Here is a 57671-nt window from a genome sequence, read left to right on the forward strand (position 1 = left end):
ATGCGTATACGGTTTTATCACTGCCCGGAAGATCGCGTGCTTCGATCCATCCCATCGTGTCCAGGGACATGAAATTGTTGAACCAGGCATGATCACGAGGATCATAGGAGGTCGGAACAAAGGTCCTTTCTTCGAACTGAATATCCCCGGGAATAAAAATGTATCGATCGGTCCGCAAGTTCCGGTCGCGGATATCCTTGTCGATCTCTATCATCTCAAGCCCGCTGTCGCCCAACCGATGCGACGCGAAAAAGTTGCCATCCGGCCAGCCGAAGAAAATCCAGGAAATATTCGGCTGCGCCTGCAACTGAGACAGAAAGACGAACTCTCGTTTATCGGCCTGCCGTGTTGCGATGACATTCTGTACAAAGATCGTGCGTACCGCCGACCATGCGGCTTCGGCGGATCTGAGGGTTGCCCCGACTTCGATGCGGACCGCGTTTGCAATCTGGCTGTTGATCTCAGCGGCAAGCATGCGGCTGTTGTCACGCGCGGTCGTCCACCACAGCGAATGAACAACGAAGGTCGACACGCCGATGGATACGGCGACCAGCATAGATACAGCAATGCCGACACTGAACCGCATGAAAACCCCGAAAAGAATGTCCTGTACCACAGTATTCGGTTGAGATCGCAAGAAGAGCAAAGCTTAGTTTGCTCCTACCCCGAAAAATCACGCAACTGTTAAGCACATGTGTATGCCGCGACCGAAATCCACGGCACCTGGTCACTTGCCGATGCCCAGAGGACAGACCTTGCGCGTGGCGGAAATCAACTGCCCTTGGGTCCGGATTTGCGACGTTTTGGAACTGCGTTGCCACCCTTGGCGGATTTGACGGCCGCCGCGCGTGCTCGATTCTTCTTGCTGTTTGGCTTGCCCTTTGGCGGCGGCGGACCTTTCGGCGCGTCTCCGGCTGGTTTGGAGCGACCTCTCCTTTGCTCGACACTGCCGGGCTTGCGCTTTTTCGGTTTTGCGCCCGAAGCGCTGAACTGGCTTTTTGCGTCGTCATCCGACGCTCGGCGGGTTTCGGTCGCGGGCACGGTCTGGGCAGGCTGAACCTCGGGCTTGGATTGGCGGCGGTGGGCTTTCCGCTCAGCCGGAGAGTTTTCCTTTTTGTGTCCCGTAGGTCTGCCTTTGAACTTTCTTTTGAGACCGGACCGACCGGTTGACGACAGGTCCGGTGCTTTGTCCAACCGCACAAGGTCTTTGGTTTCTTCGATTTTCATCTCTGGACCAATGGCGGTCAGAAAGCGGTCGACACTGGCTTCACTGATTTCGAAATAAGTTACGTCCTCGGCAATCCGGATGGCACCGATGTCGTCTTTTGTCAGACCACCCGCCTTACAGATCATCGGCAGCATATGACGGGGGGACGCATTCTGATTGTGCCCTTCGGACAATGAAAACCAGACGCCTGGCCCAAAAGATGCGCGTGGCTTTGGGGCGTTCTGATCGACCGCCGACAGCTCTTCCGGGGCGGAATGGCGCAGTTTGTATTGCCTCAGGTAAGCGGCTGCAATTTGTTCGGGCGTGAAGCGAGCAATCAGTTTTTCAACAGACGGGCGTTCGCTTTCCGTGACCTCGACCTGCCAGTCCTCTGATGCCAGCATCCGAGCCTGATCACGCTCGTTCACCTCATCGGCAGACGGGGCCGATCCCCATTCCGCTGTCAGCTTGGCAAATTTCAGAATGCGCTCTGCCTTTTTGCGCGATGATGGCGCGACGATCAGGGCACTGACGCCCTTGCGCCCAGCGCGACCCGTGCGGCCAGACCGGTGCAGCAGTGTTTCATGGCTGTTGGGCAGTTCGGCATGGACCACCAGATCAAGGTTGGGCAGATCGATGCCGCGGGCCGCAACATCGGTTGCGACACAGACCCGGGCCCGTCCATCGCGCATGGCCTGCAACGCGTTGGATCGTTCGCTCTGGGTCAGCTCACCTGACAGGGCCACGACAGAAAACCCCCGGTTCGACAGGCGCGCGGTCAGGCGCGAAACCATTGCTCGGGTGTTGCAGAAAACGATGGCATTGGGGGCCTCGTAATATCGCAGCACATTGATTATCGCGTTTTCACCATCACGCGGCGCCACCGTCATGGCCCGATACTCGATATCCGCATGCTGGGTCTGTTCGCCGACCGTGCTCACACGTTCCGCGTCGCGCTGGTACCGCTTGGCCAGATTGGCAATTGCGCGTGGCACAGTGGCAGAAAACAACAAGGTCTGACGATCCGCGGGTGTTTCATCAAGGATGAACTCAAGATCCTCGCGGAACCCCAGATCCAGCATTTCATCCGCTTCGTCCAGGACAACTGCTCGGATAGCTGTCAGATCGATTGACCCTCGATTGATATGGTCGCGAAGTCGTCCCGGAGTGGCCACAACGATATGGGCGCCTCGGGCCAACGCGCGACGTTCATCCCGAATGTCCATGCCCCCGACGCACGAGGCCAGAAACGCTCCCGCTCCGGAATACAACCAGCCGAGTTCCCGTTTCACCTGAAGTGCCAGCTCGCGGGTCGGTGCGACAACCAGCGCCAACGGTGCTTCGGGTTTGCCGAGCGTTTCTTCATCGCCCAGCACCCTGTGCGCTATCGCCAGACCAAACCCAATGGTCTTCCCTGATCCGGTCTGGGCCGACACCAGCATGTCGCGCCCTTCCAGCTCGGGTAGGGTGACGGCTCGCTGAACTTGGGTCAATGTATCATAGCCCTTGCGCGCTAGCGAATCTGCAATGGTTTGTTTCACGGTGGTGGTTCTTTGTATCGGCCAGGTGATAGGCGCTGTGCGGAATTGCGATCAGCGGATCATCCAAGTGTAAAGACAGCCCCATACCGGCTGCCACCCCGGTTGTATAGACGGGAAAACGGGCATTTTCGCCGAAAAGCTTCCCATAAGGGAACACCCTGACAGGTCGGACCCTGACGCAACCGTCAGGGCCGGGCCGCGTCAAACCTGGGTCAACGCGGGTACAGAATTCAACATCTTGCCGGCAGATGCCTGCCGTTGGGCGTCGGAGACACGCACCGGGCACGCATAATCGCGCCGATCATTTCGATGACATGACCGTCGTCGATGCGACATGGGTCAAACAAGAGCCCGAGCGGGATCGTTCCTGATCTTGTTGACCCAATCTCAAGCCCCTGTTGCCCGATGAAGTACTCTGCCACGGGTCAAACCATTCACTTTTTCGATGATGGCATCGGCATCAATGCAGTGGTGGCGATAGAGATCACCGATCGTTCCTGTCTGGCCAAAATGTTCGACCCCCATCGGAATGGTCTGATGACCGCGCACAGCGCCCAGCCACGACAATGTTGCAGGATGCCCGTCAATCACGGTGACCAGATTGCAGTGCGCTGGCAGACCAGACATCAGGGTTTCGATGTGGGATAGTGCGGCGGGGTTGCCGCGCGACCGCGCGCGTTGTGCAGCCGTCCAACCGGCATTCAGCCGATCCGCGGACGTCACGGCCAGAACGCCGACATCGCGCCGGCCCTCGCCGATGATACCGGCGGCCTTGATTGCCTCAGGCGCGACAGCACCTTGATAGGCGATTACAACTTCGCAATTGGGCCCCGGTTTTCGCAACCAATAGGCCCCGTCAATGGCACCCTGCCGAAACTCGTCATCCACGCGTTTGCCGGGCTGCTCAATCGGGTTGGTCGTCAGACGCAAATAGACGGAACCGCCGGTTTCATCGCGCAGCCATGTGCGCTCGTCCGGTTGTCCTTCACCGTCGCGTTGCAGATAGTCGAAGGCCCATTCCATGATCACCGCCAGTTCATCAGCAAAGGCGGGTTCAAATGCAGCCAGCCCGTCCTGGCTCATCCCGATCAGCGGTGTGCCGACGGATTGATGCGCTCCGCCTTCAGGTGCCAGTGTCACGCCCGACGGCGTACCAACGAGAATAAAGCGTGCATCCTGATAGCAGGCATAGTTCAGCGCATCGAGGCCGCGACTGACAAAGGGGTCATAGACGGTGCCGATCGGGATCAAACGTTTGCCAAACAGGGAATGCGACAGACCCGCCGCTCCCAGAAGCAGCATCAGGTTCATTTCGGCGATCCCAAGCTCGATATGCTGCCCTTCCGGCGTGAATTCCCATTTCGCCGTCGAAGGGATCCGATGTTCTATGAAGGCATCGGCTTGCGTGGATCGGGCAAACAGCTTGCGCCTGTTCACCCAAGGCCCCAGGTTAGTCGTGCCGGTGACATCCGGAGAGGTTGTCACGATGCGTTCGGTCAACGGGCCATCACCTTTTGACAGATCGTCAAGGATCTTGCCAAACGCCATCTGGGTCGAGATTTCACGGCTGGTGTCGACCTCGATCCTTGGCATGTCCAGCTTGTCATCGAAATAGCGGCGCGGACCCTTGGCAAAGAACGGTGCCCTGGCCAGAAAATCCTTGAATGCGGCGGGGTCCTGTACTGTCGCAAGCGGCTCCCATTCCTCGCCGTCTGGCACGCCCATATGCGACTGCCACGCGGCGAACTGGCTGTTGTTCATCAGCCCGCCCTGATTGTCCTTGTGACCTGCGATGGGGGTGCCCCACCCTTTGACGGTGTAGGCCAGGAAACAGGTCGGGCGATCATGATCAATGGCGGCAAATGTCCGGGCCATGGTCTCGACGCAATTGCCGCCAAGGTTTTCCATCAGCGCCGCCAGCTCTGCATCCGTCCGCCGTTCAATCAGAGCGGTCACATCCCCCTGATCCCCCAGATCGTCCATCAGGCGCTGCCGCCAGACTGCGCCCCCCATGAAGGTCAAAGCCGAATAATCCTGGTTGGGGCACGCATCGATCCAGTCGCGCAGGCGATCGCCACCCGGTTCTTCAAAGGCCGCGCGTTGCAGAACCCCATATTTCACGCGCACGACATCCCAACCGAACGCATCGAAGATCTTTTCAATCCGTTCGAACAGACCTTCGCGGACGATACCATCCAGGGATTGCCGGTTGTAATCAACGATCCACCACGTATTGCGCAGGTCATTCTTCCAGCCTTCCTGCAAAGCCTCGTAAACATTGCCTTCGTCCAGTTCTGCGTCGCCTACAAGGGCCACCATCCGCCCCATCGGAGCATCCGAGCCCCAGCTTTTGGCCTTGATGTAATCCTGAATGATCGAAGCAAACGAGGTGATCGCGACACCCAAACCCACAGACCCGGTGGAAAAATCAACGTCGTCGATATCCTTGGTCCGGCTGGGATAGCTTTGCACACCGCCAAAACCACGGAAGTTTTCCATCTTCTCGCGCGTTTGATTGCCCATAAGATACTGCATCGCATGGAAAACCGGCGAGGCATGGGGTTTGACAGCCACCCGGTCTTCAGGGCGCAGGGCCGAAAAATAGAGCGCGGTCATGATCGACACCATCGAAGCAGACGACGCCTGATGGCCACCAACCTTGATCCCATCCACCTTTGGCCGGATGTGGTTGGCATAGTGGATCATCCAATGTGACAACCATAGCAGACGTTGTTCAACGATCTTCAACTGGGTGGGATCAATGTGCATGGCGGTCTCCGGGTTCAGGCGGCGTTGCGGGCAGGATAAGGCAAAGCTTGCTCCAGGTCTGCGAGGATATCTTCGACATCCTCAAGCCCGACGGACAAACGGATCAAACCATCGCTGATCCCATGCTCGGCCCGTTCTTCCGGGGTATAGGTCGAATGCGTCATGGATGCAGGGTGCTGGATCAGCGTTTCGGCATCGCCCAAAGACACCGCGCGCTGGATCATGTTCAGACGATTCATGAATTCGATCCCACCGGACAGGCCGGACTTGATCTCGAACGCGATCATGGCGCCGGGTTGGGACATTTGCCGCTGCGCGACATCATGCTGGGCAAAGCTTCTCAGCCCAGGAAAGTAAACCTCGCCGACGGCGGGATGGGCCTCGAGGAAATCAGCGACGACCCCGGCGGACGCGCAATGACGATCCAGACGCAGGTTCAGTGTTTTCAGGCCACGCAGGATCAGCATCGCGTTGAAAGGGGCCATGACCGCACCGGTCATATCCTTCATTCCGACCAGGCGGATTTCGGCGATCTGTTCGGCGGTGCCGACAACCAGACCAGCGACCACATCGCCATGCCCGCCGAGATACTTGGTGGCAGAATGCAGAACGATATCCGCCCCGTGCTCGATCGGGCGGGTCAGATAGGGGCTGGCATAGGTGTTGTCGACGACAACCGTTGCACCGACCGAATGCGCGATCTCGGCGCTGGCGGAGATGTCCACCAAGCGCATGTTCGGATTGGCCGGCGTTTCGAAATAGACAACGCGGGTTTTGTCGGAAACGGCGGCTTTCAGGTTCTCTGGGTCTGTCATGTCGACATGGGTGATTGTGACCCCCCATTTTGCCAGTCCGTGGCGCATGAAGGCGAAGGTGCAGCCATAGAGCGTTTTGTCCACGATGACTTCGTCCCCCGGCGACAGCAGGGTCCAAAGCACTGCCGTGATCGCCCCCATGCCGCTGGAAAGGGCCAGTCCGGCCTCGGCCCCTTCAAGCACGGCAATGCGTTGTTCCAGAAGGTCACATGTGGGGTTCGAAATACGGCTGTAGATATGACCTGCGCGTTCACCGGCAAACATCTCTCCACCGGCCTCAGCGGTTTCAAAGGCAAACGTGGACGTCAAATGCAGCGGTGGGGTAAGGGCGCCGTCATTTTCCAAAGGGTTGTAAGCGTGGTGAATGGCGCGGGTGGCAAATCCGGTTGAACGAGTCATTGCAAGCTCCTGTTTCAAGCTGGCGACAGTTTGCACCTTTACTTTGGGCTTTTGCTTGCAAATAATACCAAGACCGCGATCCATATTGGCAGATTCTGCCAAGTTTAAGGTTGAAATGGACGAAAAAGACAGACAAATCATTCGGGCGTTGCAAAAGGACGGGCGCATGACGAACCAGGACCTTGCCGACGAGGTGAACCTGTCTCCGTCGCCCTGTCTGCGCCGGGTCAAGAACCTCGAAGCGCGCGGGATCATAAAGGGTTACAGCGCAGATGTGGACGCCACCGCATACGGCATAGGCATTACCGTTTTTGTGCGGATCCGATTGGAGCGGCACAATGAAACGGACGTTCAGAATTTCGAAAAACGCGTTCGGATGATCGACGAAGTTCTTGAATGCCACGTGCTAACCGGGGCGATGGACTACCAATTGCGGGTGTTGGTATCGGATCTCGAGGCATATGAAGAATTCATTCGAAACAGAATTCATCCGATCGGTGGGATTGCTTCGATCGACACCAGCTTTGTTTATGGAACGGTAAAGAAGACCGCCGTTTTTCCACCCTGATGGAACGCCCGGCCAATCTGCAAACTCAGGTTGAGGTGCATGTTCAACGGGCGCGGGGATCAGGAGTCACAGCCGACAAATGACGATGGCAACGCGGGCGAGAGGACCTTTGAGCCTCGGTCGCACAGGGTTGCGACGCGCCGCCAGCCCTTGATCCTGTCGAACAAGATCTTGACGCGATTGCGCCGCTTGGCGTGCTTTGCAGGCAACCAGCACTGTTTGCGACCCTGGTTTCTGGCACGTATCCCGAAGATCAGACATGTTCACCGCTCGTTTTTTTCGAACCGTGAACACGCTGACCTGCCAAGTTCAATGGGGTCCGGGCCTAGTAGGCGACCATCGTCAAAAGCTCATATTCCGCAACCATTTCATCATCCTGCTGGGTCAGGGTGACATGCCAGCGGACTTCGCCGTATTCCTCGTTCCGTTTAGTCTTGGCCTTGACCGTCAACCGCACCTTGATGGTATCACCCGCCTCGACGGGCTTCATGAATCGCAACCCGTCAAGACCCGTGTTTGCCAGAACCGGGCCTTCGTTCGGTTCAACAAACAATCCGGCTGCAAATGACAAAAGCAGATACCCATGGGCCACACGGCCCGGGAAGAACGGGTTCCGTTCCGCCGCTGCCTGATCCATATGCGCATAGAACGTATCGCCGGTGAAATTGGCAAAGTGTTCGATGTCTTCCATCGTGATTGTACGGGGCGCCGTGTGGAGGGTCTCGCCAATCGCCAGCTCGTGGAACCGGCGCGTGAACGGATGGGCTGGCCCTTCGACCTCGTTCGCGCCGGGAACCCATTTGTTCCCGATCGCGGTCAGCAGATCGGGCGATCCCTGAATGGCTGTCCTCTGCATGTAATGCTTCACGCCACGCACACCGCCCATCTCCTCGCCGCCACCAGCGCGTCCGGGGCCGCCGTGAACCATATGCGGCAGAGGAGAGCCGTGGCCGGTGGATTCCTTCATCGAGTCGCGATTGTTGAAATACAGCCGCCCGTGATAGGCCCCGGCCCCCAGGGCAACGTGCCGCGCCACATCCGCGTCACGGGTTATGACCGACGCCACCAGCGACCCCTGCCCGCGATTTGCCAGTTCGATCGCATGGTCAAGATCGCGATACCCCATCACCGTGCTGACCGGGCCAAAAGCCTCGGTGTCATGGACGCGTCGGGCCGCATCCGGATTGGCACAGTGGTACAACATCGGCGGCAAGAACGCGCCTTTCTCGGCATCTGCTCCATCAACCTCAAAATCGTCAGGGTTGCCGAAAACGCGCTCGGCTTCCTGCCCGATGATTGCCGCCTTTTCCAGAACATCACGTTTCTGACCGTTCGAGACCAGCGCGCCCATGCGTGTGGTTTCCAGCCGTGGGTCGCCGATAACCGTTTTTGCCAACCGCGCGGACAGGGCTTCGATCACCGCCTGCACCTGAGGCTCTGGGGCAATGATCCGGCGGATCGCCGTACATTTCTGCCCGGCCTTCGTGGTCATCTCGCGCTGGACTTCTTTGACGAAAAGATCGAATTCCGGCGTTCCAGGCTCGGCATCAGGGCCTAGGATGGAGCAGTTCAGACTGTCCTGCTCGGCTACGAAACGAACAGAATTCTCCAGAATCACCGGGTTGGAACGCAGTTTCGACGCCGTTTCCGCGGATCCGGTGAAACTGACCACGTCCTGCATGGTCAGACGGTCCAGCATATCGCCCAGACCACCCGAAACCAGCTGCAACGCGCCCGCAGGCAAAATGCCGGAGTCCAGCATCAGCCGGACGCATAGTTCGGTGACGTAGCACGAGTTCGTCGCCGGCTTTACGATGGCCGGAACGCCTGCCAGAAGCGTTGGAGCCAGCTTTTCCAACATCCCCCACACAGGAAAGTTGAACGCGTTGATGTGAACCGCCACCCCATGCAACGGGGTGCAGATATGCTGCCCCAGAAAAGTGCCATTGCGCGACAACTGCTCGACCTCACCGTCCAGATAGACATGTCCGTCCGGCATCTCGCGGCGACCTTTCGAAGCGAAGACGAACATCGTGCCGATACCACCGTCTATGTCGATCAAGTGGTCGGACTGGGTCGCACCTGTGCTGAAAGACAGGTCATACATTGCCTGTTTGTGCTGACCCAAATGAACGGACAACGCCTTGAGCATCTTGGCCCGCTCGTGGAACGTCATCTGCCGCAGCGCCGGCCCGCCCACATTGCGCGCATAGTCCAGCATCCCCTGCACATCCAACGCGCTATTGCCGGCCGTGGCGATCACCTCGCCGGTGACCGCGCTTGTAATATTGCGGGCACCCGCACCGGGCGAAACCCATTCACCGGCCGCGAAGCTGGAAATCTGTTGGATTGTCATGAGCGTCTCCTCATTTGTTGTGTGAACTTCGCGCGGCCATATGCCCGTCTCACGAAATCATAATATAAACCGATCGGTCGGTCAATAAATTGGCGAATTGGCAACCCAAACCTCACATCTCAGACTTGCGCTGGCAGTCGCGCGAAACCCCGAAACCGGATGCGGCCGCCGCGTTCGGCGCCGTCAGTGATGCGATAGGTCGGGAATCGCGCCAGAAACCGTCCGACGGCCACGCGACCCTCCATACGCGCCAAGGTTAGGCCGACGCAGGTATGGGGCCCTCCGGCAAACGCGTGATGCTTGTTGGGACGTCGATCCAATACAACCTCATCAGGTTGTGCAAACTGCCGCGGATCGCGATTGGCCGCGCCGATACACAGGTGAATGTCCGTACCTGCCGGAATGGTCTGACCATGGAACATTACATCTTCGGTGGTCAGACGATTGCCAAACTGATTTGGGCTTTCCAGCCGCAGAAACTCGTCCACTGCCGTGTTGATCAGATCCGGATTGGCCAGAAGCTCGGCCCGTTTGTCGCGGTGCCGTTCCAACAGTTCCAATGCGTTGCCGATCAGGTTGGTGGTGGTCTCGTGCCCTGCATTCAGAATGAAGATGCAGTTCTGGTACAGCTCGACCTCGGTCAAGCCACCATCGGTGTCATCCTGCATCAAACGTGTCAGGACATCCGTCGCAGGATCTCCGGGATTGGCCCGGCGATCTTCTATGACATGCCGAAGATAGTCCTTGAAATCATATACCGACCGGTTGCCCCACTCTTCCTGCTCGGGCGTCAATTGAGGTTCCAAAGCGCCCAGAATAGCCAAAGACCAATCCCGCAAAGGGCCACGTTCCGATCTGGGAATGCCAAGCAGGTTGCCGATGATCTCGATCGGGATGGCACCGGCGAAATCCTCGATCAACTCTACCGAGCGCTTGGCCTGCATCTCGTCCAGCAGCCCATCGACAAGTTCAATCAGGCCCGGTTCCATCTGCGCCAGCGCCCGTGGGTTCATCGCACCGACCATGACCTTGCGGACGCGGGTATGCAGGGGCGGATCGTTGAACACAAGGCTGGTGGTATGGTGTTCGTACAGCGGGCTGTCGATACCGTATTTGGGGCCGAAAACCGCCTTTTTATCCGATATGAAACGCTCGGTATCCCGGTATACCAGATCCAGGTCGTCATATCGCGACAGGACCACCGAACCATCGGGCTGCCAGCAGACGGGCGTGTCTTCGCGCAACGCGGCGTAGGTTGGATAGGGATCCGCATGAAACCCGTCCGGAAGCGCAGTCAGAGAAAACATCAGTGACCCATCGCTCCCATTTGTTCGGGAAGGACCAGAACCAGCCACGGCACCAGAACGATCAGAGCCAGACGGAAGATGTCTGCCACCCAGAACGGTGTGACCCCCTTGAAGATTGTTCCGGTCGATACGTCCCCGACCACGCCTTTCAGAATGAACACGTTCAGACCTACGGGCGGGGTGATCAAACTGATCTCGGTCACGACGACGACAACAATGCCGAACCAGATCGGATCATATCCCAATGACGTGACCAGTGGGAAAAAAATCGGAACCGTCAGCAACAGCATCGACAGCGATTCAAAGACGCATCCCAGAATGATGTAGATCCCGAGGATCATCAGGATCACGACGAAGGGCTCCACCTCATATGCGGTGACCAGGGCGATCAACGCTTCGGGCAGACCGGCCAGGTTGATGAAATTCGAGAAGATCTGCGCCCCGATCAGAACCGAGAACAGCGCCGCTGCGGTGAAGCTGGTTTCCTTCAGCACTTCAAAGGTCGACCCAAGGGTCAGCCCGCCGCGCGACAATGCGATCAGGAATGCCCCCATCGCGCCCATACCGGCGGCTTCGGTCGGGCTGAAGGTCAGGTTCAGGGGGTAGAAATCGAACACTCCGTACAAGCCGCCGATCACCAGGAAGAACAGCAGCAACACCGCCCAGACCGAGCGCAGGGCCGACAGGCGTTCGCCCCAGCCGTGGCGTTCACCGGCGGGGCCGGCCTCGGGCCTGCGCCAAACGGTCCAGCGCACCGCGAACAGATAGAAGAGGATGCCAAGTACACCGGGGATGATGCCCGCAACGAAGAGTTTGCCGATCGATGTTTCGGTCAGCAGGCCGTAGATCACCAAAATGACCGACGGTGGGATCAGGATACCCAGCGTGCCCCCCGCTGCAATCGACGCGGTCGACAACTCATCCGAGTAGCGGTACCGGCGCATCTCGGGCATCGCGACTTTGGACATGGTCGCTGCCGTTGCCAGCGAGGAACCGCAAATGGCCGAAAAGCCGCCGCAGGCGGCAACCGTCGCCATGGCGATACCACCTCGGAAGTGGCCCAGGAAGGCGTTTGAGACCGCGTATAATTCGCGCGCGAGCCCGCCCTTGTTTACGAACAGACCCATGAGGATGAACAGTGGCACGACCGAAAGGCCATAGTCCTGTGCCGTGTCCGTAATCTGGCGACCCACCATCGACATGGCGGCCTTCAGCCCGCGCTCGGACAGGATGCTGCCACCGCGTTCATATGCGAACCCAAGCGTCCCCACGAGGCCCATCGCAAACACGATGGGCAAACGTACCAACACAAGAACCAAGACAAGGGCGAAACCGATCAGTGCGGCAGTCATCAGGCGTGCTCCGACAAGGTTTGGGGGGCAAAAATGTGCAAAAGACCGGTGATGACCATCGCAACGGCCGTTATTGCGGTGAAGGCGGCGATGAACCAGCCGACATAGAAGACGGGGATCGACAGGTATTCGGTGACATCCCCGTAATCCCGCGCACGTTCAGCCAGAACCCAAACGCGCTGAATCGGCCAGATCAGCATGATGCCGGACACCAGATAGACTATCGCATCGCGCGCCCTGCTCAGCCGCAGGCGGGAAAAAATTCCATCGGTCAGGTCAACGGCGATTTGCCCCTTCCCGGCCGAAATCATCGGCAAAACCGAGAACACAAGGATCGCCATCAGAATCCGCGTCAGTTCGGTTGCCGCCTCGATCGGAGCATTGAAGACTGAGCGCAGGATGACGTCAAAAAAGGTCATCACCATCAGGATGAACAGCGCCACACAGGCCAGCACCGTCGGAATGATACTGACGCGACGCGCGAAGGTCACGATAGATTGCATGATTGGCCCCCAACGGGTGAAGATGGCTGGCGGGTCAACCCCGCCAGCCCGGCTGCGTTACTGGGCAGCCATTTCGTTAACGATCATGTCATAAGCGGCTTGCGCATCAACACCGGTGCCATTGACTTCTTCGATGACCTTGGCACGCACATCGGTAGCGATCGCATTGAACTTTTCCAGATCTTCAGCAGAGGCTGCATTGATCGCGTTGCCCTCAGTCTGTTCGGTCGCTTCACGGCCGATCGCGTCGATCTCATCCCAGATTTTACCGATTTCGCGGCTCAGCGGTTCGCCGAAGACCTGTTCTTCCAAAGCGGCCTGCACATCGGCGGGAAGATCCGCAAAAGTGTCTTCGTTCATGATGAACGCAAATGACCCGCGATACAGGCCACCCGGAACTTCATATACGTTTTGCGCCACTTCGGTCAGCTTGAAACCCTTGCGGGATTCAAATGGCATGACCACACCATCAGCAGCTTTCGACGCGAGTGTCTCGTATACTTTCGGCGCAGGAACCTGAATTCCGGTTGCGCCCAGCGCGGTGCCGACATCTCCGCCGACACCACCCGGGATACGCACCTTGAGGCCCGATACCTCGTCGAGCTTGGTCACCGGGCTGCTGGAATGAAGCTGTGCCGGGCCGTGGGTGTGCAGGGCGATCACTTTCACACCGCGATGTTCGTCCGCCGCCTTGAGATACTTGTCGTATGTACGCCAATACGCGACCGAGGCCGCTTCGGCCGAGCCCTCATATCCGGGCAGCTCAATCATCTTGGTGGTGACGAAACGACCGGGCTGGTATCCGTGGAAGATGATCGACGCATCCGCCGCGCCATCCATGATAAGGTCCATCTGCGCCGGCGGCGGGGCAATTCCCAGCTTCAGTTCAGCTGTGACTTTGCCATCGGTGGCTTCTTCGACCATTTCCACGAATTTCGGCCACATCTTCGCGTTGATGCCGTGGGTCGGCGGTGCCCAGCTGGAAATCGTCAGCGTATAATCCGCCGCCAGCGCCACTGTGCCCGAAACGGCCAGTGCGGCCGAGGCCAAAAGGGTGCTCAACTTGGTGAACTTCATGGTTTTGTCTCCTCCCTGTGAAACATGACTCGAGAATGCGTTAATGGTCACTTTTGTAACCATCAACATGTTAATTGTTTTCCAATTGGCCCGCGAGGCGCCATGAACCTGGACTTTCTTTCGCTACGGTTAGCATATTTGGGGCGCACCGGCTGATGCCGATTTCGTTGCAATAGTTCATCGGTCCTCCTCTCCAGCGGGGAAAGCCGTATCCATGGATTTGAACCATATCGACAGCTTCGGCGTTTTCCGCGATCCCCTCTTCAATGATCAAAGCGCCCTCGTTGGCCAAGACCGCCAGCAACCGCGAACAGATTTCCTCGTCCGAAAAATCCCTGCGGGTGATGCCTTGCTGGTCGGAATAGGCTTCGATCAATGCCTCAACTTCGGGGTCCCGAACTGGATCGCGACTGCCCTCTTCGTAGCGGTACCACCCTTTGCCGACACGCTGGCCGAAACGCTCGCGCTGACAAAGCTGGTCCGCGATGGTGACATAACGTTCGTTCGGGTCGCGGTTGGCGGCATTGCGTTTGCGGTTCGCCCAGGCGATTTGAAGACCGGTCAGATCCTGAAGCTCGTAAGGCCCCATGGGCATCCCGAACGCCCGCATTGCACGGTCCACCTGATAGGGAAGCGCCCCATCTGCCAGCAGATAATCGGCCGCGCGCCGATAGGCGGCCAACATGCGGTTGCCAATGAACCCATCGCAGATACCCGACAGCACCGAAATCTTGCGAAGCTTTTTGCCAAGCGCGACCGCGGTTGCGACCACTTCAGCAGAGGTTTGCGGAGCTACCACGACCTCGAGCAGTTTCATGACATGGGCCGGGCTGAAGAAATGCAACCCGATGCATCGGGCCTGATTGCCGACGCCGGCGAAAATCTCGCGCGGGTCCAGATAGGAGGTATTGGTGGCCAAAATCGCATCGCTGCTCATATGCCTTGCCAGCTCGTCAAACACCTGCTGCTTGACGGACAGGTCTTCAAAGACGGCCTCGATCGCCAATTCGGCATCCGCAGCGTCTGCATAACTGTTCACCGCACGAAACGCAGCAAGGCGATCCCGAAGCTGCGCCTCGGACATCTTGCCTCTCTTGACCGCGCCTTGCAGCAGACCCTCGACCCGACTGTGCGCTGCGGCCGCGGCGTCAGCGTCTCGCTCGATCAAGGTCACGGACAACCCGCCGTTCAGGGCCGCAGTTGCGATCCCTGCCCCCATCAACCCACCTCCGACAACGGCGATCCGTGTTATGTCACGGGCGGCCACGTCTTTGATCAACGAAGGTTTGGACACGGCACGTTCAGCAAAAAAAGCGTAGCGCAAAGCGCGGCTTTCCGGGCTTTGGCGCAACTCCAGATGGCGCGCGCGCTCTTTCGGTTGTGCGGTAGCAAATGGCTCGACCGACCAACCAAGCGCCGTCAGGTTTTCCAACGGCGATTTCTGACCCTTGGCGCGCTTCTTCAAAGCCTCGCGGCTCGTCTCCAACAGATCCGGTGCATATTCCGCCACAGCACGCTGGCTGACAGGTATTGGGCGTTCGGGCAGGTCGGCAATCAATTCCAGAACAGCAGCCCTGGGGTCTTCGGCGACGCGGTCGACGCCGCCAAGCTCGGCCAGTGTCTCTGCCTTGAGAATTTTGCCCGAACAGGCCATGTCAATTGCAGCCTGCATCCCGACCAGACGCGGCAATCGTTGAGTGCCCCCTGCCCCGGGGATCAAGCCCACATTGACTTCCGGCAGGCCAAAACCCGTTCCCGGCGCCGCGATACGCCATGCACAGGCCATGGCGATTTCGAACCCGCCACCCAGCACGTTGCCATGCATGCAGGCAATGAACGGAACCTCGCTGTCTTCGATTTTCTGAACCACGTCGGGCAAGTGCGGCTCGACCGGCGGCGCATCGAATTCGGACATGTCGCCGCCTGCGACAAAGGTTTTTCCAGCGCAACACAGCACCGCCACGCGCGCGCCCTTGACCGCATCAACCGCGTCAGACAGCCCTTGCCGAACACCTGTCGACGTCGCGTTTACCGGCGGGTTGTCAATGGTGACCCACGCCACGTCGCCCTTAAATTCAACGCTCACCAGCGACGACTGCGACATTTGCAATCCCTTTGATCGGTTCAGATTCGGTTCGGGTTTATATATTGACCAACCGTTCGGTTAATGCAATGATTAAGTTGAAACGAGACCAGATGAGACAGTCATGAGCGATACGATTCTTGTACAAGACAACGGGAACTGGGCCGAAATCACCCTGAACCGCCCGGACAAGCTGAACTCGTTCAATGAAGAAATGCACCTGGCGCTTCAGGATGCGCTGAAAGCCGCGCGCGACGGCGGGGCCCGCGCGATATTGCTGACCGGTGCCGGACGAGGCTTTTGTGCCGGTCAGGACCTCGGCGATCGCGACCCGTCGAAAATGGATGGCCCGCCGGATTTAAGCAAAACGGTACGCAGATTCTATGCCCCTCTTGTCCGGTTGATCCGGTCGATGAATATCCCGGTGATCTGCGCGGTGAACGGAGTAGCCGCCGGGGCGGGTGCCAATCTGGCGCTGGCCTGTGATATGGTTCTGGCCGCGGAAAGTGCGAAATTCATTCAGAGCTTTTCCAAGGTGGGCCTGATTCCCGACACGGGCGGCAGTTGGCACTTGCCGCGCCTGTTGGGCGAGGCGCGCGCCAAGGGGCTGGCCCTGACAGCCCAACCCCTTCCGGCCAAGCAAGCCGAAGATTGGGGGCTGATCTGGAAGGCGGTGGCCGATGATCAATTGATGACCGAAGCGCGCGCACTTGCCGCGCAATTGGCAAACGGCCCCACCCTCGGGCTCGGGCTGACAAAACAGTGCATTCAAACGGCTGCCACCACGTCGCTCTCGGATCAGCTCGAGATCGAAGCAGACGCAATGAAGACCTGCGGGGAAAGCGCGGATTACGCCGAGGGCGTATCCAGTTTTCTTGAAAAGCGGGCACCGAATTTCCAGGGACGCTGATGATGACACCCAAAGAACGTGCCACGAAATCCGCTGAAGCGATGTGGGCGAATGACCAAGCCAGCAAATGGTTCGGGATGGATCTGGTCGAAGTCGACGAAGGCCGTGCAGTTCTGACCCTGACAGTCGGGGACCATCACTGCAACGGGCACGGCATTTGCCACGGGGGCGTCACTCATGCCCTGGCCGACAGCGCCTTTGCCTTCGCCTGTAACAGCCGCAACGTGGCAACCGTCGGCCAGCATACGATGATGAGCTACCTCACGCCCGGAAAAAAAGGGGACCATCTGACCGCAATCGCGTCAGAGGTTGCCGTCACCGGCCGCAGTGGCATCTATGACGTCCGCGTCACCAACCAAGACAACACCCTGATCGCCGAGTTTCGCGGAATGTCCCGCGCGGTCGGCGGGCAGAATTTTCAGGAATAGCTTCGCGACTGGAGGAGTGACGCGATGGAAGACCTTTCCCCAAACAAAGCGGATCTGGACCCGATCGAGATCGCCTCAATCGACGAAATCCGCGCGACGCAGCTTGAACGCCTCAAATGGTCCGTTCGCCACGCCTATGAGAACGTTCCGATGTACAAGCAACGGTTTGACGAATCCGGTGTGCATCCCGACGATCTTCAGCAGCTTTCGGATCTGGCGAAGTTTCCGTTCACGTACAAGAATGATCTGCGTGACAACTATCCCTTCGGCCTGTTCGCCGTTCCACGCAGCCAGATCATTCGCCTGCACGCCTCGTCCGGTACGACGGGCAAGCCGACGGTGGTGGGCTACACGAAAAACGACATCGACAATTGGGCGGATCTGGGCGCAAGGTCCCTGCGCGCATCGGGGTTGCGCAAAGGTGACATGGTGCACAATGCCTATGGTTACGGGTTGTTCACCGGCGGTCTTGGTGCACATTACGGGATCGAGCGGCTTGGCGCGACCGTCGTCCCCATGTCCGGCGGGCAAACCGAAAAGCAAGTCAACCTGATCAACGATTTCCGGCCCGACGGGATCATGGTTACGCCTTCCTATATGCTCAATATCCTTGAACAGTTCCACAAGGCGGGGCTCGACCCGCGTGAAAGCTCGCTGAAGGTTGGCGTGTTCGGTGCCGAGCCCTGGACAGACGCCATGCGCGCCGAAGTCGAGGATGCGTTTGATATGCATGCGGTCGACATCTATGGCCTGTCCGAAATCATGGGGCCCGGGGTGGCCAATGAATGCGTGGAAACCAAGGATGGCCCGGTGATCTGGGAAGATCACTTCCTGCCTGAAATCATTGATCCCGCGACCGGAGAGGTCCTGCCCGATGGCGAAACTGGCGAGTTGGTGTTCACGACCCTGACCAAGGAAGGTTTGCCGATGATCCGCTATCGCACGCGCGATCTGACCTGCCTGCTGCCGGGGACAGCACGATCCATGCGCCGGATGGCCAAGATCACCGGTCGCAGCGACGACATGATGATCCTGCGCGGCGTCAACGTCTTTCCCAGCCAGATCGAAGAACAGGTCATGGCGACGGGGGGCCTTGCCCCTTATTATCAGATCGAGCTGTACAAATCCGGCCGCATGGACGCCATGCGGGTTTATGTTGAATCGTCCCCGGATTCCACCGACGAACTGTCCAAGACGGCCGCGGCACGGATGCTGACCAAGCGGATCAAGGACGTCGTTGGCGTCTCAACGGAAATTGTTGTAGGTGACCCCGGCGACGTCGAACGCTCTCAGGGCAAGGCGAAGCGCGTCGTCGACAATCGCGATAAGGAATAAGCCGTGGCCCGTACAATCGCCAAAGATCACGACCAGAAGCGGAAGCAAATCCTGAAAACGGCCGCCAAAGTGTTCGCCGACCAAGGGTTTGATCGCGCCTCGATGACCCTGTTGGCAAAAGAGTGCGGGATTTCCAAGGCAAACATATACCACTATTACGACAGCAAGGATGCCATCTTGTATGACATCCTTGAAACCTACCTGCGCGAGCTTCGCGACCGTATCTGCAATGTGGATCTGAACGGTCTTACGTCTGAACATAAGCTGCGGAAAGCGGTGCGCGAAATCCTGTTTGCCTACCAAGGCGCAGATGATGAACACCGGGTGCAGATCAGCGGCATGAGCGCCTTGACCGAGGAACAGCAGAAGCTTCTGCGCGGGTATCAGCTGGAATTGGTGAATTTTGTGCGCGACATCCTGAAAGAGCTGGCGCCGACAGCCTTCAACAATGACAAGGACAAGCTGCGCGGCACCACGATGTCAGTTTTTGGGATGCTGAACTGGTATTACATGTGGAACAGCGGAGCAGGGCCCAAGGCCCGCGAAGACTATGCCGATCTGGTCAGCACTCTGACCGTCCATGGTATCCAAAAGCTCTAACTGAGGCCTTTCGGGCAAAACCGTTCCAAGTCCAACACAGGGGTGCCTGCCCTTGACCCGTTGCCACAGTGGCAGGTTCAGGGCCGCAACGTGTTTTCCTCATCCTGACCAATTAATGCGGAACTCTTCCCGAAACGCAAAACGCGCCAGATGAGCCTCGATGACCTGTTGCCATCGGGCCAGATCACCGCGCGCCCGGGTGGCGGCGGTTACGGTCAGGCTAGTGTCGCCTGCCGAAAGGGTGACGCGGTTCCCGTCCGGAAAGCTCACGCTGCCTTGCGTTTCATCGAACGTTACCTGAGCCTTGCGCGACCAGTGTTTGCAAAGCTGTTGCAGGTATTTCGACGCCGCGCCTGTCTGCGCGATTCCCGAAGCCACCTGATCGGGCAGCAGGTTGAGCCCATCAGCGGCAGCGGCCCGGATTGCCTTGGCGAACAAAGTCACATCGATGTCCGTGGCCACGAATGTTGCCCCCAGATCCAGGCATTTTCGCTGCATGACCGGGTCCAGCGACAATATCCCTGCCGGCTTGCCTGCCGCAACGATGCGCCGGATCGCGTCAAGAACGGCCTCGATCACGTCCGGGTGCCCGGCATCGCCGATATGGCCCATATCTGCGGCCAGATCCGACGGGCCGACGAACACCCCATCGACGTCGGTCGCCAGGATGTCGTCCAACGCCTCCAGCCCAAGCCTGTTTTCGACCTGCACCAAAAGACAGATCTGCTCGTCCGCCGTTTTCAGATAATCCGGGATAGCCGCAAAACGCGAGGCCCGCGCCAAAGCGGAACCTACGCCCCGAACGCCACGGGGTGGATACTGCACGGCCCGCACCAGTTCGCGCGCCTGATCGCCGCTTTCGACCATCGGCACCAGAATGTTCTGCACACCGGCATCAAGATATTGCTTGATCATCCAGGTCTCGCCAATCGGCAGGCGTGCGACGGGGGTACTGCCAGATCCTTCAATCACCCTCACCTGCTCGAGGATCGAGCGCAGATCGTTTGGCGCATGCTCACCGTCGACCAGCAGCCAGTCAAACTGCGCGGTTGCGGCGATCTCGGCGGTGTAGGCATTGGCCAAGCCGACCCAGCACCCGATCAAAGGGGTTCCCGACGTCAGCGCGGCCTTGAACGAATTGATTGGCGCAGGCATTGGCGCTCCTTTCAGGCGAAATTGATATCAACTGAGCCAAACGGTCCGAAATCCGCGTGGATTTCTGTTCCCGGGGGGCATTCGACCGGGCGGATGAAGCTGCCGGACAGAACAATCTGGCCCGGCGCGATGCTCTGACCGTATTGCGCCATGCGACGCGCCAGCCACACGACGCTTTCGACCGGATCGTTCAGCACCCCCGCGCCCAGACCGGTTTCCTCGATCTCGCCATTGCGGAAGGTCAGCGCGCCAACCCATCGCAGATCAAAGGCATCCACCCTGTGGCGATCGTTGCCCAAAACGATACCGGCATTGGCGGCATTGTCACTGATCGTGTCAAAAACAGTGCGGGCCTTGCCGGTTTCGGGATCCACCCGTTGAATCCGCGTATCCAGAATTTCGATGGACGGCGCGACGTAATCCGTCGCCGCGATGATATCTGCGCGGGACACGTTTTCCCCGCCTATGGCCGATTTCATGACAAAGGCAATTTCGGCCTCGATCCGGGGCTGGATGAAACGCCCGGCCGGAACGGTGGCACCCTGTGCAAACACCATGTCGTCAAACAGAATTCCACTGTCAGGAATGTCGATGTTCAACGCGTATTGCATGGCTTTCGAAGTCAGGCCGATCTTCCACCCGATCACCTTGCGCCCTTCGGACAGTTTCTGGCGACAGATGGCGTTCTGCACCTCGTAAGCGTCATCCATGCGCATCTCGGGGTGGCGCAGGCTGAGCAGGCCAATCTGCTGATGCGTTCGTTCCGCCTGCAACAGATCAGCGGCCGCGCGAGCATGGTCTTCGGGCGTCATACTTTTTCGTCCTCAACCGTGTTTCGCAGAGTACCGATACCGTCGACCGAGACCTCGATCACATCACCGGGTGCCAGGTATTTCGGCGGATCGAACCGCGCGCCCGCCCCGGTCGGTGTACCGGTCACAATGATATCGCCGGGCTGAAGCGTCATGAAAGTCGAGATATATTCGATCTCGCGCCGGATCGGGAACATCATGCGGTTCAGCGTATCATCCTGCCGCAGCTCGCCATTCACGCGGGTTTGAAGACGCGCCTCATCCAGCTGAGCCGCATCCGTGAAGGGAACCAACCACGGGCCGATGGCCCCGGAGCTGTCCCAGTTCTTGCCTTGTGTGACGTTGAACTTGGCGTGCCGAACCCAGTCGCGAATGGTTCCCTCATTGCACAACGTCAGCGCGGCGATGTGATCATACGCGTCCTGCTGCGGAATGCGGCGGCCATCCTTGCCAATCACGATGGCAACTTCGCCTTCGTAGTCCAGCGTGTGGTTTTCCGGCGGGCGGATCAGAGGCCGGTCATGGCCGGTAAAGCCACTGGCGAAACGCGGGAACAGGGACATGTATTTGGGCTGCGCGCTGCCATCTTTGTATTCTGCGTTCCGGTCGGGAAAGTTCACCCCGACGCAAATGATACGTCGCGCATCCGGCATCACCATGTCATAGATGAAATCGGGATGGGTGACAGGTTTCCCCCCGGCCGCCTCTGCCAGTTGATCGAACGCCCCGGCCGCGATCACCTCATAAAGGCTGTCGTGTTCCGGGAATTCCTGGTTCAAGGCAATGGCACCACCGTCGGTGATTGCCCCGAAGAAACGTTCTTCGCCCGAAACGAAAGTGGAAAACTTCATTTCATGGCCTCCCACACGTCCCGGATCACGTCCGCCGCCATCAACACGTCGTCGCGGGTGGTATCGAACTGCCCGACCTGAAAGCGGATGATCTTGCGGCCGTCGAACATGCCCTGCGTCAGGTAAATCCGGCCGTCGTCATTCAGCGCGTCCACCAGACGCTGCTGCTGAGCATCGTCCCCCGGGCAGCGGAAGGAAAACAGGCTGAGGATCGGGCCGGTTGTAATCTCGAACCCCTCGATCGCACCAATCTTTTCCGCCAGTTCGCCGGCCCATGCCACATGGTTGCGGATGCGTTCGCGCAACCCCTCCAACCCATATGACCGCAACAGGAACCAGATTTTCAACGCCCGGAACCTGCGGCCCAGTGGGATGGTCCACTCCGAGTAATTCGTCACCTCGGCTCCGGTCGTCTTGAGGTATTCCGGTTCGATTTTCAGCGTATCGAGCTGCGGCGTGGCGTCCCTCAGGAACTGGATCGCACAATCGAATTGCGCACCCATCCACTTATGCGGGTTGAAGACGATGCTGTCATAGCGGTCGGCGCCCTGCCACAGAGCCCTGCGGAATTCGGGGCAGATCATGGCCGAACCCGCCCAGGCGGCGTCGAGATGGGTGTAGAGGTCGTATTTTTGGGCAATATCAGCCACGGCCATCAGATCATCGCAGGCCCCCACACCTGTGCCACCGGTAATTGCAACGATCCCGGCCGGGATATGTCCGGCGGCGACGTCATTCTGAATGGCGGCCTCAAGCGCCGAGGGGACAATTCCGAAATTCGGCCCCTGCGTGGGCAACTTGACCAGATTGTCCTGACCGATCCCGGCAACCCAGCATGCCCGGTCAATCGATGAATGAACCTGATCGGAACAATAGATCCGCAACGCCCCCTTGGCGTTCAGGCCCTCCCGATTGCCGGTAAAGCCGGTGGCCCGTTCCCGCATGGTCAGTACCGCCGACAAGGTGGCCGAAGAGGCGCTGTCCTGTATGACGCCGGTCATACCCTCGGGCAATCCAAGGGCCTGCCGCAACCAGTCGACCATGACGCCCTCGACCTCGGTCGCGGCAGGCGAGGTCTGCCACAACATGCATTGGGCCGCGATAGTCGTCACCAGCATCTCGGCCAACATGGACGGGGGTGCAGCGTTGGCCGGGAAATACGCAAAAAAGCGCGGATGCTGCCAATGGGTGATGCCCGGCATCACGATCCGTTCGAAATCGGCCATGATGGCGTCCATCGGCTCGCCTGTCTCGGGTGGCGTTGCAACAAGCTGTGCCGCGATTTCCCCCGGCGCGGTCTGCGCCCGCACGGGACGTTCAGCAAGTGTCCTGTGATAATCCGCCGCCCATTTCGAGATGTGCTGACCCCAATACGAAAACGTGTCCCAGTTCATCTACTGACTTTCCTTTGTGACGGGATCACCGCCAAATCCTTTTGTTCCGTTGCGTGCGTCACACCGAAAAGCTGACATTGGCCTGACCGGTGCCAGAGCTGCCGAAATACGGGGTGTAAATGTCGATTTCACCCTTGTAGCTTCCCCAGCCCAACGCACCAAACAGCAAAGCGGTGTCATTCATGGCGCATTCACCGGTGCACTTCTTTGCATAGTCCGGCAGCATTTCCAGAAACTCTTCAAATCGGCCCTGCTGCCACAGCTCCAGAACGCGCATGTCCATCTGGCGGTTGAACTCGCCATTCACGGCATTCAGCCCGTCGACCGAGCGTTCATTCGGCGTAAAGTCGTGGCTGAGCGAGCCGGACGCCAGAATGGATACATTGCGGTCCGAACGTCGGATACCTTCGGCAATGGCCTCGCCCCAGGCCCGGTTTTCCGCGATCGATGAGAATTGATTGACCGCCACCGGCAAAACCCGGGCATTCACGCCATCATTGATGAAATGCATCGGCAGCAGGGTGCCGTATTCCATGCCCATGTCGGGGTGCGAATGGCCCAGCGCCCGCTCTCCCCGTTCGCGCAGAACGCCAAGGATGGTTTCCCCAAGTTCATGATCGCCGCGATAGTCGAACTCCATATCCGCCAACATATGCGGCAATTCGTGACTTATGAACCGGCCCTTGTGATGTTCCTTCGTGTTCAGGTGAAACCCTTGATTGGTGATCCAATGGGTGTCGAAAACGATGAACGTCTCGACCCCGCGGTCGATCGCGTCCTGACGCAGGCGTGCATATCCATCAATGGCGGATTGCCGGATGCCCTTGTACTTTGGCATCGTGTGGGACATCCAGATGCTGGGTACATGCGTGATTTTTGCGGCCTGTACTATCTTTCCCATGGCAATTCCTCCTCGTGTAATGGGCTTGCCCCAGCCGGGGTCGGCCTACGTGATCTATTTACCCAACTGCATGATCTTGTGCTGACCGGTGGCAAAGCCGATATGTTTCTGTTCCATATAGAATTCAAAGCTCCAGTCGCCGCCATCCCGGCCGATGCCGGACGCTTTGACCCCACCGAACGGCGTGGGCAGGTGACGCACGTTCTCGGAATTCACCCAGATCATTCCAGCCTCCAGCTTGTCTGTAAACCGAAGCGCGCGGGTCAGATCATTGGTCCAGACATAGCCGGTCAGGCCATACGGCGTGTCGTTGGCGGTCTCCAGCGCCTCATCCTCGGTCGAGAACGGGATCGAGGTCAGGACAGGGCCAAATATCTCCTCACGCGCGATGCGCATCTGGTTGGTGGCATTGGTGAACAGGGTCGGCCGGACGAAATAGCCCGCATCCCCCACCGTGACGCCGCCAGCGGCGACAGTTGCGCCATCTTCCTTGGCGATGTCGAAATAGCTCGTAACCTTGGTGTAGTGTTCTTCGGTCACCAACGGCCCGATCTCGGTATCGGGGTCCAAGGGGTGGCCCACCTTGATGTTGTTGACGCGCTCAATCAATCTGGCTTCGAAGTCTTCCTTGATCGTGTCCTGCACCAAAAGCCGCGAAGACGAGGTGCAGCGCTCGCCATTGATCGAATAGATCATGAAGATCACGGCATCCAAAGCGCGGTCCAGATCCGCATCATCAAACACGACAACCGGGTTTTTTCCACCCAGTTCCAGATGGTTGCGCTTATGGGTATCTGCGCCTTGCTTGACGATCAGACTGCCGGTACGGCTTTCGCCCACAAAGGCAATGGCCTTGATCAGCGCATGCTCGCACAAGGCCTTGCCAGCGTCGGGGCCAAACCCGTTGACCGTGTTCAGCACACCTTTGGGCAGCCCTGCCTGTTCGGCGATTTCCACCAGAAGACGGGCCGTCAGAGGGGAATCCTCGGCGGGTTTGTGAACCACCGTGCAACCCGCAGCCAACGCAGGCGCGATCTTCCAGGTCGACAGCATGAACGGCGTGTTCCACGGGGTAATCACGCCAACCGGGCCAATCGGCACACGGGTCGTCACATTCATCAGCGTCGGAGACTTCAGGTGCTGCCCATCCCGCGCCTGAATCACCTGATCCGCGAAATACCGGAAGTTCTCTGCCCCGCGCAAAGCTGCCTTTGACATGAAACGCAGGGTCTGCCCCGTGTCCCAGCACTCGCACAGTGCTATTTCCTCGGCGCGCGCTTCAATGGCATCAGCCACATTCAACAAGATGCGACGGCGTTGGGTGGCGGGCATGTCTCGCCACTCTGCAAAGGCTGCGTGGGCGGCCTTGGCTGCCGCGTCGATGTCATCTGCCGTGCCATGGGCAACATCACAGATCACGGATTTATCGACGGGCGAGACCGACTGAAACACTCCGGCAGATCCGTCTCGGTCTTCACCCGCGATACGGTTGCGGATGCCCGTTTCCCGGAACCGATCCAGAAAGCCGTTCAGCTTTTCGATGTTTGTGTCCAGTGCGCTCATGCGTCAGGTCTCCTGCGTGGTCGCCGACAGGTGGTCGCGGATCGTACCGGCCTTGGGCGACAGCTTGGGGTCGATGTCACGCATCTCAAGCGAGAGCGCGATGGAATGCCGTGAAAAAACCGGCGCCAGATATGTTTTGACCGCCTCGAATATGCGCTGTGTCGCATCCTCTTTGACATCCGCGGATCGGCCCGCCCGCAGGCGGATCGAGATATCAATGAATCCATGCGCCGGGTTGCCGTCCGCTATGGCGTAATGATCGACACGCGTCGCGCGCACACGAATGCCGGGCATGGGAAAGGTCTCGATCACGGCCGCCGTTGACCGAATGCACTCGCACAGGCCATCCATGTCGATCCTGTCTTCAAGATTGCCGGAATATTCGACGTGGAAGTGAGGCATGGTCTCTCCTTTATTAGTTAACATGTTTAGTTTTTAATGCACCCCCTGTCAAGAGATTGCTTTGTTAATCTTTGCAATTCACGGAACGGCGTTCTAGAAGGCCGCATGAACACTCAAAGCCATTCCAAAAGCACCGCCCGGTCCCTTCCGATCGCGTTGCTGCGTGCCCGCGAAACCGTCATGGCTCCGATCCGGGATATGCTGCAAGGCATCCAACTGACCGAGCAGAAATGGCGCATCCTGCGCGTTCTGGACGAGTTGGGCGAAGTGGAGCAAAGCACCATCGCGCACGAGGCGTGCCTGCTGCTGCCCAGCGTGACCCGCATTTTGCGCACGATGGAGGCCGACGGCCAGATCACCCGCCGTCAGGACAGCGACGACAAACGCCGCACCATGGTCAAGATCACCGAAGCAGGCCGCACCATCCTAAGGGAAAACCTGGCCACTTCACTTGCGATCTCCAGCAATATCGAAACGCAGATGGGCAAGGAGAAGCTGGATCAGCTGCTGGACCTGCTCGAGGAGCTGCAAGCCATCAAAGTCTGACCCCGCCAGGTTCCGACGGGGTCGGTTGACCGCCTACTGACCGCCTACAAAGTGGCAAGACCGGTATCCAGCGCCGACAGAATTTTGGCCACATCTTCCGAAGTGACGATCAGCGGCGGCGACAGAATGATGTTGTTGCCAGATACACGCACCATCACGCCATCTTCATATGCGGCTTTCTGAACCTGAAGCGGCAGGTGTTTTGCGACAGGTGCCTTGGTCGCCCGGTCCGAAACCAGTTCCAATGCACACATCAGCCCCTCGCCGCCCCGCACGTCCCCGATCGCGTCATGCTTGTCGGCCAGCTTTTGCAAGCCGGCAAACAACTCGTCCCCGCGCGCAGCAGCATTTTCCCAGATCCTCAGCCGGTTGATCTCGGACAGGGCGGCCAAGGCCGCGGCCGCCCCGACCGGATGGCCAGAATAGGTGTACCCCTGATCCACGGACGCCAGGCCCGTGGTGTCACTTTCAAACACCTCTGCGACCGCACCGGAAATCATGGCCGCGCCAAAAGGGAAATACCCGTTGGTGATCGCCTTGGCCGTCGTCATGATGTCGGGCTGAACACCCCAGTGCCGCGCACCGCTCTCGCTGCCGGTACGACCAAAGGCGGTGATGATCTCGTCCGAGATCAGCAGGATGCCGTGTTTCGAACAGACCTCGCGCACCATGGGCATGAAGCTCTTGTGCGGCGGGATCACCCCCCCGGCCCCCAGCACCGGCTCCATGATGAAGGCCGCCACAGTGTTTGCACCCTGAAAAGCGATCTCGGCCTCAAGCGCCTTGACGCAAAGCTGCGCCAGACGCTCGGGGTCGGTTTCGTCAAACGGGTTGCGATAGGTCCACGGCGCAGGCACGTGAAAACAGCCGGGCATCATCGGCTCATACACCGCGCGGAATTTCTGGTTGCCGTTGACCGAGGCGGCAGCAAAATGGGTGCCGTGATAACCCTGCTTCAGGCTGATGAACTTGGTGCGCCCTGCTTCACCCCGGACCTTGTGATATTGACGCGCAAGCTTCAGCGCAATTTCGACCGAATCCGACCCGCCCGACGTAAAGAATGAACGGGTCAGCCCGTCGGCCTCGAAGAACTGGGCCAGCTCATAGGACAGCTCGATCGCCTTGTCGTTGCTGGTGCCGCGAAAGGTCGAGTAATAGGGCAACGCGTTCAGCTGATCCGCTATGGCCTGTTTCACCGGTTCACAGGAATAGCCCAGATTGACGTTCCACAACCCCCCCACGGCGTCCAGCGCCGTGTGGCCATCGACATCAGTGATGTTGACCCCTTCACCACCGCTGAGAATGGTCGGTGGGTTCTTCCGGCTGTCGGCTGGGTGCGCCATCGGGTGCCAGAAGTACCGGGCGTTGTTTTCCTTCAGAAAGTTGGAGTCTTTCATGTCGCGGGTCTCCGAGTGTTGAATCCGCCCTGGGTCACGGGTGGAATCCGGTTGGAAAGGAGTCGGGCAACTGGCCGCCAAAACCAGCAGTCAGATCAGCCGAAAGTGAATGCAGCGTGGACAGTATTGCCGGAAGGCGGTCGCTGGTTGCCCGGGTTTCCGGGACAGCTATCGCGATGGTACCCAATGCGACCTGATCGATGCCGAAGATCGGCGCGGCATATCCAAAAACACCTTCTTCGTAACTGCCTCGGCTGTCGGCCCAGCCTGAAACTCTGATCTTTGCGACCCGTTCCTTGATAAGCTTCGGATCAGTAAGCGTGGCTTGCGTAAACCGTGCCTGCACGTGCTGATCCAACTGCTCCAAGAGGTGAGCCGGCCCGAAACTGAGCATGCAAAGACCTGATGCCGTCGCATTGAGCGGAAGCATCTCGCTGGGATCCAGACTGACGCGGACACTGTGCTGCGTTGTTTCCACCACAAGCGCCGTCTGCAACCCCGTTTTCTCAAGCAAAGACAGATGCAGGGATTCACCGACCACCTGCATAGCGGCCTGCATCTTTTGGCGCGCGCCCTCGATGCCGGGCCTGGCTATCTCTCGCAGCGCGGCCAAACGCAAAGCCGCCGGCCCGATCGCATAGGATTTCGTCATCGGATTCTGCTCGATCAACCCGAACTCCTCGAGCGCGCGCAGGTGCCGCAACGCCGTTGCTTTGTTTAGCCCGGACAACCGCGCCAGGTGACTCAGCCCGATCTCAGGGCGGGCATTGGAAAAGTAGTCCAGCATTTTTAGGGCGTTAAGGGCTGTACCCATGTGCGTGTGGTCCTCTTGCTCAGGTAATACTTGACAGAACTAACTTAACAAAGCAACATTATTATTGTTAACGCGGTTCAAATATTGAACCACTAACGGGAGGTGTCAATGAAGAAATTTCTAACAGCCGCCGCTTTTGCGGCTTCGGCCACTGCCGCACTGGCAGAGTACCCTGAAAAGCCGGTAAGTTTTGTCGTCCCCTGGCCTCCGGGTGATCTGGAAGATGTCCTTACCCGGATGATCGCCGACGAATTCCAGGCTATGTACGGTGTGCCTGCCGCTGTCGTGAACAAACCCGGCGGCGGAGGCGGCCCATTCCCCGGCGCGGTCGAGGTGGCAACCGCTCCGGCGGATGGCTACACCATCGGCTCATTCGTCATCGGCGTACCTGTCATCGGTCCCGAAATCGGAATTCCCGAACTCAACCCGAATCCTTTTGATCCAATTGGCATCTTCCTGACCTATCCCTTCGTCATCGCGGCCAGCAAAGACGCGCCGTTTTCAAATTGGGAAGAACTGGCCGACTACGGCAAGGAAAATGACGTGGCGCTTGGCCATTTCGGCTCGGTTCTGCCCCCCACTCAGGTCACATTTGCAGCTGCGGTCAGCAGCGGGTTCGACTTTGCCAGCGAAGCGGCTTTCGACGCCCTGGATTGCAACACGCTGGCTTCAGGCGACGTGGATGTCATCAATACGACGCTACAGCTTATCCTTCCCTGCCTTGATCAAGTGAACGTCCTTGCCAGCATCGGCGGCGAGCGGATTTCATTGGTTCCGGATACGCCGACGATCGTGGAGCTCAATCCGGATCTGCCATTGGCCCTTTGGAACGGGCTGTTTGTGCACAAGGACACGCCTGCCGACGCGCGTGAAAAGATCTCGGCTGCCGCGCAGAAAGCGTTGTCCTCGGACAAGGCCAAGAAGCTGGCTGAGGAAACGGGTGCCCTGATCTACTGGCAGGACCCGGATGCTTCGAATGCTCAGATCGAGCAGGACAAAGCCTCTTTCGCCAAGATCGAAGAGATTCTGGGCGAATAATCCGAAACAGGCCCGGCCAGATCGAACAACGCCGGGTCTGTTTGATTCAAACAGGAGGCCAAAATGATAGCAAAGACGCTGCAAGACATGTTCCGACGGTATCGACGTCCTGGCGATATTGTCTTTGCTTTCCTTTTCTTCGGCTTCTCCCTGTTCCTTCTCAGCCAGATCGGCGCTGAGACTCAGGCCGTCAAACGAACCAAGTGGTTTGCGCAACCCGCCCTGTGGCCCAAGATCGCGATCTGGGGCATGGTTTTGTTCAGCGGCCTCCACTTGCTGGGCTCCTTCCTGTCCCCACGCATTCCCGGACGGTTGCGAGAGGTGACGTTCTGGTTGATGTCCCTCGAATACGTTGCCTACTTCCTGATCTATGTCGTGGCGGTTCCGTGGCTTGGATACCTGCCATCGACCATGCTTTTTGCAGCCCTGCTGACGATACGATTGGGGTTTCGATTGCCCGGGGCTTTTTGCGTTGCACTTGGCTTCGGCGCGGTCGTTGCAGTCGTTTTCCGCGCGTTGCTTCAGGTGAACATTCCTGCCGGTCGGATATACGAATACCTGCCCGACGGGCTGCGCGCCTTTGCGCTGACCTACCTGTGAGGCCAAGATGGACAATCTGATTTCCGGCTTTGCAATTCTGGCGCAGTGGCAGGTCGTCGTGGCACTGGTCATCGGATCGGTGGGCGGGGTCATCATCGGCGCGTTGCCCGGCGTCGGCGCTGCTGTCGCAATTGCCATCCTGCTGCCCGCCACCTTCGCGTTCGAGCCCATCGTCGGCCTGACCCTTCTGTTGGGCATCTACGGGTCGTCCATGTATGGCGGCGCAATCCCCGCCATCCTGATCAACACGCCCGGTACCGCCGTCAATGCACTGACCACCTATGACGGCTATCCCATGACCAAGCGCGGCGAGGGCCACCGGGCCCTATCGCTGGCCTATTCGGCGTCGTTTTTCGGCGGCATCTTCTCGATCCTCTGTCTGATCATCCTGTCACCCGTATTGGCCTGGGTTGCCCCGCATTTCGGCAGCCGCGAGATTTTTCTGGCCGCACTCATGGGCATCCTTCTGGTGATCCTGGCCCATCGCGGGCAAACCTTCTCGGCCGCGATGCTGGCATTCTTCGGCATCTTCCTCAGCACCGTCGGTCTAGAACCCGTCAAATACACCAAACGTTTCACCTTTGACCAAACCTGGCTTTCGTCAGGTGTCGATCTGATCGTGGTGGTTCTTGGGCTGTTCGCCATCAGTCAGGCGCTGCTGTTGCTGGTCGACAAAGAACACGCGCCGGGCGAAGCCCATGTGCGCGGCAGCATCTTCGCGGGCCTCAAAGAGCTGCTGGGCCTGAAACGCATCGCGACGGTTTCGTCCTCGCTGGGCGTGCTCATGGGCATGATACCGGGCACTGGCGAATTCACATCACAGTTCCTGTCATACACATACGCACAGAAAACCTCTGAGGACCCAGACAAATTCGGCGATGGGTCACCCGAAGGCCTGGTGGCGTCCGAGGCGGCCAACAATGCCGTTCCCGGGGCTGCGATGATTCCACTGCTGGCGCTGGGTATTCCGGGCGAGGCGCTGACCGCGATGATGCTGTCCGTCTTCTATGTTCACAATGTGATCCCCGGACCGCAGCTTTTCGCCGACCAGATGGATTTTGTCATGGCGCTGTACATGTCGCTGATCCTGCTCAACGTGATTGTTCTGGTCTTTCTTTTGTTCTCGACCAACCTGCTGCTGAAGATCATTCAGATCCCGACGCGCTTTCTGGGAATCATGATCCTGACGCTTTCCTTTGTAGGGGTATTCAGCCTGCGCAACTCAGTCACGGACTGTGCCATTGCCGCCGGGTTCGGCGTGTTCGGGCTGATCCTGAAGCGCCTGAACCTGCCCATTGTTCCGATCATTCTGGGCATGGTTCTGGGCGGGATCATGGAGGTCAAACTGCGCAGCGCCATGGCGCGGGTGAAGTCGCCACTTGATTTCATCGACCGGCCGATTGCCGCAATACTTTTCATCATGATCCTCGGGATCCTTCTGCTGCACGTTCGCTCGCTGATCAAGGAACACAAGGAACGTATCAGACCGCAGCCGGTTCTCGACGAAGACTCAACTCAGCAAGGATAACCCTCATGGATCAATCCTCGATTGATGCGCTGCGTGCGCAGGACATTGCTCCGCGCGGGCATTTCATAAACGGTCGCAGTCAGGATGGCGAAACCGGGGCCCGGCATCAGGTTCTGTCTCCGATCAACGGCCAACCTCTGGCGCTGATCGCCGAAGGCACACCGGCCGATGTCGATATGGCCGTGCGCGCGGCACGCAGTGCTTTCGAGGACGGGCGATGGTCGCGCATGGCCCCTGCCGGCCGCAGGAAAGTGCTGCTGAAGCTGGCCGACCTGATCGAAGCCCGCGCGCTTGAACTGGCCGTGCTGGGCGTGCGCGACAACGGAACCGAGATCACCATGGCCTACAAGGCCGAGGCGCTCTCGGCGGCGGCCACTTTCCGGTATTATGCCGAGGCGATCGACAAGATCTACGGACAGATCGCCCCGACAAGCGGTGACGTCCTGGGTCTTGTGCATCACGCTCCGGTCGGGGTTGTCGGAGCCATCGTGCCCTGGAACTTTCCACTGATGATCGGCAGCTGGAAAATTGCGCCGGCACTGGCCGCAGGCAATTCCGTCGTACTGAAACCTGCCGAAAGCGCCTCACTCAGCCTGCTCAAGATTGCCGAGCTTGCCGCAGAAGCCGGAGTGCCCGATGGGGTGTTCAACGTCGTGACCGGGCGTGGTGCGGTCGTGGGTGAAGCGCTGGCCCTGTCGATGGATGTCGACATCATGGTGTTTACCGGGTCGGGCACAACCGGGCGGCGGCTGCTGGAGTATTCCGCGCGGTCGAACCTGAAACGCTGCTATCTGGAACTGGGGGGCAAGTCCCCGAACATCGTTTTTGCCGACGCCCCTGATCTGGCCGAAGCGGCCAAGGTTTCCGCGGCGGGCATCTTCCGCAACTCTGGTCAGGTCTGCGTCGCCGGATCGCGCCTGTTGGTCCAGCAAGAGATCTACGAGGACTTCGTCGCCGAGATCAGCCGCCACGCCGAAGGCTTTCGCGTCGGCGACCCGCTGGATCTCAACAGCCAGATCGGTGCGGTCCACAGCCTGCCAGAGCTTCAGGCCAATCTGGATTTCGTCACCAAGGCCGAGGCCGAAGGCGCCGAACGCCGGACCGGCGGAAACCGCATCCTGACGGAGACCGGAGGCTATTACATGGCGCCGACCGTGATGGCCAACGTGAAAGAGACCGACACCCTGTTCCAGAATGAGGTCTTTGGCCCTGTTCTGGCCGTCACGCCCTTTGCCGACGAAGACGAAGCGCTGCGCCTTGCCAATGCCACCGTTTATGGGTTGGCCGGTGGTGTCTGGACCTCGAACCTCAGCCGCGCGCATCGCATGGTGGCAGGCATTCGCGCCGGCGTTGTGCATGTCAATACATATGGCGGTGCCGACCTGACCGTTCCGCTGGGCGGCGTTCGCCAATCCGGCAACGGGCACGACAAATCGCTGCACGCGATCGAGAAATACTTCGATCTGAAAACCGCCTGGATAAAACTCTGAGAAAAGGCCGCCCGCATGACCCTTCCAGCAAAATCCGCGGAACTCATTGAACGCAGGGCCCGGTTGCTGGGGCCCAATGTATCGACCTTCTATGACGAACCCGTTCATTTCGTGAAAGGTGAAGGCGTCTGGCTGTGGGATGCGGACGGGCGCAAGTATCTGGATTGCTACAACAACGTGCCTCATGTGGGGCATTGCAACCCGCGCGTGGTCGAGGCGATCTGTCGTCAGGCGCGCACGCTCAACACGCACACCCGGTATCTGCATGACGGGATTCTGGACTATGTGGAAAAACTGACCGGAACGATGGACGACTCCCTGGATACGGCCATCCTCACCTGTACCGGCTCCGAGGCAAATGACATTGCTCTGCGAATGGCCGAGGCGATGACCGGAAAACGAGGGATTATTGCCACCGACGCCACCTATCACGGCAATACCGCGCTGGTCAGCCAGTTGAGCAAATCGAACATCCCGACGGTCGGCTTCGGTCTGGGCCGGTATTTCCGCTTTGTCAGCGCACCCGACAGCTATCGCCATCCCGACCCGGATGGGTCAAAATTCGCCGATGCCGTGGCGGAACAGATTGCGGAACACGAAAAGGCCGGCACCGGTTTTGCCGCATTGATCCTCTGCCCTTATTTTCTGAACGAGGGGTTTCCCGACAATCCGGACGGTTGGCTGGCACCCACGGCCAAGGTCGTCCGCCAGGCCGGGGGCCTGCTGATCTGCGACGAGGTGCAATCAGGCTTTGGCCGAACCGGCACCCACATGTGGGCGCATCAGAAGTTGGGCGTTGTGCCGGATGTCATGACCTTGGGCAAACCCATGGCCAACGGCCATCCGGTGGGCGGCGTGGTCACGGGTTCCGAGATCATTTCGGCATTCCGCAAGGGATATCGGTACTTCAACACGTTTGGCGGAAACCCTGTTTCCTGTGCTGCCGCGATGGCGGTTTTGGACGAGATCGAAGACCAGAGCCTGGTCGCACATGCCAGATCCGTTGGCGACCATGCGCGAAAACGGCTGAACCTTTTGAAAGAAAAGTATAACGTCATCGGAGACATACGCGGCTCGGGGCTGATATTCGGGGCTGAAATGGTCCTTGATCGCGACAGCAAGGAACCCGCCGGAGAATTCACTGACCGTATCATCAACGCCATGCGCCAGCGTGGGATCATTCACTCCAAGCTTGGGCGTCACAAGAATACTCTGAAAATTCGCCCGCCCATGCCATTCTCTGTCGAAAACGCGGATCTCCTTTTCGACACGCTGGACGACGTGTTGGCGGAAACGCCGCTGGTCGCATGAAGCAGATCGTGGAACAGGCGCTGACCCTTTGGGAACTGGTCGATAGCGAATGGTCTCTTGTGGCTGCTCGGGAAAACCGCGTCTATCGCGTTCAGGCAGGCCAGACCGCCTATGCTCTGCGACTGCATCGCAAAGGGCTGCGAACCGATGCCGAACTCCGTTCAGAGCTACAGTGGATGGCTGTTCTCGGCAAAAACGGGGTCCGGGTTCCAACGCCCGTTCCGGCCGCAGATGGGCGCTATCTGCATCTGGTGGACGGTATTCAGGTCGACATACTCGACTGGTTGCCGGGCCGCCCTTTGGGTGCGACAGGACAGGCTTTGACGCATCAGGACAGGACAGGCGTCTTTTGCTTAATCGGCCGGGAAATGGCACGGCTGCACCACATCAGCGACCAATGGACACCTCCTCAGGACTTCGTGCGTTGGTCATGGGATCGCAGCGGGCTGCTTGGAGACGCCCCTGTCTGGGGTCGTTTCTGGGAAAACCCAACGCTTGGAAAAACGGACCGGGCCCTTTTCCTGGCGTTCTGGGATATCGCAGATCGTGACCTTCGGCGCGTGGAAAATCAGTTGGATTACGGGCTGATCCACGCCGATCTTGTCCGCGAAAACGTCATGGTTTACGGTGACAAACTGTGGCTGATTGATTTCGACGATGCCGGGTTCGGTTTTCGCCTGTTTGATATCGCAACGACGCTTCTCAAGAACCTGCACGAACCTGATTTCAACCAGCTGCGCGGTGCTTTGCTGGCGGGGTATCGATCTGAACGACCGATCTGCACCCGCCAACTCGACCTGTTCATGGCACTGCGCGCCGTAACCTATGTGGGATGGGTTGCATCCCGACTGAACGAAGATGGATCGGGCATACGCAATGAGCGGTTCATTGAAACCGCCCGGGCGTTGATGTCCCAATACCTTCAACAGCACACCTAGACAGGAGGCACCAATGGCCCAAAAGACAATCCTGCTGATTGGTACGTATGATACCAAAGAGCCCGAAATGCGGTTTATCGAAAAGGCGGTCAGAGCGCAGGGCGCTGACGTGCTGACCATGGATGTATCGGTTCTGGGTGATGCGTCCGAATCGACGGATATCTCGAAACACGACGTTGCCGCTGCCGGCGGCATGACAATAGAACAGGTCATCGCGCAAGGAGACGAGAACAAAGCCTTTCGCGTGATGTCCGCAGGGGCCGCAAAAGTTGTTGCACAGGCCTATTCAGAAGGTCGATTTGACGGGATGCTGGCCACGGGCGGGACCATGGGCACAGACCTTGCGCTGGATTGTGCACAGGCTTTGCCGATGGGCGTTCCCAAATATATCGTGTCAACGGTCAGCTTCTCGCCTCTGATCCCTCCGCACCGGTTGGCGCCGGATGTTCAGATGATCCTGTGGGCCGGCGGCCTGTATGGCATGAATTCGATCTGCAAATCGTCGCTCAGCCAGGCTGCCGGGGCCGTCGTGGGCGCAGCCAGGGCAGCGACCGCACCCGATCGCAGCAAACCTCTGATCGGGATGACCAGCCTTGGTTCGTCCTGCCTGCGCTACATGAAAATTCTGAAACCGGCACTGGAAGACCGCGGCTTTGAAGTGGCCGTGTTCCACTCTACCGGCATGGGCGGCATGGCCTATGAAAAACTGGCGGGCGAAGGCGCGTTTGCCTGCGTGATGGACTTCTGCATGCAGGAATTTGGCAACCTGATGGCGGGCTCTGTCGTGTCCAGCGGCGATGACCGGGTCACCAATGCCGGGCGCGTTAGAACGCCCCAGATGGTGGCACCCGGTGCGCTGGATCTGCTGGATTTTGCGGGCTGGCAGGACATCCCCGAACAATATGCCGATCGCCCGTTCCACGAACACAACCGCCTGATCAAAAGCTCGGTCTTCAACGGCACCGAACGGCGCGCCTGGATTCGGGAACTCGCCAACCGGCTGGAAGCCGCAACCGGGCCGGTGCATTTCTTTTTGCCCGTTCAGGGCGTCGAGGCCTGGGACAGGGAAGGCGAAGAGGCGCATGATCCAGAGGCTCTGGCAGAAATGGTGGACGAGGCGCGCAAGGTCATGCCCGGCCGGGTGCCGATGACCGAGCTGGATGTTCACATCAACGACGCGGCCTTCTGCGAAGCTGTTCTGTCGCGATTTGACACGTGGGTGGAAACAGGCGTCATCAGAACAGACTGAACGCCGTTGGCAGTATCGGGAACCGGAAGAAACACCCAGCGCTTTGTCTGACAGCGAATTTTGGCACCTGTCCGGGTTGTGCAGGTCGGTTCCGTGACCCTCGAGCACCCAGTCTTCAGGCGGAGGGTTCCAGAACGTGTTGGGGTTTTCTACGTCCATCCCGGCCCGTTGCAAGCTGCGCAACGCGGACCGGATCAGAATGACCGGTCCTTCATTGGATGTTGCGCCAAAAGCGTCTCCACAACGTTTTGAACGATTGGATGATCGGCTTGCCCCCCCCCAAGACGATCAATCAGCGAAGGGCGTTTCTTGAACAATTGATCCATCCTGTAGCCGGGTACGGGCCCATGTCGGTTGCTGGTGGTAAATTTTTTATGGATGTTGGATCCAATATCCTTTATTCGTGATCGTATCTTTGATTCAGGGAGGATCACATGCTCAAGAAACTCGTCGCTTTGGCGGCCTTCACCACTTTCACAACAGGTCCTGCGATGGCGGACACGCTCGACGATGTCGTGGATCGCGGCACTCTTCGCTGCGGCGTTGTTCTGGACTTTCCGCCGATCGGGTATCGCGACGCCAACAACGAACCGGCGGGTTTTGACGTGGATTACTGCAATGATCTGGCCGCGGCGCTTGAAGTTGAGGCGGAAATCCTGCCTTTGACCTGGGCCGAACGCCTGCCGGTCATCGTGACCGGGCGCGCCGACGTCGTGTTCGGCGCAACCTCGGACAGCCTTGAACGGGCGCGGACCGTGGGCTTCAGCATTCCCTATGCAATCTACTATGCGCAGGGCGTCGTGAACGCGGACAGCGGGATCGAAACCTTCGAAGACATCCGCGGCAAACGCGTCGCCGCCGCGATTGGCACCGTGCCGGAACAGGAATGGCTGAAGATTGCCGCCGAATGGGGTGAGGAAGGCAATTATCAGGGCTATCAGTCGGAAAACGAGGTGTTTCTGGCGGTCGCGCAGGGCAAGGCCGATATCGGCATCACCACCAACACCGCCGTTCTGCCGATCACCCAGCAGTATGAAACCGTGGTGGCCGGCCCCCGTATGCCCTGGACAACCGACTACACTTCGGTGGTGGGCAAACGACAGGACGTCACCTGGCTGAATTTCCTGAACCTGTTTGTCACGCATCAGGTGCGCTCGGGCCGGTATCAGGAACTGTGGGGCAAATATGTCGGAGGCGAAGCACCCGAGCTGCGCATCCCCGGCGTGATGTACTGATTTCACCCCCCAGTGCTCTTTCGTCGGGTTTCGGCCGGGCGAAAGAGCCGGTCAATTCGGAAAAAACCTGTGTTCGATTACAACTTCCACTGGCGGCCGGTCATGAAAAACCTGCCGGACTTGCTTGAGGCATCGCTGCTGACCTTGCAAGTCGCGGTTCTGGCGATGATCCTGGGCATCCTCATCGGCCTGTGTCTTGCGCTGACGCGGCTGCACCTGAAGGGGCCGCTGTACTGGTTCGCCTCGGCCTGGGTTGAACTGGCCCGAAACACACCCGCCCTGTTTCAGCTGTTCTTTTTCGGCTTCGGGCTTGGCGCATTCGGCCTGCACCTGTCGCCATACTTCATCGTGCTGGCGGGTTTGACCTTCAATTGCGCCGGCTATCTGGCCGAAAACTTTCGCGGAGGTTTCCAGGCCGTCCCCGAGACGCAGTTGCGGGCCTCTCGATCCCTGGGCATGACCGCGTGGCAGGCTTACACACGCGTGGTGATCCCGCAGGTGTTTCGCATCGTCTATCACCCGATCACCAATCAGATGGTCTGGGCCGTGCTCATGTCCTCGCTGGGCATGCTGGTCGGTTTCCGCGAGCTGTCAGGCGAGACGCAGTTCTTTGCCTCGCGCACCTTCCGCATCTTTGAATATTTCGCCGTCACCGCGATCATCTACTACGTGATCGTCAAAATCATTCTCGGAGCCTCACGCCTGCTGGCGACCCGGCTCTTTCGCTACTGAAGGACGCTCGGATGGAACCCACTGTCAGCTTTTTCAGCGGCTTCACCATCAATGATCTGTGGTTTCTGGGCGAAGCGGCCCTGCGGACACTCTGGATTTCGGTTCTGTCGATATCCATCGGAACGCTTCTTGGCGTGGTATGCGGGTGGATCCTGTACGAGGGCAAGCTGGCCGCAGCCCTGACAGTGGCCCCGTTTCTGGATGTTTTCCGTTCCGTCCCGCTGATCATCCAACTGGTGCTGTTCTACAACTTTGCGCCCATTGTCGGGCTCAATCTGGATCCGTTCGCCTCGGGCGTGGTGATCCTATCGATCTACACGGCCGCCTTGGTTGCGAATGTCGCACGCGGCGGGATCGAGGCCGTCGGTGCGCCGATGCGCCGTGCCGCACGCAGTCTGGGCATGACCTATTGGCAGGATCTACGCTATGTCGTCTTCCCGATTGGCGGGCGCGCGGTGTTCCCGGCCTGGGTCGGTGTCGCACTGGGAGTGATGAAGGACAGCGCGTTGGTTTCGGTGCTGGGCTATGTCGAACTGCTCAAGGCCAGTCAGATCCTGATCACCCGGACGCAGGAACCTTTCCTGATCCTGACAATCGCGGGCGCGTTCTATTTCGCGCTCAGCTATCCGATTTCGCGCTATTCCGCGTCTCTTGAAAAAAGGTGGGCCCAATGATCGAAATTCGCGACCTGCACAAGTATTTCGGCGCGCTGCATGTGCTGAAGGGCATCGATCTGGATGTGCAGAAAGGAGAGGTCCTGTCGGTGATCGGCGCATCGGGCTCCGGCAAATCGACCCTGCTGTATTGCATCAACGGGCTGGAACCGATCCAGCAAGGCTCGGTCAGGGTCGATGGCACAGATGTTCATGCCAAAGGCACCGACATCAACAAGCTGCGCACAAAGCTGGGAATGGTGTTTCAGCAATGGAACAGCTTTCCCCACCTGACCGCATTGGAAAACGTCGCGCTGGCCCCCAAGATCGTCAAGGGACTGTCAAAATCAGAAGCCCGCGACATCGCCGCCCGCCAACTGACCCATGTTGGCCTGGGCGAAAAGCTGGGCGTCTACCCATCTGCCCTTTCGGGTGGCCAGCAACAGCGTCTGGCCATCGCCCGCGCGCTGGCGATGGAACCGGAATACATGCTGTTTGACGAGGCGACGTCAGCGCTGGACCCCGAACTGGTGGGCGAGGTTCTCGACACGATGCGCCTTTTGGCCGAAGAAGGCATGACCATGATCTGTGTCACGCACGAGATGGGTTTCGCACGCGATGTGTCGGACCGGGTTGCTTTCTTCCATCAGGGCGTGATGGAAGAGATCGGTCCGCCCGGGCAGATATTCGGTGATGCGCAATCCGAACACACCCGTAAATTCCTGGCCAACGTGCGCTGAGTGCACTGGCCCCCTGAAACAACAAGGAAGATCACCTTCATGTCCAAGAATATCTTTACCGGCACCATGCCAGCCCTGATGACCCCGTGCAAAGCCGACCGGACCCCGGATTTCGATGCCCTGGTGAAAAAGGGCAAGGAAATGATCGAGGCCGGCATGTCGGCCGTGGTGTATTGCGGCTCGATGGGCGACTGGCCGTTGCTGTCGGATGCCGAACGCATGCAAGGTGTCGAAAGCCTGATCGACGCCGGCCTTCCTGTCGTCGTCGGCACCGGTGCGATAAACTCGAAATCTGCCGTGGCGCTAGCTGCACATGCGCAAAAGGTCGGCGCGGCAGGGCTTATGGTCATCCCACGTGTGCTGTCGCGCGGATCGTCCATCCCGGCACAGCGCAACCACTTCAAGGCAATACTGTCAGCCGCGCCGGATATCCCGGCCATCATATACAACAGCCCCGTCTACGGCTTCGCCACCCGCGCTGATTTGTTCCTGGAATTGCGTGCAGATCATCCGAACCTTGTCGGGTTCAAGGAATTCGGAGGCAAAGGCGACCTGCGCTACGCCGCGGAACACATCACCTCGAAAGATGATCAGGTCACGCTGATGGTGGGCGTGGACACCGAGGTTTATCATGGCTTCGTCAACTGCGGCGCCACGGGTTCGATTACCGGTATCGGTACCGCCCTGCCCAAAGAGGCACTGCTGCTGGCCGCCCTGTGCCAGAAAGCGGCGGCGGGCCATGCCGAAGCGCGCCTGCGCGCGCGCGAGCTTGAAGAAGCCTTTGGCGTGCTGGCCAGCTTTGACGAAGGCACCGATCTGGTGCTGTACTACAAGCACCTGCTGGTCCTGAACGGTGAAGAGGAATACCGCTTGCACTTCAACGAAACCGACGAGCTGACGGATGCCCAGCGCAACTATTGCGAACAGCAATACAGACTGTTCCGCACCTGGTTTGCCGACTGGTCCAGCCAGGGCGGGGTCATCGCTGAATGCATGTGATCGACAGCCATACCGGAGGCATGCCCACGCGGGTCATCCTGAACGGCGGCCCCGATCTGGGGTCGGGCCCGCTGGCCGAGCGCGCGCAACGCCTGGCCACCGAGCACAAGGATTTCTACAAATCGGTCCTTCTGGAACCACGCGGTCAACCCGGCATGGTCGGGGCGCTTCTGGTGGCGCCGGAAACGTCTGGCTGCGAAACCGGCGTGATCTATTTCGATGCCGATGCCGTTCTGGGCATGTGCGGTCATGGCACCATCGGCCTTGGGGTCACTCTGGCCCATCTGGGCCGGATCGGTCCGGGGACGCACAGGGTCGAAACGCCGGCCGGCGTCATCTCGGTTGACCTGTTGGACGCCAATACAGTGCGCGTCACCAATATCGAAAGCCGCCGGGTCAGGGCTTCGGTGTCGGTAGACGTCGAAGGCCATGGAAAAGTGACCGGCGATCTGGCCTATGGTGGCAACTGGTTCTTCATTGTCGATCCCAGCCCGATGGACGTGACGCCCGGCAACATCCGTGCCCTCACCGATCTGACCATTGCAATTCGCAAAGCCTGCATCGACCAGAACGTGCGTGGCGAAAACGGGGAACCTGTGGACCACGTGATCTTGCAGGACAAATCCCCGGACAACGACGTTCACAGCAGGAATTTCGTCCTGTGCCCGGACGATCAATATGACCGATCCCCGTGCGGGACCGGCAGTTCTGCGCGTCTGGCCTGTCTGGCCGCGGATGGGGTTCTGGTTCCGGGGCAAGAGATCGTGCAGGAAAGCGTGATCGGCAGCTCTTACCGGCTGAGCTTTCAGCCCGGTCCCAATGGCGGCATCATTCCGACCCTGACCGGGCAGGCGCATATCATGGCCGAGGGCAGATTGATTTTCGCGCAAAACGATCCGTTCCGCGGTGGGATCCTTCTTTGACAAAACTATCGGGGACTGGCGCAATCCAGCCCCCGGAACCAAGCCACAGTTTGAGAAGATCTGGCCATGCTGCAAGACAACCCGACGGATATCGTTGTGATCGGTGCCGGTATCATCGGCATCAGCACCGCACTTGAATTGCAAAAACGCGGCCGGCGCGTGCTGGTGCTGGATCGCGAAGGCGTAGGAGCCGGTGCCTCGAAGGGCAACGCCGGAGCCTTTGCCTTCACCGACATCGTGCCATTGGCCACCCCCGGGATCATGCGCAAGGCTCCGAAATGGCTGTTTGATCCGCTGGGTCCACTTTCAATTCCTCCTTCTTACGCTTTGAACATCGCGCCGTGGATGCTGCGGTTCTGGCGGGCCAGTTGGCAGGATCGCTATGCTGCGGCCTTGTCTGCGCAGGCTGCTTTGATGGATCACGGCCGCGCGGCGCTGGAACGCCAGATCGCGGATGTCGATGGCGAAGCGCTGATGCAACGCGACGGCCAGTTGCAGGTGTTCGAGGGTGAAGCAGAATTCCGCGCCAGTCTGCCCACATGGGACAGGCGCAAGGATCACGGCATCCCCTTTGACCTGCTGGACAACCCCGACGCGATTGCGGAAATCCAGCCCGGGCTTGACCGACGATTTACCCATGCGGGTTTTACACCCACCTGGATGAACACGGTCGATCCGGCCAGCTGGACAAGACATTTGGCCACCCGGTTCACCGCCCGTGGCGGTCAGGTCGAAATCGCGACAATCAGCGCGCTCACACCCATGGATGCGGGCGTTCGCCTGACGACTTCGATCGGTGAAATTGATGCAAGACAGGTGATCGTGGCCGCCGGGGCGTGGTCTCATCACCTGGCGAAAACCCTGGGCGATCGCATCCCTCTGGAAACCGAGCGCGGGTACAACACGACCCTGCCCCAAGGGGCCTTTGACCTGCGCACCCATCTGACATTCGGTGGCCACGGATTTGTGGTGACGCGGATCAACGGCGGTGTGCGCATCGGTGGCGCGGTCGAGTTGGGCGGGTTGGAACTGCCGCCCAATTACAAACGCGCCGACGCGCTACTGGCAAAGGCCGGGCGCTTCATGCCTGGCCTGAATTTGGAAGGCGGCACGCAATGGATGGGCTTCCGGCCGTCGCTGCCCGACAGTTTGCCGCTGATCGACCGCTCGGCGCGTGCGCCACAGGTGTTTTACGCCTTCGGACATGGCCATCTGGGTTTGACGCAATCCGCAGGCACGGCGGAACTGGTCGCGGATCTGGTCACGGACACCAAGCCCGCGCTCGACATGAAGCCTTACGCATCCACACGCTTCTGATCAGGAGAACACCTCATGAAAATCACTGCACTGAACGTATATCGGGTGGATCTGCCGCTGAAGGAAGGCCGCTACAACTGGTCCAATGGCAACTATGTCGAAGTCTTCGACAGCACCGTTCTCGAGATCATCACGGATGAAGGTCTCAAGGGGTATGCCGAATGCTGCCCTCTGGGATCGGCTTATCTTCCGTCCTTTGCACTGGGCGTCAGGGCCGGGCTGGCGGAATTGTCGCCACATCTGATCGGGAAGGATCCGCTGAATATCGGCCAGATCAATCGCACCATGGATGGCGCCCTGCGTGGCCACCCTTATGCCAAGGCGCCTGTTGATATCGCCTGCTGGGATCTGCTGGGCAAGGCGACCGGACAACCCCTTTACACCCTGTTGGGCGGCGACGCGCAACAGGACGTGGTGCTGTATCGCGCGATCAGTCAGGAAGCACCGGACATCATGGCGCAAAAGATCGAAGGTTATGCGGCCGAAGGCTATACGAAGTTTCAACTGAAAGTGGGCGGCGACGCCAATGACGACATCGACCGCATTCACGCCACCCGCGCGGTTCTGAAAAAGACCGACCTGCTGGTGGCGGATGCCAACACTGGCTGGACCCGGCACGAGGCCGCGCGTGTCGTAGGCGCCATCGCGGGTATGGATGTCTATGTGGAACAACCCTGTTTGACTTATGAGGAATGCGTGTCGATCCGCCGGCGCACCGCGCTGCCCTTCGTGATGGATGAGGTCATCGACACGCCCAACACATTGGTCCGCGGCATTGCCGACGACGCCATGGACGTGATCAACCTGAAAATCTCAAAGGTAGGAGGTTTGAGCAAAGCAAGGCTGATGCGCGATCTTTGCGTCGCACATGGTATCCCGATGACCATCGAAGACACCTGGGGGGGCGATATCACCACCGCCGCCATCGCTCATCTGGCGCGGTCGACACCGTCCGGGTTCACGTTCTCGGCCACCGATTTCAATTCCTATGGTACCGTGGACATCGCCGAGGGCGCGCCAAAGCGAGTCAATGGCCGGATGACCGCAGCAGATCGCCCCGGTCTGGGCGTGACACCGATCTTCGACGCGCTGGGTGCCCCTGTCGCGCAATATAGCTGAGGTAAACATGCGCAGCAGCAAAACCGTACATGTGATCTCGGCCCATGCCGAAGGTGAGGTTGGGGATGTCATCGTCGGGGGTGTCGCCCCACCGCCGGGCGACACTCTCTGGGAACAGCGAAGCTTCATTGCGCGGGACCAGACCCTGCGCAACTTTGTTCTGAACGAACCACGCGGCGGTGTGTTCCGGCATGTCAACCTTCTGGTTCCGCCAAAACACCCCGAGGCGGACGCCGCCTGGATCATCATGGAACCCGAAGACACGCCGCCCATGTCGGGGTCCAACTCGATCTGTGTCTCAACCGTGTTGCTGGATGGCGGGATCATTCCAATGCACGAGCCGGAAACCCATATGGTGCTCGAGGCACCGGGCGGGTTGGTCCGGGTACGTGCGGAATGCCGCGATGGCAAGGCACAGCGCATCTTTGTCCAGAACCTGCCCAGTTTCGCCGACAAGCTGTCCGTCCCGCTTGAGGTATCCGGACTGGGCACGATCACGGTAGACACCGCTTATGGCGGCGACAGTTTCGTGGTCGTCGATGCGCAGGCGCTTGGGTTCGCAATCGTCGACCACGAGGCCCGCGACATTGCCCGGCTGGGGGTTAAGATCACAAACGCCGCCAATGAACAGCTTGGATTCTCGCATCCCGAGAACCCGGACTGGGATCATATATCGTTCTGCGCCTTTTGCGGCCCGTTGAATGAAACGGAAACCGGCCTGAGCAGCAAGTCCGCCGTGGCGATCCAGCCGGGTAAGGTCGACCGTTCGCCGACGGGCACCGCTGTATCCGCGCGCATGGCGCTGATGGCGGCCAAGGGGGTGATGAAACCCGGCCAGACCTTCGAGGCTGTCTCGATCATCGGATCGCGATTCACCGGGCGGATCATTGACACTGCGCAGGTCGGTGGCCGTGCGGCGATCGTTCCTGAAATCAGCGGTCGCGGTTGGATCACCGGAATTCATCAGCACATGTTGGACCCTGACGATCCATGGCCCGGTGGATATCGCCTGTCTGACACCTGGGGCGTTTGACGTCAGAAGGCACGGTTTTCGAAAACGGAAAAGTCTGAAGATACGCGGCCTCGTTGCGGTTTCATCATCAGATTCAGGCCTTTTTTCAAATCTCGGGCAGGGGTTGAACATGGGTCGAAATCCAAGTTCGGCTTGGAAAAGTCCGTGATTGCGGGTAATTGTATCCAAAAACCGTGGCGGGATATTGGAAATGGCAGGAAAACGCGCGATCACAAAACAAAGCCTACCGGACGTCATCGCAAATGATCTGCGTGAACGTATCCTCAGCGGCGAACTCGCCGAGGGTGAGACGATCCGGCAGGAAGCACTGGCCGAGGAATATGATGTCTCTCGCATGCCGATCCGCGAGGCGCTGAAGCGCCTGAATGCCGAAGGTCTGGTGCAATGGGCCAACAATCGCGGCGGCTCGGTGACCAAGCATTCCCTCGACGAAATCGGTGAAATTTTCGATCTTCGCATCCTGATCGAAGTCGATCTGTTCCGCCGGGCCATCCCGAATATGGGCCCAGGGGAATTTGCGCGTTGCGACGAAATCCTCAAGCAGATGGAAGCGTCGTATGATGAAAATGACGTCGGCAAGTGGGGGATATTGAACTATCAGTATCACTCGGCGCTTTATGCGGCGTCACAGCGGAAGCTGACCAACGAATTGCTGGACCGCGTCAACCTGCAATCGGATCGCTATGTCAGGATGCATCTGAGCGTGATGAAACAGCGCGAACCCGCAAAAAAGGAGCATCGTGATCTGTTGCGGCTGGCCCGGGAAGGCAATGTGGACAAAGCCTGCGAGGTCTTGGCCCAGCATATTCGCCGGACCAAGGAACAGCTTCTGGAAATGATCGCCTCGAAGCGCGGGACAGACGAACCCTAGGGCGGTCTTGCATGTCCTGTTATTTTGGATACATTATCCATTAATCTGGACATCCCGAAACACGAGGCCCAAATGACCTTTACCCCGCATGGCAAGCATCTGATCGCCGGCAACTGGCTTGCTGGTGACGATTTCTTTGCGTCACAACCCGCACATGGGCCATCGCATGGCTTTTCGAAAGGTCGCATTTCAGACGTCGACGCCGCTGCGCAGGCCGCGGAAGAGGCGTTTTGGAGTTATGGCTATTCCACTCGGGAAGAACGCGCCGCCTTTCTGAACGCCATTGCCGACGAGATCGAAGCGCGCGCCGATGCAATCACCGAGATCGGCACTCAGGAAACCGGCCTGCCCGAGGCTCGGCTGCAAGGTGAGCGGGGCCGCACGTCGGGGCAGCTGAGGCTGTTCGCAACGCATATCCTCAGCGGCGATTATCTGGACCGACGCCACGACAGCGCACTGCCGCACCGTACACCCCTGCCCCGGCCCGATCTGAAAATGATCCAGCGCCCGATCGGCCCGGTCGCGGTGTTCGGCGCATCAAATTTCCCGCTGGCATTTTCCACCGCCGGGGGGGACACCGCCGCCGCACTGGCTGCTGGCTGCCCGGTTGTCGTCAAAGGCCACGGCGCCCATCCGGGCACCGGCGAGATCATCGCCGAAGCCATCCTTGCGGCCATCCGCCGTTGCAACATTCATCCCGGCGTTTTCAGTCTGATCCAAGACGGCGGACCGGCTGTGGGTTCAGCCTTGGTGCAGCACCCTCTGATCAAGGCGGTCGGATTCACCGGATCGCTTGCGGGCGGTCGCGCCCTGTTCGACCTGTGCGCCGCGCGCCCCGAACCGATTCCGTTTTTTGGTGAGCTTGGATCGGTCAATCCCATGTTCATTTTGGATGCGGCACTGGCAAACCGGGGTGAAGATATCGCCAAAGGCTGGGCCGGCTCGCTTACGATGGGCGCTGGTCAGTTCTGCACCAACCCGGGCGTCGTCGTGATGCCAGCAGGTGAAGCAACGGACCGTTTCGCCGAGATCGCGCAGGCCGCATTGACCGAAGTTCCGGCGCAGACCATGCTGACCGACGGCATCGCCAAAGCCTATCGCAACGGTCAGGCCCGTGTTGCTGAAACCGCTGGCGTTCACGAGGTTCTGGCTTCGACATGCGATCAGCGCAATGCGACCCCTTTCCTTTACCGAACAAGCGCCGCAACCTGGCTGGCCAACACATCCCTCGCGGAAGAGGTGTTCGGCCCACTGGGCATCATCGTGACCGCCGAGACACCCGACGAAATGCACGACGTCGCACGCGGATTGCACGGGCAGCTGACCTGCACCCTGCATATGGACGAGGCCGACATGGGTATGGCGCGGTCCCTGCTGCCGATCCTTGAACGCAAAGCCGGGCGCGTGTTGGCCAATGGCTTCCCTACGGGGGTCGAGGTATGTGACAGCATGGTCCATGGCGGCCCCTACCCGGCTTCGACCAATTTCGGTGCCACATCCGTGGGCACATTGTCGATCCGACGTTTCTTGCGTCCTGTCTGCTATCAGAATCTACCGGATGCATTGCTGCCGGAACACTTCTTATAGGGAAATCAGTCGACACCCGCCGATACCCTGAAAGCACGACGCGCAGCAGGGTGTCGGCGGTTGCAACTGCGCAGTGTCAGGGGCATGAGGCACACGCCCCTGGATTCAATTGCACAGTTTCATTTGGGTAACAGTGCTTTTGTTCATTCGGTTCAGGGCAACAATCCCGGCCCGATCCGTTGGCACTTTGGTGAACTACCTGTATGAAATGACCCGTGTTGCCCAGTAGCAAAACCAATTCGCCACGACCCATGAGATGATCGCCCCATTCGAGATCAATTTCCTCGCTGCATGCACCTCTCTTTTCATATCTCAAGAAAGGTAAACCTGATGGCTAACCCTCTGTATGACGGCCTGTTCGGCATCCACGCCGGCAAAGGCACACCTTTTTTGCAGCTGCTGGACGGGACAACGATCTCTCACCAGGATTTCCTCGGCAAAGCGGCGCAGATTGCGCATGTGGCCAGGCATCTGGGCCTGAACCCCGGTGACCGCGTTGCGGCGCAGGTTGAAAAAAACCCCGAGGCGCTGGCGCTTTATGCTGCCTGCGCCCAGGCCGGTCTGGTGTTCCTGCCGCTGAATACCGCCTACACGGTCGATGAATTGACCTATTTCATCGAAAACAGCGGGGCCTCGCTGATTATCTGCGACACCGAAAGAGAAGGAAAACTCACCCCTGTCGGCGCGCAGCTGGGCGCCCGGGTAGAGACGCTGAACGCGGATGGCACCGGGTCTCTGACAGATTTGGCCGCGACCATGCCGACACGTTTCGAAACCGTCGCCCGCGATGGCGAGGATCTGGCAGCATTCCTTTACACGTCGGGAACCACAGGCCGGTCCAAGGGCGCCATGCTGACCCAGAACAATCTGCTGTCGAACGCACGGACACTGGTCAAGGAATGGCGCTTCACCTCGCAGGATGTGCTGCTGCATGCCCTGCCGATCTTTCACACGCACGGGCTGTTCGTCGCGACCAATATCATGCTGGCCGCAGGTGGATGCATGATCTGGCTGCCCAAATTCGATCTGGACCAGATCATCGACAAATTGCCCTGTGCCACGTCGATGATGGGCGTCCCAACCTTCTATACGCGCCTGTTGGACGACCCGCGATTTACCAGGGAACTGGCCACCCATATGCGCCTGTTCGTTTCCGGATCGGCACCACTGCGGGCGGAAACCCATGTGCAGTTCGAAGAACGAACGGGTCATCGCATCCTTGAACGCTATGGCATGACTGAAACCAACATGAACACGTCAAACCCATATGACGGCGAGCGGCGCGCCGGAACGGTCGGGCACCCACTGCCCGGGGTCGAACTGAAGATCTGTGATTCAGACGGCAATACCCTGCCTGCGGGCGAGATCGGCATAATTGAAGTGCGCGGGCCCAACGTCTTCAAAGGGTATTGGCAGATGCCTGAAAAAACCGCTGCCGAACTGCGCGACAACGGCTTTTTTATCACCGGTGATCTGGGCCGCATCGACGAGGATGGGTACGTCCATATCGTTGGTCGCAACAAGGATCTGATCATTTCGGGCGGCTACAACATCTACCCAAAAGAGATCGAGATGGTTCTCGATGATCAACCCGGTGTTCTGGAAAGCGCCGTGATCGGCGTGCCACATCCCGATTTCGGTGAAACGGTTGTTGGTGTCATCGTGGCAGAGCCCGGCCAGACCCCTGATCCGGTGGCGATAACGGGCGCGGTCCGCGAAGGTCTGGCCCGGTTCAAGCATCCGCGCAAGCTTATCGTTCTGGATGAACTGCCCCGCAACACGATGGGTAAGGTTCAAAAGAACATTCTGCGTGAGCGATACAAAGATCTCTTCATGACCGTGTGAGCGAGTCTCGGCAAAGCGGGGATCAGCGGATGCACCCCCTGAAAAGAAAATCAGGCGAGGGTGTCCCCGCCTGATTTGTTACATGATTCAGGCAACCAGATCGAACCGGTCGTTGTTCATGATCTTGGTCCATGCCGCCACAAAGTCGCGCACGAACTTCTCGGCATTGTCGTCCTGAGCGTAGACCTCAGCATAGCTGCGCAGGATCGAGTTCGATCCGAAGACCAGATCAGCGCTGGTTGCGGTGAACTTGACCTCACCCGAGGCGCGGTCGCGCAGTTCATAGGTGCCTCCGTCAACCGGATGCCAGCTCAGCGACATATCCGTCAGGTTGACGAAAAAGTCGGTTGTCAGCTGGCCCACCCGGTCGGTGAAGACGCCATGCGGCGATCCGCCATGGTTGGCACCCAGCACACGCAGACCACCGACCAGAACGGTCATCTCGGCCGCGGTCAGACCCAGCAGTTGCGCGCGATCCAGCATCATCGCCTCTGGCGAGACCGCGTATTCCTTCAGCTGCCAGTTGCGGAACCCGTCCGCCAGCGGCTCAAGTACCGAGAAGCTGTCCACATCGGTCTGCTCGATCGACGCGTCGCCGCGACCGGCCGAGAACGGAACCGCCACGTCAAAGCCTGCGGCCTTGATCGCCTGCTCCAGCCCGACATTGCCCGCCAGAACGATCACGTCGGCAATCGAGGCACCGGTTTCCGCCGCGATCGGCTCCAGCACACCCAGCACTTTCGCCAGACGTTCGGGTTCGTTGCCTGCCCAGTCCTTTTGCGGCGCCAGTCGGATGCGCGCGCCATTTGCGCCGCCGCGCTTGTCCGACCCGCGGAAGGTTCGGGCACTGTCCCAGGCGGTGGTGATCATCTCGGCGATGGTCAGGCCGCTGTCTGCGATCTTGGCCTTGACGGCATCTATGTCGTAATCTGTCGAACCGGCCGGGATCGGATCCTGCCAGATCAGATCTTCCGACGGCACGTCCGGGCCATAATAGTTGACGCGCGGACCCATGTCGCGGTGAGTCAACTTGAACCAGGCACGTGCAAATGTATCGGCAAAATAGTCCGGATCCGCCATGAATTTCTGACAGATCGCGTTATAGGTCGGGTCGACCTTCATCGCCATATCCGCATCAGTCATCATCGGCATGCGACGAACAGAGGGGTCGGTCGGGTCGACCGGCTTTTCGTCTTCGGGCATATCGACGGGCTGCCACTGATGGGCACCTGCGGGTGATTTGCCCAGTTCCCACTCGTAGCCGAACAGATAGTCGAAATAGCCCATGTCAAATTTCAACGGCTCTTTCGTCCACGCCCCTTCGATCCCCGAGGTAAAGGCGTTGGCCGCTTTACCGTACTGATCAGGGTTTTCCCATCCCAGACCCTGGCTGGACACCGGGCAGGCTTCGGGTTCGGCGCCGATATTGTCGCCGGGCATCGCACCATGGGCTTTGCCGACGGTATGGCCCCCGCAGGTCAATGCCGCGGTCTCTTCGTCATTCATCGCCATACGCGCAAAGGTTTCACGGATATGCATCGCGGTTTTGGCCGGATCCGGATTGCCGTTCACGCCTTCGGGGTTCACATAGATCAGTCCCATATGCACCGCACCCAGAGGGTTTTCCAGCGTGCCGGGGGTTTCCAGATCGCCATAGCGGTTCTCGGACGGGGCCAGCCACTGGTTTTCAGAACCCCAGTAAACATCTTTCTCGGGGCCCCAGATGTCTTCGCGACCAAAGCCGAAACCAAAGGTCTTCAATCCCATGGATTCATACGCCACCGTGCCCGACAGAACGATCAGATCGGCCCAGGACAGCGCGTTGCCGTATTTCTTTTTCACCGGCCACAGCAGACGGCGGGCTTTGTCCAGGCTTGCATTGTCCGGCCATGAATTCAGCGGCGCGAACCGGATGTTGCCCGAACCGGCGCCACCTCGACCATCCCCCAGACGGTAAGACCCCGCCGAGTGCCACGCCAGACGGATCATCAGCCCGCCATAGTGACCCCAGTCAGCCGGCCACCAGTCCTGGCTGTCGGTCAGCAACGCCTCGACATCGGCACGAACCGCCTTGAAGTCCAGCCCCTTGACCGCTTCTCGGTGATCGTAATCCGCATCCATCGGGTTGGTGCGCGTGTCGTGCTGGCTCAGAATGTCCAGGTTCAGCGCATCCGGCCACCACTTGGTGACGGAATTGCCCGTTCCAGTATTGCCGCCATGCATGACAGGGCAGCCGCCGGATTGGTGATTGTGGGGGGTACCGTCCATTGTAAATCTCCTGAGTATTTACCTAGGGGTTCAGATATCTTGACTCGTACCCCACGGCTTCGATAATTGGAAATTTGTAATTACTATCGTTGTGATTAATTTTTCATATGAAGGCACTCACCCTCAAACATCTGCGCTATTTCGAGGCGCTCGCCACGCACGGCCACTTTGGCAAGGCTGCCGCGGCCAGTGCGATTTCGCAGCCCGCGCTTTCCATACAAATCAAAGAGCTGGAGGCAATCATGGGGGGGCCGCTGGTCGAACGCGCGGCCCGGCAAACCCGCCTGACAGCACTTGGCGAAGACGTGCTGAAACATGGCCGCGAAATCCTGACCCGGGTCGAGGATCTGGGGAAATTGGTGCAATCTCCCTCGGGCCCCCTGTCCGGCCGCATCAGAATCGGGGTCATTCCCACGGTCGCGCCCTATCTGCTGCCCTCGATCATCAAAGCTCTGTCGCAGCGTTTCCCACAACTGACCATCGAGCCCAAGGAAACGATTACCAAGACGTTGATCGGTGAAATACTGGATTCGAAACTGGATTTCGGTGTCGTTGCCCTGCCCGTCTCGGAACCCAACCTCCGAGAGTTCTCGCTGTTCAACGAAGATTTTCTGCTGGTTCGCCCGGCGCAGGATGCCAACCTGCCGATGCCAAGTTCCTCGCAGCTCAGAACCATGCGCCTGCTGTTGCTGGAAGAGGGGCATTGCTTCAGGGATCAGGCCCTGTCCTTCTGTTCAATCCGCAACATCGAACCGCAGCACATCATGGAGGGCAGTTCGCTTTCCACACTGGTTCAGATGGTGGGCGCCGGCATCGGTGTGACCCTGATACCGGAAATGGCGGTCGGGCTGGAAACCCGATCCGCGGATGTGTCCATTGCCCGGTTTCAGGACACGCCGCCGACACGGACGATTGGTCTGATCTGGCGAAAGACCAACCCGCTCAGCGAAAACCTGTTGAAGATCGGCGCGATCATCCGCAAAACAGCCGAAGAAAACACGTGGGGCGTGAAACCGCCACAGCCCGCGACAACAGGCTGACCCGCCCGAAACGATGTTCCTCGGCACGGGGGCCAGACCCGGTGCAACCCGTCAGTCGTCACCGGTGTAATAGCCGATCACATCATTCTCGGTCGTTGCACCCAACCCGTTCAGCAACCGGTTTGAATAGTTGAAATAGGCGCAGACCTGATTGACCTCCAGGATCTCGCCATCCTCACAGCCAGCAATCTTGAGCGCTTCGAAGTCGGACTTGACCATTTTGCCAACATCCGTCGTCAGCTTGGCGGCATAGCGCAGCAGCGCCAGTTCCTTGCCCTCGAATTCATCCTCGGGCCGATGCGCCTTGAGCGCGACGAAAATCCGGTCGCTGCGCGGCTGATCCTTCAGCAGGTTGCGCACGTTCATGAAGTGATGGGTCAGTGAATAGGTGCAATCGTTCAGGATCGAAGTATAGCTGGCGACAACTTCGAGGAACCAGAATGGCAACTGGTTGTCATCGGAATGCAGGACCGAACGGTACAGCGTCACATGCCCGTTCATCGTTTCGGGCCGCAATGAATGCACACGCATGACCGTGTCCACGGTGCCATGAGGGGTGCGGGCCTTGTCCAGCAGCTCTTTCAGGCGGCCCTCGGCCTTGTCGTCCGAGACCATCTCGATCCAAGCGCTCATTGCTGTGTCTCCTGTCTTGTTCGGGCTCAGCTTATGGACAAAGCCCACAGGCATGTCAGTTAATTTTTTTCTTAAGGTGAAATTTTTTCTGGATCACGGAAACGTGAAAGATGTAAAATACCAGCGCGGGGGATTTTGTTGAGGATCAACGCGAATGCACAGTCCAGAGCTTATGGCGGGTGCCGAAAACCTGTTGTTCAGATGCGGCGGCCTGACGGCGGGCGACCAGTTGCTTGTGGTCTGCGAAGATGCGGCTAACGGGTATTATGATGCCGAGATCACCGAGGCTATCGTAGACTGCGCACGACAGAATCGGATCAAGACCGCAGTTCGAACCCTCGCATTCGATCCCATGGGTTCATCGCTGCCAGCGGATCTGAAAACGGCGATGGAAGCGGCGGATCGCACCTTGTTTCTGTCCCGCACCGGCGATCAGATTCGTTTCGACGCGGGAATGAGGGACGTTCGGCCCATCATGTCATATGCGCTGGACACCGGAATGCTGGCCTCGGGTTTCGGGCGCGCCAACTACACCGGGTTCGTTGAACTGAAAAACGCGGTCAACCGGCTGCTGGCCAGTGCCGGGCACATCCACGTAACCTGCCCACTGGGCACCGACTTCGCGGGCCCCGGCGCCGCCTTCCCCCCAGCAGGTGCCGCGGATGTCAGCGTGGCGCGTTTTCCGATGTCGGTCTTTGCCCCGGTTCCCGCGCAGGGGTTTTCCGGAGTACTGGTTCAGGACGGGTTTCTGGTCGGCACCGGTTCGAAATTCTACGAACCATACGGCTGTGACCTGCGCGAACCGCTGACCATACGGTTCGAAAACAACCGCCTGACCGGCTTTGACGGCCATTCCATGGATGTGCATTGCGCGCAGATGCATTACGAAAAAGTCGGAAAGATGTTCGACCTTGATCCCCTGACCATGCATTCCTGGCACGCAGGCATCCACCCGGGCTGCGCCTACACGACCCCGGCGCGAAGCAATTTTGAACGTTGGAGCGGGTCGGCCTTTGGCAATCCACGCCTGCTGCACTTTCACACATGTGGGCATTATGCGCCGGGTGAGATTTCGCTGAACGTGCTGGACCCGACGATCCGCGTGGATGGTGTTTCGATCTGGGATGCCGGTGTTCTCCGGGCCGATCTGTTGCCCGGTGGGGCTGAAATTCTCGACCGGTATCCCTGCATCAAAGCGGTTTTCGACGCCCCGGCCCGACACGTGGGCCAGGGCGCGAACGGGCGCTTGTCGGCCTGATGATCAGCCGGCCTGCTGCGCGATCAGCTTTGCAACCCGTGCGCGGAACCGCATCGCGCCTGCGTCCAGCCCGAGGTTGATATAGCCGGTCTTGCGCCGCGCCATGCCGGTTTGAACGTGTTCCAGAACCTCTTTGTCCTCGTTGAAGGCCATGACCGCGCCTTCGAACATGCGCTGCGACATGGCTGTGTCATCCGCGTGCATGTTGCGGTGCTGGAACCAGAAATACCGCGATGTTTCCGCATCGACCGGTGTGATGAAGTTGTACGAAATATTGACAAAGGCATTGGGCGACATCGGCCGATCCGCCCCGCCTTCTCCGGCCGGAGTGTAAATGGACATGTTGATCGCAGTGGACGGCAGACGGCATTCGTAATGCTGCTTGCGGTCGCAGCTTGGCCCAAACGGCAGTATCGGTGCATAGTAGGGCGGCGCGGGTTCATCCGCGATCCAGCGCGAAACAATGACGCCGGTTTCGGTTTCTTCAAGATCCAGCGGGCGGTTGTCGGTTCCCGCCCCGGCAAACGAGGTCAGATGCACCCAGGCCACATGGCTTGGATCCAGCAGGTTGTCGATAATGTAAAGGTAATGGCACGCCATCTCCATCGCCCCGGTCCGGGTCTTGCCCCAGGACGGGTTGTCGAAATTGGGGATGTCGATGATATCGTCTGTGCTGGCTTTGTCCGGGTCCCCCATCCACAGCCAAAGAAACCCCCAGCGGTCTTCGGCCGGGTATGCATGCACGGCGGCGCGGCGCGGAGGATTGTCCAGCTGTGTCGGGGCGCTGACACATTCACCGCCGCAGCCGAATGTCAGACCGTGATAGCCGCAAACCACATGATCCCCTTCGATCGTGCCCCGAGACAGCGGCAGCTTTCTATGCGGGCAAGCATCCTCCAACGCGATCGCTTTGCCCGCTGTGTCACGATAGATCACGATCTCATCGCCCAGCATTCGCACGGCGCTCAGGCTGCGGCCAAAATCCTCGGACCGTCCGGCGACGTACCAGCTGTTGCGAATAAACCCCTCTGCTCCGGCCAGATCAGGACGCATGTTTCTTACTCCGAAAACTCGTCAAAAGCCTTGAGCGCCTTGGCGCTGTAGGCATAGGACGGCCCGCCGCCCATATAGGTGGCCATGGCCAACGCCTCGCACATCTGAGCGCGGGTTGCGCCCAACCGAACCAGCGCACGCACGTGGAATCCGATGCAACTGTCGCAGCGGGTCGCGATCGCAATGCCGAGCGCCATGAACTCTTTGGTTTTCTCGCTCAGCGCCCCGTCAGTCTTGGCCGCCTTGCCCATGATGCCAAAGCCGCGCACGGTTTCCGGCACTTCTTTCGAGAAGGTTCCGATATTGGCCTCGGTCTCGGCCATGAAGTCTTTCCAGTTCATTTCTTTACTCCTTATCCGCGCTCGTCCGCGCCCATGCGACGCTCCAGCCAGCGCACCCCGGCCGAGATGATCAAAACCAGGATCAGGTATTCGAAAATCAGCAGGGTATAGATTTCCAGCGGGCGGTATTCTGTCACCACCAGTTCATTCGCGCGGCGGGTCAGTTCCTGCATCCCGATGACGCTGGCAAAGGCGCTCATCTTGACGATGTAGATGAACTGGTTTGCCAAAGGCGGCAGAATGCGCCGGATCGCCTGCGGCAGGATCACATAGCGCATGGTCTGCACATAGTTCAGCCCGATGGTCTGCGCTGCCTCGCGCTGACCACGCGCAATGGATTGAATGCCTGCGCGATAGATCTCGGCCGTAAAGGCGCTGTCTGAAATCGCCAACGTTATGATCGCCCCCCAGAAGGGATCGATGGGGATGTTCAGACCCATCGACTGAAACACGATGGGCAAGCCGTAAAACACCCAGAACAGCATCGGCAACAGGGGTATGGCGCGAATGAACTCCACGTAAACCCGGTTCACAAACCGCCAGCTACGTTTTTCGGACAATCCCGGCAGGGCGACCAGCAATCCGATGACGATCGACAGAACGGCGGCGATCAGGGAAATCTGGATCGTCGCGCCCATCCCCGAGATCAGGAATTTCACATTGGTCCAACCCGAGGCCGTCGTCGGATCGATAACGTACCAGCCCCAGGTCTGCGACGACGAACAGCCTGCCAGAAGAAGCAGAGGCAATATGAGAAGAAGTTTTTTCATCGGCCCCTCTCAGTG

At 59.1% G+C, this 57671-nt stretch carries 52 protein-coding genes (2 of these 52 only partly in view); 27 read left to right on the plus strand and 25 right to left on the minus strand.

Annotated elements, in window-relative coordinates:
* From FIU92_RS20535 to FIU92_RS20550, 4 genes are all read right to left on the minus strand, one after another.
* On the minus strand, positions 1–586 hold the 5' end (the start) of the coding sequence (locus FIU92_RS20535; protein WP_254705400.1) for an adenylate/guanylate cyclase domain-containing protein. It extends 1472 nt beyond the left edge of the window; 586 of the gene's 2058 nt are visible here — the first part of the coding sequence; its start codon is at positions 584–586; the stop codon falls past the left edge of the window.
* A gap of 185 nt (positions 587–771) precedes the next feature.
* Positions 772–2748, minus strand: a complete 1977-nt coding sequence (locus FIU92_RS20540) for a DEAD/DEAH box helicase (RefSeq protein ID WP_152460564.1) — start codon at positions 2746–2748, stop codon at positions 772–774.
* Between the two features lie 387 nt (positions 2749–3135).
* Positions 3136–5517 carry a 1-deoxy-D-xylulose-5-phosphate synthase N-terminal domain-containing protein gene (locus FIU92_RS20545; protein WP_152460565.1) on the minus strand — a complete coding sequence of 794 codons (2382 nt, stop codon included), beginning with the start codon at positions 5515–5517 and terminating at the stop codon, positions 3136–3138.
* Positions 5518–5531: 14 nt separating this feature from the next.
* A complete protein-coding gene (locus tag FIU92_RS20550) occupies positions 5532–6731 on the minus strand; it encodes a methionine gamma-lyase (protein WP_152460566.1) in 1200 nt (399 codons plus the stop codon).
* A gap of 115 nt (positions 6732–6846) precedes the next feature.
* Between FIU92_RS20550 and FIU92_RS20555 the strand changes: the two genes are divergently transcribed.
* Entirely contained in the window at positions 6847–7299 is a 453-nt protein-coding gene (locus tag FIU92_RS20555) for an Lrp/AsnC family transcriptional regulator (protein ID WP_152460567.1), read from the plus strand.
* A gap of 325 nt (positions 7300–7624) precedes the next feature.
* Here FIU92_RS20555 and paaZ read toward each other — a convergent pair whose 3' ends face one another.
* The 6 genes from paaZ to FIU92_RS20585 all read right to left on the minus strand — a co-directional run bounded on the left by paaZ (position 7625) and on the right by FIU92_RS20585 (position 15998).
* Positions 7625–9655 carry a phenylacetic acid degradation bifunctional protein PaaZ gene (gene paaZ / locus FIU92_RS20560; protein ID WP_152460568.1) on the minus strand — a complete coding sequence of 677 codons (2031 nt, stop codon included), beginning with the start codon at positions 9653–9655 and terminating at the stop codon, positions 7625–7627.
* A gap of 119 nt (positions 9656–9774) precedes the next feature.
* Positions 9775–10962 (minus strand): cytochrome P450, encoded by a 1188-nt coding sequence (locus FIU92_RS20565; RefSeq protein ID WP_152460569.1) that lies wholly within the window; start codon positions 10960–10962, stop codon positions 9775–9777.
* Positions 10962–12314, minus strand: coding sequence for a TRAP transporter large permease (locus FIU92_RS20570; protein ID WP_152460570.1), 1353 nt, complete (start codon positions 12312–12314; stop codon positions 10962–10964). The genes FIU92_RS20565 and FIU92_RS20570 overlap by 1 nt, the downstream gene beginning before the upstream one ends.
* On the minus strand, positions 12314–12817 hold the full coding sequence (locus tag FIU92_RS20575; protein WP_152460571.1) for a TRAP transporter small permease: 504 nt from the start codon (positions 12815–12817) through the stop codon (positions 12314–12316). The genes FIU92_RS20570 and FIU92_RS20575 overlap by 1 nt, the downstream gene beginning before the upstream one ends.
* 57 nt (positions 12818–12874) lie before the next feature.
* Positions 12875–13894, minus strand: a complete 1020-nt coding sequence (locus tag FIU92_RS20580; RefSeq protein ID WP_152460572.1) for a TRAP transporter substrate-binding protein — start codon at positions 13892–13894, stop codon at positions 12875–12877.
* Positions 13895–13964: 70 nt separating this feature from the next.
* On the minus strand, positions 13965–15998 hold the full coding sequence (locus FIU92_RS20585) for an FAD-dependent oxidoreductase (protein ID WP_152460573.1): 2034 nt from the start codon (positions 15996–15998) through the stop codon (positions 13965–13967).
* A 103-nt stretch (positions 15999–16101) separates the two neighbouring features.
* On the opposite strand from FIU92_RS20585, the gene paaG reads away from it, so the two are divergent.
* The 4 genes from paaG to FIU92_RS20605 are packed head-to-tail and all read left to right on the plus strand — an operon-like array spanning position 16102 to position 19250.
* On the plus strand, positions 16102–16887 hold the full coding sequence (gene paaG / locus FIU92_RS20590) for a 2-(1,2-epoxy-1,2-dihydrophenyl)acetyl-CoA isomerase PaaG (protein ID WP_152460574.1): 786 nt from the start codon (positions 16102–16104) through the stop codon (positions 16885–16887).
* Positions 16888–16889: 2 nt separating this feature from the next.
* Entirely contained in the window at positions 16890–17315 is a 426-nt protein-coding gene (gene paaI, locus FIU92_RS20595) for a hydroxyphenylacetyl-CoA thioesterase PaaI (protein WP_152460655.1), read from the plus strand.
* Between the two features lie 24 nt (positions 17316–17339).
* Entirely contained in the window at positions 17340–18650 is a 1311-nt protein-coding gene (gene paaK, locus FIU92_RS20600; protein WP_152460575.1) for a phenylacetate--CoA ligase PaaK, read from the plus strand.
* Positions 18651–18653: 3 nt separating this feature from the next.
* The gene (locus FIU92_RS20605; protein WP_152460576.1) at positions 18654–19250 is read left to right on the plus strand and encodes a TetR/AcrR family transcriptional regulator; all 597 of its coding nucleotides are present in this window, start codon (positions 18654–18656) and stop codon (positions 19248–19250) included.
* Between the two features lie 99 nt (positions 19251–19349).
* Here the strand turns inward: FIU92_RS20605 and FIU92_RS20610 are convergent, their stop codons facing one another.
* The 7 genes from FIU92_RS20610 to FIU92_RS20640 are packed head-to-tail and all read right to left on the minus strand — an operon-like array spanning position 19350 to position 26328.
* Positions 19350–20405 (minus strand): aldolase/citrate lyase family protein, encoded by a 1056-nt coding sequence (locus tag FIU92_RS20610; RefSeq protein WP_152460577.1) that lies wholly within the window; start codon positions 20403–20405, stop codon positions 19350–19352.
* 11 nt (positions 20406–20416) lie between these two features.
* Complete coding sequence (gene hpaH / locus FIU92_RS20615; protein WP_152460578.1) at positions 20417–21217, minus strand: 2-oxo-hept-4-ene-1,7-dioate hydratase; 801 nt, start codon at positions 21215–21217, stop codon at positions 20417–20419.
* Positions 21214–22068 (minus strand): fumarylacetoacetate hydrolase family protein, encoded by an 855-nt coding sequence (locus FIU92_RS20620; RefSeq protein WP_152460579.1) that lies wholly within the window; start codon positions 22066–22068, stop codon positions 21214–21216. The genes hpaH and FIU92_RS20620 overlap by 4 nt, the downstream gene beginning before the upstream one ends.
* Positions 22065–23462, minus strand: a complete 1398-nt coding sequence (locus FIU92_RS20625; RefSeq protein ID WP_152460580.1) for a pyridoxal-dependent decarboxylase — start codon at positions 23460–23462, stop codon at positions 22065–22067. Before FIU92_RS20625 ends, FIU92_RS20620 begins: the two co-directional genes overlap by 4 nt.
* A gap of 58 nt (positions 23463–23520) precedes the next feature.
* The gene (hpaD, locus tag FIU92_RS20630; protein WP_152460581.1) at positions 23521–24363 is read right to left on the minus strand and encodes a 3,4-dihydroxyphenylacetate 2,3-dioxygenase; all 843 of its coding nucleotides are present in this window, start codon (positions 24361–24363) and stop codon (positions 23521–23523) included.
* 54 nt (positions 24364–24417) lie between these two features.
* Complete coding sequence (gene hpaE, locus FIU92_RS20635) at positions 24418–25926, minus strand: 5-carboxymethyl-2-hydroxymuconate semialdehyde dehydrogenase (RefSeq protein WP_152460582.1); 1509 nt, start codon at positions 25924–25926, stop codon at positions 24418–24420.
* Positions 25927–25929: 3 nt separating this feature from the next.
* Positions 25930–26328: a 5-carboxymethyl-2-hydroxymuconate Delta-isomerase gene (locus FIU92_RS20640; RefSeq protein WP_152460583.1), complete on the minus strand. Its 399-nt coding sequence runs from the start codon at positions 26326–26328 to the stop codon at positions 25930–25932.
* 105 nt (positions 26329–26433) lie between these two features.
* On the opposite strand from FIU92_RS20640, the gene hpaR reads away from it, so the two are divergent.
* Positions 26434–26874: a homoprotocatechuate degradation operon regulator HpaR gene (gene hpaR / locus FIU92_RS20645; RefSeq protein ID WP_152460584.1), complete on the plus strand. Its 441-nt coding sequence runs from the start codon at positions 26434–26436 to the stop codon at positions 26872–26874.
* 44 nt (positions 26875–26918) lie between these two features.
* Here the strand turns inward: hpaR and FIU92_RS20650 are convergent, their stop codons facing one another.
* Positions 26919–28271, minus strand: a complete 1353-nt coding sequence (locus FIU92_RS20650) for an aminotransferase class III-fold pyridoxal phosphate-dependent enzyme (RefSeq protein WP_152460585.1) — start codon at positions 28269–28271, stop codon at positions 26919–26921.
* Positions 28272–28305: 34 nt separating this feature from the next.
* Positions 28306–29085 carry an IclR family transcriptional regulator gene (locus tag FIU92_RS20655; RefSeq protein WP_152460586.1) on the minus strand — a complete coding sequence of 260 codons (780 nt, stop codon included), beginning with the start codon at positions 29083–29085 and terminating at the stop codon, positions 28306–28308.
* 108 nt (positions 29086–29193) lie between these two features.
* On the opposite strand from FIU92_RS20655, the gene FIU92_RS20660 reads away from it, so the two are divergent.
* The 19 genes from FIU92_RS20660 to FIU92_RS20750 all read left to right on the plus strand — a co-directional run bounded on the left by FIU92_RS20660 (position 29194) and on the right by FIU92_RS20750 (position 50293).
* Positions 29194–30123 (plus strand): tripartite tricarboxylate transporter substrate binding protein, encoded by a 930-nt coding sequence (locus tag FIU92_RS20660; protein WP_152460587.1) that lies wholly within the window; start codon positions 29194–29196, stop codon positions 30121–30123.
* 63 nt (positions 30124–30186) lie between these two features.
* Entirely contained in the window at positions 30187–30723 is a 537-nt protein-coding gene (locus tag FIU92_RS20665) for a tripartite tricarboxylate transporter TctB family protein (RefSeq protein WP_152460588.1), read from the plus strand.
* A 7-nt stretch (positions 30724–30730) separates the two neighbouring features.
* The gene (locus FIU92_RS20670) at positions 30731–32251 is read left to right on the plus strand and encodes a tripartite tricarboxylate transporter permease (RefSeq protein ID WP_152460589.1); all 1521 of its coding nucleotides are present in this window, start codon (positions 30731–30733) and stop codon (positions 32249–32251) included.
* A gap of 5 nt (positions 32252–32256) precedes the next feature.
* The gene (locus FIU92_RS20675) at positions 32257–33741 is read left to right on the plus strand and encodes an aldehyde dehydrogenase (RefSeq protein WP_152460590.1); all 1485 of its coding nucleotides are present in this window, start codon (positions 32257–32259) and stop codon (positions 33739–33741) included.
* 15 nt (positions 33742–33756) lie between these two features.
* Positions 33757–35052: an aspartate aminotransferase family protein gene (locus FIU92_RS20680; protein ID WP_152460591.1), complete on the plus strand. Its 1296-nt coding sequence runs from the start codon at positions 33757–33759 to the stop codon at positions 35050–35052.
* Positions 35049–35990, plus strand: coding sequence for a homoserine kinase (locus FIU92_RS20685; protein ID WP_152460592.1), 942 nt, complete (start codon positions 35049–35051; stop codon positions 35988–35990). Before FIU92_RS20680 ends, FIU92_RS20685 begins: the two co-directional genes overlap by 4 nt.
* Positions 35991–36003: 13 nt before the next feature.
* Entirely contained in the window at positions 36004–37239 is a 1236-nt protein-coding gene (locus FIU92_RS20690; protein ID WP_152460593.1) for a Tm-1-like ATP-binding domain-containing protein, read from the plus strand.
* A 434-nt stretch (positions 37240–37673) separates the two neighbouring features.
* The gene (locus FIU92_RS20695) at positions 37674–38474 is read left to right on the plus strand and encodes a transporter substrate-binding domain-containing protein (protein ID WP_152460594.1); all 801 of its coding nucleotides are present in this window, start codon (positions 37674–37676) and stop codon (positions 38472–38474) included.
* 69 nt (positions 38475–38543) lie between these two features.
* Positions 38544–39206 carry an amino acid ABC transporter permease gene (locus FIU92_RS20700; RefSeq protein ID WP_152460595.1) on the plus strand — a complete coding sequence of 221 codons (663 nt, stop codon included), beginning with the start codon at positions 38544–38546 and terminating at the stop codon, positions 39204–39206.
* 11 nt (positions 39207–39217) lie between these two features.
* Positions 39218–39880: an amino acid ABC transporter permease gene (locus FIU92_RS20705; RefSeq protein ID WP_152460596.1), complete on the plus strand. Its 663-nt coding sequence runs from the start codon at positions 39218–39220 to the stop codon at positions 39878–39880.
* The gene (locus tag FIU92_RS20710; RefSeq protein WP_152460597.1) at positions 39877–40599 is read left to right on the plus strand and encodes an amino acid ABC transporter ATP-binding protein; all 723 of its coding nucleotides are present in this window, start codon (positions 39877–39879) and stop codon (positions 40597–40599) included. The genes FIU92_RS20705 and FIU92_RS20710 overlap by 4 nt, the downstream gene beginning before the upstream one ends.
* Before the next feature lie 39 nt (positions 40600–40638).
* A complete protein-coding gene (locus tag FIU92_RS20715) occupies positions 40639–41598 on the plus strand; it encodes a dihydrodipicolinate synthase family protein (protein WP_152460598.1) in 960 nt (319 codons plus the stop codon).
* Positions 41589–42521 (plus strand): proline racemase family protein, encoded by a 933-nt coding sequence (locus tag FIU92_RS20720; RefSeq protein WP_152460599.1) that lies wholly within the window; start codon positions 41589–41591, stop codon positions 42519–42521. Before FIU92_RS20715 ends, FIU92_RS20720 begins: the two co-directional genes overlap by 10 nt.
* A 66-nt stretch (positions 42522–42587) precedes the next feature.
* Positions 42588–43838 carry an FAD-binding oxidoreductase gene (locus tag FIU92_RS20725; RefSeq protein ID WP_152460600.1) on the plus strand — a complete coding sequence of 417 codons (1251 nt, stop codon included), beginning with the start codon at positions 42588–42590 and terminating at the stop codon, positions 43836–43838.
* A gap of 15 nt (positions 43839–43853) precedes the next feature.
* Positions 43854–44957 (plus strand): cis-3-hydroxy-L-proline dehydratase, encoded by a 1104-nt coding sequence (locus tag FIU92_RS20730; protein ID WP_152460601.1) that lies wholly within the window; start codon positions 43854–43856, stop codon positions 44955–44957.
* Positions 44958–44964: 7 nt separating this feature from the next.
* Positions 44965–45990 (plus strand): proline racemase family protein, encoded by a 1026-nt coding sequence (locus tag FIU92_RS20735; RefSeq protein ID WP_152460602.1) that lies wholly within the window; start codon positions 44965–44967, stop codon positions 45988–45990.
* Between the two features lie 190 nt (positions 45991–46180).
* Positions 46181–46861, plus strand: coding sequence for a GntR family transcriptional regulator (locus tag FIU92_RS20740; RefSeq protein WP_152460603.1), 681 nt, complete (start codon positions 46181–46183; stop codon positions 46859–46861).
* A 72-nt stretch (positions 46862–46933) separates the two neighbouring features.
* A complete protein-coding gene (locus FIU92_RS20745) occupies positions 46934–48448 on the plus strand; it encodes an aldehyde dehydrogenase (NADP(+)) (protein ID WP_152460604.1) in 1515 nt (504 codons plus the stop codon).
* Positions 48449–48778: 330 nt separating this feature from the next.
* Positions 48779–50293, plus strand: coding sequence for a malonyl-CoA synthase (locus FIU92_RS20750; protein WP_152460605.1), 1515 nt, complete (start codon positions 48779–48781; stop codon positions 50291–50293).
* A gap of 87 nt (positions 50294–50380) precedes the next feature.
* Here FIU92_RS20750 and katG read toward each other — a convergent pair whose 3' ends face one another.
* Positions 50381–52561, minus strand: a complete 2181-nt coding sequence (katG, locus tag FIU92_RS20755) for a catalase/peroxidase HPI (RefSeq protein ID WP_152460606.1) — start codon at positions 52559–52561, stop codon at positions 50381–50383.
* 107 nt (positions 52562–52668) lie between these two features.
* On the opposite strand from katG, the gene FIU92_RS20760 reads away from it, so the two are divergent.
* Positions 52669–53601, plus strand: coding sequence for a hydrogen peroxide-inducible genes activator (locus FIU92_RS20760; protein WP_152460607.1), 933 nt, complete (start codon positions 52669–52671; stop codon positions 53599–53601).
* 51 nt (positions 53602–53652) lie between these two features.
* On the opposite strand, the gene FIU92_RS20765 is transcribed toward FIU92_RS20760, so the two are convergent.
* Positions 53653–54234, minus strand: coding sequence for a carboxymuconolactone decarboxylase family protein (locus FIU92_RS20765; RefSeq protein WP_152460608.1), 582 nt, complete (start codon positions 54232–54234; stop codon positions 53653–53655).
* 154 nt (positions 54235–54388) lie between these two features.
* Here FIU92_RS20765 and FIU92_RS20770 point away from each other — a divergent pair, with 154 nt between their 5' ends.
* The gene (locus FIU92_RS20770) at positions 54389–55492 is read left to right on the plus strand and encodes a hypothetical protein (RefSeq protein WP_152460609.1); all 1104 of its coding nucleotides are present in this window, start codon (positions 54389–54391) and stop codon (positions 55490–55492) included.
* Between the two features lie 3 nt (positions 55493–55495).
* Here FIU92_RS20770 and FIU92_RS20775 read toward each other — a convergent pair whose 3' ends face one another.
* The 4 genes in view from FIU92_RS20775 to FIU92_RS20790 are tightly spaced (at most 11 nt apart) and all read right to left on the minus strand, a layout consistent with a single transcriptional unit that may run on beyond the window.
* Entirely contained in the window at positions 55496–56545 is a 1050-nt protein-coding gene (locus FIU92_RS20775; protein WP_152460610.1) for an aromatic ring-hydroxylating dioxygenase subunit alpha, read from the minus strand.
* A gap of 5 nt (positions 56546–56550) precedes the next feature.
* On the minus strand, positions 56551–56886 hold the full coding sequence (locus FIU92_RS20780) for a carboxymuconolactone decarboxylase family protein (RefSeq protein ID WP_152460611.1): 336 nt from the start codon (positions 56884–56886) through the stop codon (positions 56551–56553).
* A gap of 11 nt (positions 56887–56897) precedes the next feature.
* Complete coding sequence (locus tag FIU92_RS20785) at positions 56898–57656, minus strand: amino acid ABC transporter permease (protein WP_152460612.1); 759 nt, start codon at positions 57654–57656, stop codon at positions 56898–56900.
* A 9-nt stretch (positions 57657–57665) separates the two neighbouring features.
* A protein-coding gene (locus tag FIU92_RS20790; protein WP_152460613.1) for an amino acid ABC transporter ATP-binding protein crosses the window boundary here: on the minus strand, positions 57666–57671 show its final stretch. The gene runs 735 nt beyond the window's last position; 6 of the gene's 741 nt are visible here — the last part of the coding sequence; its start codon lies beyond the right edge, outside the window; the stop codon is at positions 57666–57668.

The sequence above is a fragment of the Ruegeria sp. THAF33 genome (genome assembly GCF_009363615.1).
GTDB lineage: Bacteria > Pseudomonadota > Alphaproteobacteria > Rhodobacterales > Rhodobacteraceae > Ruegeria.

Excerpts from the sequence above, each read along its gene's own strand:
- FIU92_RS20545 (WP_152460565.1), bottom strand. The coding sequence starts at position 5,517 with ATGCACATTGATCCCACCCAGTTGAAGATCGTTGAACAACGTCTGCTA.
- FIU92_RS20550 (WP_152460566.1), bottom strand. The coding sequence starts at position 6,731 with ATGACTCGTTCAACCGGATTTGCCACCCGCGCCATTCACCACGCTTAC.
- FIU92_RS20555 (WP_152460567.1), top strand. The coding sequence starts at position 6,847 with ATGGACGAAAAAGACAGACAAATCATTCGGGCGTTGCAAAAGGACGGG.
- paaZ (WP_152460568.1), bottom strand. The coding sequence starts at position 9,655 with ATGACAATCCAACAGATTTCCAGCTTCGCGGCCGGTGAATGGGTTTCG.
- FIU92_RS20565 (WP_152460569.1), bottom strand. The coding sequence starts at position 10,962 with ATGTTTTCTCTGACTGCGCTTCCGGACGGGTTTCATGCGGATCCCTAT.
- FIU92_RS20570 (WP_152460570.1), bottom strand. The coding sequence starts at position 12,314 with ATGACTGCCGCACTGATCGGTTTCGCCCTTGTCTTGGTTCTTGTGTTG.
- FIU92_RS20575 (WP_152460571.1), bottom strand. The coding sequence starts at position 12,817 with ATGCAATCTATCGTGACCTTCGCGCGTCGCGTCAGTATCATTCCGACG.
- FIU92_RS20580 (WP_152460572.1), bottom strand. The coding sequence starts at position 13,894 with ATGAAGTTCACCAAGTTGAGCACCCTTTTGGCCTCGGCCGCACTGGCC.
- FIU92_RS20585 (WP_152460573.1), bottom strand. The coding sequence starts at position 15,998 with ATGTCGCAGTCGTCGCTGGTGAGCGTTGAATTTAAGGGCGACGTGGCG.
- paaG (WP_152460574.1), top strand. The coding sequence starts at position 16,102 with ATGAGCGATACGATTCTTGTACAAGACAACGGGAACTGGGCCGAAATC.
- paaI (WP_152460655.1), top strand. The coding sequence starts at position 16,890 with ATGACACCCAAAGAACGTGCCACGAAATCCGCTGAAGCGATGTGGGCG.
- paaK (WP_152460575.1), top strand. The coding sequence starts at position 17,340 with ATGGAAGACCTTTCCCCAAACAAAGCGGATCTGGACCCGATCGAGATC.
- FIU92_RS20610 (WP_152460577.1), bottom strand. The coding sequence starts at position 20,405 with ATGCCTGCGCCAATCAATTCGTTCAAGGCCGCGCTGACGTCGGGAACC.
- hpaH (WP_152460578.1), bottom strand. The coding sequence starts at position 21,217 with ATGACGCCCGAAGACCATGCTCGCGCGGCCGCTGATCTGTTGCAGGCG.
- FIU92_RS20620 (WP_152460579.1), bottom strand. The coding sequence starts at position 22,068 with ATGAAGTTTTCCACTTTCGTTTCGGGCGAAGAACGTTTCTTCGGGGCA.
- FIU92_RS20625 (WP_152460580.1), bottom strand. The coding sequence starts at position 23,462 with ATGAACTGGGACACGTTTTCGTATTGGGGTCAGCACATCTCGAAATGG.
- hpaD (WP_152460581.1), bottom strand. The coding sequence starts at position 24,363 with ATGGGAAAGATAGTACAGGCCGCAAAAATCACGCATGTACCCAGCATC.
- hpaE (WP_152460582.1), bottom strand. The coding sequence starts at position 25,926 with ATGAGCGCACTGGACACAAACATCGAAAAGCTGAACGGCTTTCTGGAT.
- FIU92_RS20640 (WP_152460583.1), bottom strand. The coding sequence starts at position 26,328 with ATGCCTCACTTCCACGTCGAATATTCCGGCAATCTTGAAGACAGGATC.
- hpaR (WP_152460584.1), top strand. The coding sequence starts at position 26,434 with ATGAACACTCAAAGCCATTCCAAAAGCACCGCCCGGTCCCTTCCGATC.
- FIU92_RS20650 (WP_152460585.1), bottom strand. The coding sequence starts at position 28,271 with ATGAAAGACTCCAACTTTCTGAAGGAAAACAACGCCCGGTACTTCTGG.
- FIU92_RS20655 (WP_152460586.1), bottom strand. The coding sequence starts at position 29,085 with ATGGGTACAGCCCTTAACGCCCTAAAAATGCTGGACTACTTTTCCAAT.
- FIU92_RS20660 (WP_152460587.1), top strand. The coding sequence starts at position 29,194 with ATGAAGAAATTTCTAACAGCCGCCGCTTTTGCGGCTTCGGCCACTGCC.
- FIU92_RS20665 (WP_152460588.1), top strand. The coding sequence starts at position 30,187 with ATGATAGCAAAGACGCTGCAAGACATGTTCCGACGGTATCGACGTCCT.
- FIU92_RS20670 (WP_152460589.1), top strand. The coding sequence starts at position 30,731 with ATGGACAATCTGATTTCCGGCTTTGCAATTCTGGCGCAGTGGCAGGTC.
- FIU92_RS20675 (WP_152460590.1), top strand. The coding sequence starts at position 32,257 with ATGGATCAATCCTCGATTGATGCGCTGCGTGCGCAGGACATTGCTCCG.
- FIU92_RS20680 (WP_152460591.1), top strand. The coding sequence starts at position 33,757 with ATGACCCTTCCAGCAAAATCCGCGGAACTCATTGAACGCAGGGCCCGG.
- FIU92_RS20685 (WP_152460592.1), top strand. The coding sequence starts at position 35,049 with ATGAAGCAGATCGTGGAACAGGCGCTGACCCTTTGGGAACTGGTCGAT.
- FIU92_RS20690 (WP_152460593.1), top strand. The coding sequence starts at position 36,004 with ATGGCCCAAAAGACAATCCTGCTGATTGGTACGTATGATACCAAAGAG.
- FIU92_RS20695 (WP_152460594.1), top strand. The coding sequence starts at position 37,674 with ATGCTCAAGAAACTCGTCGCTTTGGCGGCCTTCACCACTTTCACAACA.
- FIU92_RS20705 (WP_152460596.1), top strand. The coding sequence starts at position 39,218 with ATGGAACCCACTGTCAGCTTTTTCAGCGGCTTCACCATCAATGATCTG.
- FIU92_RS20710 (WP_152460597.1), top strand. The coding sequence starts at position 39,877 with ATGATCGAAATTCGCGACCTGCACAAGTATTTCGGCGCGCTGCATGTG.
- FIU92_RS20715 (WP_152460598.1), top strand. The coding sequence starts at position 40,639 with ATGTCCAAGAATATCTTTACCGGCACCATGCCAGCCCTGATGACCCCG.
- FIU92_RS20720 (WP_152460599.1), top strand. The coding sequence starts at position 41,589 with ATGCATGTGATCGACAGCCATACCGGAGGCATGCCCACGCGGGTCATC.
- FIU92_RS20725 (WP_152460600.1), top strand. The coding sequence starts at position 42,588 with ATGCTGCAAGACAACCCGACGGATATCGTTGTGATCGGTGCCGGTATC.
- FIU92_RS20730 (WP_152460601.1), top strand. The coding sequence starts at position 43,854 with ATGAAAATCACTGCACTGAACGTATATCGGGTGGATCTGCCGCTGAAG.
- FIU92_RS20735 (WP_152460602.1), top strand. The coding sequence starts at position 44,965 with ATGCGCAGCAGCAAAACCGTACATGTGATCTCGGCCCATGCCGAAGGT.
- FIU92_RS20740 (WP_152460603.1), top strand. The coding sequence starts at position 46,181 with ATGGCAGGAAAACGCGCGATCACAAAACAAAGCCTACCGGACGTCATC.
- FIU92_RS20745 (WP_152460604.1), top strand. The coding sequence starts at position 46,934 with ATGACCTTTACCCCGCATGGCAAGCATCTGATCGCCGGCAACTGGCTT.
- FIU92_RS20750 (WP_152460605.1), top strand. The coding sequence starts at position 48,779 with ATGGCTAACCCTCTGTATGACGGCCTGTTCGGCATCCACGCCGGCAAA.
- katG (WP_152460606.1), bottom strand. The coding sequence starts at position 52,561 with ATGGACGGTACCCCCCACAATCACCAATCCGGCGGCTGCCCTGTCATG.
- FIU92_RS20760 (WP_152460607.1), top strand. The coding sequence starts at position 52,669 with ATGAAGGCACTCACCCTCAAACATCTGCGCTATTTCGAGGCGCTCGCC.
- FIU92_RS20765 (WP_152460608.1), bottom strand. The coding sequence starts at position 54,234 with ATGAGCGCTTGGATCGAGATGGTCTCGGACGACAAGGCCGAGGGCCGC.
- FIU92_RS20770 (WP_152460609.1), top strand. The coding sequence starts at position 54,389 with ATGCACAGTCCAGAGCTTATGGCGGGTGCCGAAAACCTGTTGTTCAGA.
- FIU92_RS20775 (WP_152460610.1), bottom strand. The coding sequence starts at position 56,545 with ATGCGTCCTGATCTGGCCGGAGCAGAGGGGTTTATTCGCAACAGCTGG.
- FIU92_RS20780 (WP_152460611.1), bottom strand. The coding sequence starts at position 56,886 with ATGAACTGGAAAGACTTCATGGCCGAGACCGAGGCCAATATCGGAACC.
- FIU92_RS20785 (WP_152460612.1), bottom strand. The coding sequence starts at position 57,656 with ATGAAAAAACTTCTTCTCATATTGCCTCTGCTTCTTCTGGCAGGCTGT.